55 protein-coding genes, 2 pseudogenes and 2 other annotated features (2 of these 59 only partly in view) are annotated in these 57,671 nt (G+C 32.8%); of the genes and pseudogenes, 38 read left to right on the forward strand and 19 right to left on the reverse strand.

Annotated elements, in window-relative coordinates; translation table 11 throughout:
• The 20 genes from KQI88_RS07070 to KQI88_RS07165 form a co-directional block, all read left to right on the forward strand.
• Positions 1 to 1,159, forward strand: partial view of a dihydroorotase gene (locus KQI88_RS07070; protein WP_216415687.1) — the 3' portion only. The gene continues 257 nt to the left of window position 1, outside the view; 1,159 of the gene's 1,416 nt are visible here — the last part of the coding sequence; its start codon lies beyond the left edge, outside the window; it ends in the stop codon at positions 1,157 to 1,159.
• 12 nt (positions 1,160 to 1,171) lie between these two features.
• Entirely contained in the window at positions 1,172 to 1,774 is a 603-nt protein-coding gene (locus KQI88_RS07075) for a cysteine hydrolase family protein (RefSeq protein ID WP_216415689.1), read from the forward strand.
• Between the two features lie 84 nt (positions 1,775 to 1,858).
• A complete protein-coding gene (locus KQI88_RS07080) occupies positions 1,859 to 2,413 on the forward strand; it encodes a UbiX family flavin prenyltransferase (protein ID WP_216415691.1) in 555 nt (184 codons plus the stop codon).
• Positions 2,414 to 2,436: 23 nt separating this feature from the next.
• Positions 2,437 to 3,789 carry a UbiD family decarboxylase gene (locus KQI88_RS07085; protein ID WP_216415693.1) on the forward strand — a complete coding sequence of 451 codons (1,353 nt, stop codon included), beginning with the start codon at positions 2,437 to 2,439 and terminating at the stop codon, positions 3,787 to 3,789.
• 71 nt (positions 3,790 to 3,860) lie between these two features.
• The gene (locus tag KQI88_RS07090) at positions 3,861 to 4,127 is read left to right on the forward strand and encodes a BMC domain-containing protein (protein ID WP_246579170.1); all 267 of its coding nucleotides are present in this window, start codon (positions 3,861 to 3,863) and stop codon (positions 4,125 to 4,127) included.
• A 21-nt stretch (positions 4,128 to 4,148) separates the two neighbouring features.
• Entirely contained in the window at positions 4,149 to 4,469 is a 321-nt protein-coding gene (locus tag KQI88_RS07095; RefSeq protein WP_216415695.1) for a hypothetical protein, read from the forward strand.
• Between the two features lie 23 nt (positions 4,470 to 4,492).
• Positions 4,493 to 4,918, forward strand: coding sequence for a BMC domain-containing protein (locus KQI88_RS18660; protein ID WP_216415697.1), 426 nt, complete (start codon positions 4,493 to 4,495; stop codon positions 4,916 to 4,918).
• Between the two features lie 3 nt (positions 4,919 to 4,921).
• On the forward strand, positions 4,922 to 5,197 hold the full coding sequence (locus KQI88_RS07105) for a BMC domain-containing protein (RefSeq protein WP_212381741.1): 276 nt from the start codon (positions 4,922 to 4,924) through the stop codon (positions 5,195 to 5,197).
• Between the two features lie 32 nt (positions 5,198 to 5,229).
• Positions 5,230 to 5,661 carry a hypothetical protein gene (locus tag KQI88_RS07110; RefSeq protein WP_216415698.1) on the forward strand — a complete coding sequence of 144 codons (432 nt, stop codon included), beginning with the start codon at positions 5,230 to 5,232 and terminating at the stop codon, positions 5,659 to 5,661.
• Positions 5,662 to 5,694: 33 nt separating this feature from the next.
• Positions 5,695 to 5,997 carry a EutN/CcmL family microcompartment protein gene (locus tag KQI88_RS07115; protein ID WP_216415700.1) on the forward strand — a complete coding sequence of 101 codons (303 nt, stop codon included), beginning with the start codon at positions 5,695 to 5,697 and terminating at the stop codon, positions 5,995 to 5,997.
• Positions 5,998 to 6,071: 74 nt separating this feature from the next.
• Positions 6,072 to 7,883 carry an adenine deaminase gene (gene ade, locus KQI88_RS07120; protein ID WP_246579171.1) on the forward strand — a complete coding sequence of 604 codons (1,812 nt, stop codon included), beginning with the start codon at positions 6,072 to 6,074 and terminating at the stop codon, positions 7,881 to 7,883.
• Between the two features lie 117 nt (positions 7,884 to 8,000).
• Complete coding sequence (locus KQI88_RS07125) at positions 8,001 to 9,353, forward strand: NCS2 family permease (RefSeq protein WP_216415702.1); 1,353 nt, start codon at positions 8,001 to 8,003, stop codon at positions 9,351 to 9,353.
• Between the two features lie 170 nt (positions 9,354 to 9,523).
• Positions 9,524 to 10,861 (forward strand): 5'-deoxyadenosine deaminase, encoded by a 1,338-nt coding sequence (locus KQI88_RS07130; protein ID WP_216415704.1) that lies wholly within the window; start codon positions 9,524 to 9,526, stop codon positions 10,859 to 10,861.
• Positions 10,862 to 10,964: 103 nt separating this feature from the next.
• Positions 10,965 to 11,852, forward strand: coding sequence for an FAD binding domain-containing protein (locus tag KQI88_RS07135; RefSeq protein ID WP_216415706.1), 888 nt, complete (start codon positions 10,965 to 10,967; stop codon positions 11,850 to 11,852).
• 11 nt (positions 11,853 to 11,863) lie between these two features.
• A complete protein-coding gene (locus tag KQI88_RS07140; protein WP_216415708.1) occupies positions 11,864 to 12,340 on the forward strand; it encodes a (2Fe-2S)-binding protein in 477 nt (158 codons plus the stop codon).
• Positions 12,337 to 13,593, forward strand: a complete 1,257-nt coding sequence (locus KQI88_RS18315; protein WP_216415711.1) for a xanthine dehydrogenase family protein molybdopterin-binding subunit — start codon at positions 12,337 to 12,339, stop codon at positions 13,591 to 13,593. Before KQI88_RS07140 ends, KQI88_RS18315 begins: the two co-directional genes overlap by 4 nt.
• Positions 13,594 to 13,595: 2 nt before the next feature.
• Entirely contained in the window at positions 13,596 to 14,582 is a 987-nt protein-coding gene (locus KQI88_RS18320; RefSeq protein WP_216415713.1) for a xanthine dehydrogenase family protein molybdopterin-binding subunit, read from the forward strand.
• Positions 14,583 to 14,634: 52 nt separating this feature from the next.
• Positions 14,635 to 16,368 carry an adenine deaminase gene (gene ade, locus KQI88_RS07155; RefSeq protein ID WP_330656118.1) on the forward strand — a complete coding sequence of 578 codons (1,734 nt, stop codon included), beginning with the start codon at positions 14,635 to 14,637 and terminating at the stop codon, positions 16,366 to 16,368.
• A 30-nt stretch (positions 16,369 to 16,398) separates the two neighbouring features.
• Entirely contained in the window at positions 16,399 to 17,169 is a 771-nt protein-coding gene (gene yqeC, locus KQI88_RS07160) for a selenium cofactor biosynthesis protein YqeC (protein ID WP_216415716.1), read from the forward strand.
• Positions 17,166 to 17,735 (forward strand): nucleotidyltransferase family protein, encoded by a 570-nt coding sequence (locus KQI88_RS07165; protein WP_216415718.1) that lies wholly within the window; start codon positions 17,166 to 17,168, stop codon positions 17,733 to 17,735. Before yqeC ends, KQI88_RS07165 begins: the two co-directional genes overlap by 4 nt.
• A gap of 119 nt (positions 17,736 to 17,854) precedes the next feature.
• Here KQI88_RS07165 and KQI88_RS07170 read toward each other — a convergent pair whose 3' ends face one another.
• The 9 genes and pseudogenes from KQI88_RS07170 to KQI88_RS07205 all read right to left on the reverse strand — a co-directional run bounded on the left by KQI88_RS07170 (position 17,855) and on the right by KQI88_RS07205 (position 26,392).
• Positions 17,855 to 18,757 (reverse strand): polysaccharide deacetylase family protein, encoded by a 903-nt coding sequence (locus KQI88_RS07170; RefSeq protein ID WP_216415721.1) that lies wholly within the window; start codon positions 18,755 to 18,757, stop codon positions 17,855 to 17,857.
• A 124-nt stretch (positions 18,758 to 18,881) separates the two neighbouring features.
• Entirely contained in the window at positions 18,882 to 19,772 is an 891-nt protein-coding gene (locus KQI88_RS07175; protein WP_216415722.1) for a DUF4349 domain-containing protein, read from the reverse strand.
• 490 nt (positions 19,773 to 20,262) lie between these two features.
• Positions 20,263 to 20,859, reverse strand: a complete 597-nt coding sequence (locus KQI88_RS18750; RefSeq protein WP_456298289.1) for a CZB domain-containing protein — start codon at positions 20,857 to 20,859, stop codon at positions 20,263 to 20,265.
• Positions 20,860 to 20,868: 9 nt separating this feature from the next.
• A pseudogene (locus tag KQI88_RS18755) lies at positions 20,869 to 21,564 on the reverse strand (methyl-accepting chemotaxis protein); the annotation flags it as partial.
• A 518-nt stretch (positions 21,565 to 22,082) separates the two neighbouring features.
• Positions 22,083 to 22,853: an ABC transporter ATP-binding protein gene (locus tag KQI88_RS07185; protein ID WP_216415724.1), complete on the reverse strand. Its 771-nt coding sequence runs from the start codon at positions 22,851 to 22,853 to the stop codon at positions 22,083 to 22,085.
• A 10-nt stretch (positions 22,854 to 22,863) separates the two neighbouring features.
• Positions 22,864 to 23,697, reverse strand: a complete 834-nt coding sequence (locus KQI88_RS07190) for an ABC transporter permease (RefSeq protein WP_216415725.1) — start codon at positions 23,695 to 23,697, stop codon at positions 22,864 to 22,866.
• An 81-nt stretch (positions 23,698 to 23,778) separates the two neighbouring features.
• Positions 23,779 to 24,936, reverse strand: a complete 1,158-nt coding sequence (locus KQI88_RS07195) for an ABC transporter substrate-binding protein (RefSeq protein WP_216415726.1) — start codon at positions 24,934 to 24,936, stop codon at positions 23,779 to 23,781.
• Positions 24,937 to 25,112: 176 nt separating this feature from the next.
• Positions 25,113 to 25,781: a PAQR family membrane homeostasis protein TrhA gene (gene trhA / locus KQI88_RS07200; RefSeq protein ID WP_216415727.1), complete on the reverse strand. Its 669-nt coding sequence runs from the start codon at positions 25,779 to 25,781 to the stop codon at positions 25,113 to 25,115.
• A 98-nt stretch (positions 25,782 to 25,879) separates the two neighbouring features.
• A complete protein-coding gene (locus KQI88_RS07205) occupies positions 25,880 to 26,392 on the reverse strand; it encodes a tryptophan transporter (protein ID WP_216415729.1) in 513 nt (170 codons plus the stop codon).
• 109 nt (positions 26,393 to 26,501) lie between these two features.
• Positions 26,502 to 26,761, reverse strand: a binding site (T-box leader).
• A 251-nt stretch (positions 26,762 to 27,012) separates the two neighbouring features.
• On the opposite strand from KQI88_RS07205, the gene accB reads away from it, so the two are divergent.
• The 10 genes from accB (at position 27,013) to KQI88_RS07255 (ending at position 36,844) form a co-directional block, all read left to right on the forward strand.
• On the forward strand, positions 27,013 to 27,507 hold the full coding sequence (accB, locus tag KQI88_RS07210) for an acetyl-CoA carboxylase biotin carboxyl carrier protein (RefSeq protein WP_216415731.1): 495 nt from the start codon (positions 27,013 to 27,015) through the stop codon (positions 27,505 to 27,507).
• A 6-nt stretch (positions 27,508 to 27,513) separates the two neighbouring features.
• Complete coding sequence (locus tag KQI88_RS07215; protein ID WP_216415733.1) at positions 27,514 to 28,863, forward strand: acetyl-CoA carboxylase biotin carboxylase subunit; 1,350 nt, start codon at positions 27,514 to 27,516, stop codon at positions 28,861 to 28,863.
• 17 nt (positions 28,864 to 28,880) lie between these two features.
• Positions 28,881 to 29,738 carry an acetyl-CoA carboxylase, carboxyltransferase subunit beta gene (gene accD / locus KQI88_RS07220; RefSeq protein ID WP_216415736.1) on the forward strand — a complete coding sequence of 286 codons (858 nt, stop codon included), beginning with the start codon at positions 28,881 to 28,883 and terminating at the stop codon, positions 29,736 to 29,738.
• Positions 29,731 to 30,681, forward strand: coding sequence for an acetyl-CoA carboxylase carboxyltransferase subunit alpha (locus KQI88_RS07225; RefSeq protein WP_330656121.1), 951 nt, complete (start codon positions 29,731 to 29,733; stop codon positions 30,679 to 30,681). The genes accD and KQI88_RS07225 overlap by 8 nt, the downstream gene beginning before the upstream one ends.
• Positions 30,682 to 30,937: 256 nt before the next feature.
• The gene (locus KQI88_RS07230) at positions 30,938 to 31,894 is read left to right on the forward strand and encodes an ABC transporter permease (RefSeq protein ID WP_216415740.1); all 957 of its coding nucleotides are present in this window, start codon (positions 30,938 to 30,940) and stop codon (positions 31,892 to 31,894) included.
• 8 nt (positions 31,895 to 31,902) lie between these two features.
• Positions 31,903 to 33,192, forward strand: coding sequence for an ABC transporter permease family protein (locus KQI88_RS07235; RefSeq protein WP_216415741.1), 1,290 nt, complete (start codon positions 31,903 to 31,905; stop codon positions 33,190 to 33,192).
• Between the two features lies 1 nt (position 33,193).
• On the forward strand, positions 33,194 to 33,868 hold the full coding sequence (locus tag KQI88_RS07240; RefSeq protein ID WP_216415743.1) for an ABC transporter ATP-binding protein: 675 nt from the start codon (positions 33,194 to 33,196) through the stop codon (positions 33,866 to 33,868).
• Positions 33,869 to 34,082: 214 nt separating this feature from the next.
• Positions 34,083 to 34,342, reverse strand: a binding site (T-box leader).
• Positions 34,343 to 34,556: 214 nt separating this feature from the next.
• Positions 34,557 to 35,318, forward strand: coding sequence for a MerR family transcriptional regulator (locus KQI88_RS07245; protein WP_216415746.1), 762 nt, complete (start codon positions 34,557 to 34,559; stop codon positions 35,316 to 35,318).
• Between the two features lie 64 nt (positions 35,319 to 35,382).
• Positions 35,383 to 36,114, forward strand: coding sequence for an ABC transporter ATP-binding protein (locus tag KQI88_RS07250; protein WP_216415748.1), 732 nt, complete (start codon positions 35,383 to 35,385; stop codon positions 36,112 to 36,114).
• Entirely contained in the window at positions 36,101 to 36,844 is a 744-nt protein-coding gene (locus KQI88_RS07255) for an ABC transporter permease (RefSeq protein WP_216415750.1), read from the forward strand. Before KQI88_RS07250 ends, KQI88_RS07255 begins: the two co-directional genes overlap by 14 nt.
• Before the next feature lie 195 nt (positions 36,845 to 37,039).
• Here the strand turns inward: KQI88_RS07255 and KQI88_RS07260 are convergent, their stop codons facing one another.
• Positions 37,040 to 37,735 carry a response regulator transcription factor gene (locus KQI88_RS07260; RefSeq protein WP_216415752.1) on the reverse strand — a complete coding sequence of 232 codons (696 nt, stop codon included), beginning with the start codon at positions 37,733 to 37,735 and terminating at the stop codon, positions 37,040 to 37,042.
• 173 nt (positions 37,736 to 37,908) lie between these two features.
• On the opposite strand from KQI88_RS07260, the gene KQI88_RS07265 reads away from it, so the two are divergent.
• Entirely contained in the window at positions 37,909 to 39,750 is a 1,842-nt protein-coding gene (locus KQI88_RS07265; protein WP_216415754.1) for a sensor histidine kinase, read from the forward strand.
• An 87-nt stretch (positions 39,751 to 39,837) separates the two neighbouring features.
• A complete protein-coding gene (locus tag KQI88_RS07270) occupies positions 39,838 to 41,592 on the forward strand; it encodes a flavocytochrome c (protein WP_216415756.1) in 1,755 nt (584 codons plus the stop codon).
• Between the two features lie 181 nt (positions 41,593 to 41,773).
• Here KQI88_RS07270 and KQI88_RS07275 read toward each other — a convergent pair whose 3' ends face one another.
• The 3 genes from KQI88_RS07275 to KQI88_RS07285 all read right to left on the reverse strand — a co-directional run bounded on the left by KQI88_RS07275 (position 41,774) and on the right by KQI88_RS07285 (position 45,058).
• Positions 41,774 to 42,283 carry a flavin reductase gene (locus KQI88_RS07275; RefSeq protein WP_216415758.1) on the reverse strand — a complete coding sequence of 170 codons (510 nt, stop codon included), beginning with the start codon at positions 42,281 to 42,283 and terminating at the stop codon, positions 41,774 to 41,776.
• Positions 42,284 to 42,578: 295 nt separating this feature from the next.
• On the reverse strand, positions 42,579 to 43,346 hold the full coding sequence (locus tag KQI88_RS07280; RefSeq protein ID WP_216415760.1) for a response regulator transcription factor: 768 nt from the start codon (positions 43,344 to 43,346) through the stop codon (positions 42,579 to 42,581).
• Positions 43,334 to 45,058: a sensor histidine kinase gene (locus tag KQI88_RS07285; RefSeq protein WP_216415762.1), complete on the reverse strand. Its 1,725-nt coding sequence runs from the start codon at positions 45,056 to 45,058 to the stop codon at positions 43,334 to 43,336. Before KQI88_RS07285 ends, KQI88_RS07280 begins: the two co-directional genes overlap by 13 nt.
• A 183-nt stretch (positions 45,059 to 45,241) precedes the next feature.
• On the opposite strand from KQI88_RS07285, the gene KQI88_RS07290 reads away from it, so the two are divergent.
• The gene (locus tag KQI88_RS07290; protein WP_216415764.1) at positions 45,242 to 47,026 is read left to right on the forward strand and encodes a flavocytochrome c; all 1,785 of its coding nucleotides are present in this window, start codon (positions 45,242 to 45,244) and stop codon (positions 47,024 to 47,026) included.
• A 134-nt stretch (positions 47,027 to 47,160) separates the two neighbouring features.
• On the opposite strand, the pseudogene KQI88_RS07295 reads toward KQI88_RS07290, so the two are convergent.
• The 4 genes and pseudogenes from KQI88_RS07295 to KQI88_RS18665 all read right to left on the reverse strand — a co-directional run.
• A pseudogene (locus KQI88_RS07295) lies at positions 47,161 to 47,736 on the reverse strand (transposase); the annotation flags it as partial.
• 209 nt (positions 47,737 to 47,945) lie between these two features.
• Positions 47,946 to 48,746: a hypothetical protein gene (locus KQI88_RS07300; protein ID WP_216415767.1), complete on the reverse strand. Its 801-nt coding sequence runs from the start codon at positions 48,744 to 48,746 to the stop codon at positions 47,946 to 47,948.
• On the reverse strand, positions 48,725 to 49,336 hold the full coding sequence (locus KQI88_RS07305) for a sigma-70 family RNA polymerase sigma factor (protein ID WP_216415769.1): 612 nt from the start codon (positions 49,334 to 49,336) through the stop codon (positions 48,725 to 48,727). The genes KQI88_RS07300 and KQI88_RS07305 overlap by 22 nt, the downstream gene beginning before the upstream one ends.
• An 88-nt stretch (positions 49,337 to 49,424) precedes the next feature.
• Positions 49,425 to 49,820, reverse strand: a complete 396-nt coding sequence (locus tag KQI88_RS18665; RefSeq protein WP_216415940.1) for a transposase — start codon at positions 49,818 to 49,820, stop codon at positions 49,425 to 49,427.
• A 289-nt stretch (positions 49,821 to 50,109) separates the two neighbouring features.
• Between KQI88_RS18665 and KQI88_RS07315 the strand changes: the two genes are divergently transcribed.
• Positions 50,110 to 51,864, forward strand: a complete 1,755-nt coding sequence (locus KQI88_RS07315; RefSeq protein ID WP_216415771.1) for a flavocytochrome c — start codon at positions 50,110 to 50,112, stop codon at positions 51,862 to 51,864.
• A 110-nt stretch (positions 51,865 to 51,974) separates the two neighbouring features.
• Here the strand turns inward: KQI88_RS07315 and namA are convergent, their stop codons facing one another.
• The gene (gene namA / locus KQI88_RS07320) at positions 51,975 to 52,994 is read right to left on the reverse strand and encodes an NADPH dehydrogenase NamA (protein WP_216415773.1); all 1,020 of its coding nucleotides are present in this window, start codon (positions 52,992 to 52,994) and stop codon (positions 51,975 to 51,977) included.
• A 355-nt stretch (positions 52,995 to 53,349) separates the two neighbouring features.
• On the opposite strand from namA, the gene KQI88_RS07325 reads away from it, so the two are divergent.
• Positions 53,350 to 54,225 (forward strand): DMT family transporter, encoded by an 876-nt coding sequence (locus KQI88_RS07325; RefSeq protein WP_246579172.1) that lies wholly within the window; start codon positions 53,350 to 53,352, stop codon positions 54,223 to 54,225.
• 93 nt (positions 54,226 to 54,318) lie between these two features.
• Here the strand turns inward: KQI88_RS07325 and KQI88_RS07330 are convergent, their stop codons facing one another.
• Complete coding sequence (locus KQI88_RS07330) at positions 54,319 to 54,483, reverse strand: hypothetical protein (protein WP_216415777.1); 165 nt, start codon at positions 54,481 to 54,483, stop codon at positions 54,319 to 54,321.
• Positions 54,484 to 54,871: 388 nt separating this feature from the next.
• Here KQI88_RS07330 and lysA point away from each other — a divergent pair, with 388 nt between their 5' ends.
• The 3 genes in view from lysA to KQI88_RS07345 are tightly spaced (at most 52 nt apart) and all read left to right on the forward strand, a layout consistent with a single transcriptional unit that may run on beyond the window.
• Positions 54,872 to 56,209 (forward strand): diaminopimelate decarboxylase, encoded by a 1,338-nt coding sequence (gene lysA / locus KQI88_RS07335; RefSeq protein ID WP_216415780.1) that lies wholly within the window; start codon positions 54,872 to 54,874, stop codon positions 56,207 to 56,209.
• 52 nt (positions 56,210 to 56,261) lie between these two features.
• Positions 56,262 to 57,191 carry a S66 peptidase family protein gene (locus KQI88_RS07340; RefSeq protein ID WP_216415782.1) on the forward strand — a complete coding sequence of 310 codons (930 nt, stop codon included), beginning with the start codon at positions 56,262 to 56,264 and terminating at the stop codon, positions 57,189 to 57,191.
• Positions 57,191 to 57,671: the 5' portion of a M20 metallopeptidase family protein gene (locus KQI88_RS07345; protein ID WP_216415784.1), read on the forward strand. Its footprint extends 722 nt past the window's final position; the window shows 481 of its 1,203 coding nt (coding positions 1-481); its start codon is at positions 57,191 to 57,193; its stop codon lies off the right edge, out of view. The genes KQI88_RS07340 and KQI88_RS07345 overlap by 1 nt, the downstream gene beginning before the upstream one ends.

Raw genomic sequence — 57,671 nt, forward strand, 5'->3', positions numbered from 1 at the left:
TATTACTACCATTATGGATATGCCATGTTGTTCTAAGCCTTCAGTTAGAAGTATTCCAGAGTTAGAGTCTAAGTTAAATGCAATAAAAGACAAGGCAGTAATTGACTTTGCATTTTGGGGTGGAGTAACTGGAGAAGACGTAAGAAATGATAATTTAGAGCATGTTCAGGCTCAAGCAGATTATGGAGTATGTGCTTTTAAAGTATATATGACACCATCTGTACCGACCTATGAAAGAGTAACAGATCCAGAAATGCTGGAAGCCTTTAGAGCAGTTGCAAAGACAGGACTTCCAGTAGGAATACATGCAGAAAACTATGCAATGTGCGACTATTACGTTAAAAAGTTCCAAAAAGAAGGAAGAATGGATGGACCTGCTTGGGCAGAGGCTAGATTGGAATTAGCTGAAAAGGCTGCAATTCAACTAGGTATAAGCTTTGCGGAGGAAACAGGAGCAAGGCTTCATATTGTTCATATGAGTACAGGAATTGGGGCGAAACTGGTAGGAGAGGCAAAGAAGAGAGGTCTAGATGTTACTTCTGAAACTTGCCCTCATTATTTAACACTAAATTATCAAGATGCAATGACAGAGCACAAGCAATACGCAAAAATTGCTCCACCACTTAGAACTAAAAAAGACAATAAGGAGTTATGGGAAGGCTTGCAAAATGGAAGTGTGGATTTTATAGGTACAGACCATGCTCCCTACGAAATAGAAACAGAAAAAGAAGCTGAAGGTGTTAATATTTGGACTGCTTTTCCTGGTATTCCAGGGGTAGAAACTATGGTCCCTATACTTGTTAGCGAAGGATATAACAAAGGTAGATTAACCCTTAGTAGATTAGTAGAAGTACTAAGTACCAATGCTGCAAAGCAATACGGACTTTATCCTAAGAAGGGGGCTATGCATATAGGTTCAGATGCAGACCTTACAATTATAGATCTTGATAGAGAGTGGACTATAGACCAGAAGAAAACATATTCAATGGCAAAATATAACCCACTTCACGGATTACAACTAAAGGGTAAGCCAGTAAAAACTATTGTACGTGGTACTCTTGTTTATGATGATAAAGAGGGTATTGTAGGTAAAGAAGGTTTTGGTCAATTTGTAAAGAGACAAAGCATTCAAAAATTAGATAAATTAATTAAATATTAAGGAGGAGAAATTATGCCAAGACACGCTATTTTAGTAATAGATATGTTAAATGATTTCGTAGGAGAAAAGGCATCCTTAAGATGTCCAGGTGGAGAGACTATAACTCCAGATCTTCAAAGACTTTTTAAATGGGTACGTGGAAGGGAAAATGATGATGTTCATCTTGTTCATATTCAAGAGGCACATCGTAAAAATGATGCAGATTTCAGAGTAAGACCAGTTCACGCCGTAGATGGAACTTGGGGTTCAGATTTTATTCCAGAGCTTTATCCAGAAGGGGATGAATATATAGTTAAAAAAAGAAGACATAGTGGTTTTGCTCATACAGACTTAGATCTATATTTAAGAGAAGAAAATATAGATACTGTTGTAGTAACAGGGGTATGGACTAATGTTTGTGTAAGAAGTACAGCTACAGATGCTCTTGCTAATGCCTATAAAGTAATTACATTGAGCGATGGATGCGCTTCCAAAACTGAAGAAATGCATGAATACGGATTAAATGACTTAAGTATTTTTACTAAAGTAATGACAATAGACGAATATATTGAAGCTTGGGATAATGATAAAGATCCATGGATAGGCGGAGGAGATAAAGAAAACAAGGTTAAGTAGTGTATAGGTGCAAGTCTGTCTACCCTTTTGGGGTAGACAGATGCAAACATACACTATACAGATAGGAGAAAGTGGTGAGGCTAGTTGAAAATTATTGTGGGTCTTTCTGGAGGTAGTTGCACCATATATGGCATAGGAGTATTGAAGGTACTTAAAGAGCTAGGAATAGAAACCCATTTGGTAGTTTCTACAATGGGAGAATATGTAGCAAAGCATGAATGTGGTATTTTACTAAATGAATTAAAGGATATGGCCACATATTTTCATGATAATAAAGACCTTGCAGCACCTATTGCATCTGGCTCATTTAAGACTGATGGGATGATAATAGTTCCTTGCTCTATGCGTACTTTAGGGGCAGTGGCCAACGGTATATCCGACAACTTGCTAACTAGAGCAGCGGATGTTGTTATTAAAGAAAGAAGAAAGCTTATTGTTGTTCCAAGAGAAACACCTTTAAGTGTAATTCATTTAGAAAACATGTTAAAGCTTGCAAAGATAGGCGTTACAATAATGCCTGCATCTCCTGGGTTTTATCATAGGCCAGAAACTATTGGAGATATTGTAAGCATAATGGTAGGTAGAACATTAGATCAATTAGATATAGAACATAACCTCTTTAAACGATGGGGAGCTTAGACAGGAGGGAGGGAAAAAAGAAAATGGAAAGACAAATGTTACGGGCCTCCATACAGGAACTGGGGGACAGGGGACAATTACTCCACTGTAATAAAGAAGTTGACCCAAGGTTTGAACTAGGGGCAGTTTTAAAACATTTTAACAATGAGCAGCCTATTCTATTTAATAAGGTAAAGGGTGGCAAAATTCCAGTTATAGGAGCTATGTTCGGAAATAGGAATCTATATTACCAAATGATAAGAGCCACTGGAGAAGATCGTATTTTTAAAATGATGAATGCCATAGCCAACCCTAAGCCTACAAAGCTTCTGACAAAAGGGCCAGTAATGGAAAATATTATTACTAGAAATATTGATTTGCCAAAGATGTTTCCGATTCCAACCTTTCATGGAGGAGATTCTTCTAGCTATATTACAGCAGGAATTGTTGTGTTAAAGGACCCGGAAACAGGACAGAGGCATACATCTGTTAGAAGGCTTCAAGTTAATGGTGAAAATGAAGTGAATATTTTAGTAGCATCTTCTTTAGCTAAAAGCCAGTATGCATTTATGGAAAATCAAAATAAGCCTTTGGAGGTTGCTATTATATTAGGTTACGACTATTATCTGCTTTTGGCATCCCAAATTAGTGCCGCTACCTATGGCGTAGATAAATATGAGGTAGATTCTGCTCTAAGGGGAGAAGCATTAGAACTAGTAAAATGTAGAAGCGTAGATTTGGAAGTACCAGCCTATGCAGAAATTGTTTTAGAGGGTATTATGCCTCCTAATAAGAGGGTAGAAGAAGGACCATTTGGAGAACTAATGGGATATTACGGAGAGAGGGCACTCCATCCTGTAGTTCAGGTAAAAACAGTAATGCATAGAAACAATCCAATTTTTCAAACTTCTTTTCCATGTAGGGAAGAGCATTTAGCAAATGGGTTGATAAGGGAGATAGAGTTATACGGCATATTAAAGAATTTAGTCGATATAAAGGATGTAAATGTAACTGTATCAGGGGGATGTCGCTTTCATGCCTTCATATCTATTAATAAAAAATTTGAAGGAGACGGAAAGAGTGCAATAATAGGGGCATTAGCAAGCAGTAAGGATGTTAAACACGTTGTAGTAGTAGATGAAGACGTTGATATTTATAATCACGATGATATTGAATGGGCAATTGCGACTAGGGTACAGGGGTCTAGAGATATGGTTATAGTTCCAGGTGCATTAGGGTCTGGGCTTGAACCATCCCATGTTGCAAGGGGAGTAACAGATAAGGTAGGAATAGATGCTACTAAGCCTTTAGGGGAGGCTGGCAAAGGTTTTAAAAGGGCAATAATCCCTGGATATGAAAAGATAGATATTGAAAAATATTTTCCAGGATTAGGCTAATATTGAGTTTGGACCGAGTATTAGCACTGTTAGCTATAGGATGAAAATTTAGGCAAAGGTGGTAGTTAATTATGAAGCAAGCCTTAGGAATGATTGAGACGAGGAGTTTGGTGGCCGCCATTCAGGCAGCAGATACAATGGTAAAGTCGGCAGATGTTAAAATAGTGGATTTGAATTATGTAGGATCTGGAATAATTTCCGTAATAGTTTCTGGAGAAGTAGCTGCGGTTCAGGCTGCTGTAGCTAATGGTAGGGAAACAGCAGAGGAATTGGCCGAGATCATATCCACAAATGTAATACCAAGACCCCATGAGGAAGTTGGCAAAATACTAGATTAGAACAATAGGGGTGGTGAAAAAATGGCAAATCTATTAACTAGAAAGGTTATGGATAATATAGCAAGGCAATATAGAAAGGAGAATGTTACTAATAGCTCTAGTTCTATGGAGCAGGAGAGCAATGGGAATATAGATTCTAGGGAAGAAGCCTTGCTCCTAGGTTTAATAAATAGCAGTTCAACTAATCCAAATAGCAATAATATTAGATATCAAAAACCACAAGAAATAAAAAAAATAAAGCTAGAGAATTTAATAGAATATAGTAAGCAACCAGCAGAAGAAAATCAAAAATGTTCTTTTGCTATTAGCCTAGAAGAGTTAGCAAATAAACAAAGTAAGTAATATGAAAATAAGGAGGTGGACCTGTGAGGGCAGCCTTAGGGTTAATAGAGGCAGTAGGCTTAACAGCTGCTATTACAGCCTTAGACGCAGCTAGTAAGGCGGCGGATATAAAGCTAGTTGGCTATGAAAAAGTTATTGGTGCCGGTAAGGCGGTTAGCGTAACTATACAAATAGCTGGAGAAGTAGCAGCAGTACAGGCAAGTGTAGATGCAGGTGTGGCAGCAGCAAACCGTATAGGTAGAGTTTTATCTTATCATGTTATACCACGCCCACATGAAGAGGTAGATTTATTAATTAAAGGCTTTGAAAAGAATTTAAAGTCCAATTTTAGTAAGAAAAATCTAGACAAAAATAATTCTAATAAAGATAATTCTAAAAAATCTTCTGAGAAAGCAGAAGAAACAAAATCAAAAAATAAAGAAGAAAAGACTAAAAAAGAGGAGGAATAATCTATGGGTCAGGCATTAGGAATGATAGAAACTAAAGGTTTAGTAGGTGCGGTTGAAGCGGCAGATGCTATGGTAAAGGCGGCAAATGTTACTTTAGTAGGCTACGAGAAAATAGGATTTGGATTAGTAACAGTTATGGTAAGAGGAGATGTTGGTGCAGTAAAAGCTGCAACGGATGCAGGTGCTGAGGCAGCTAGAGCAGTTGGAGAGCTACATTCAGTACACGTAATACCAAGACCACATTCAGAGGTTGAAAGGGTTTTATTAAAGGGAGAATAGTATGAAAAACTCCTTAAGGGAGGAGGCAAAGCATGAACTCCTATAATCAGACTAGAAAAATTATGGAAGAACTAGGCATGAAGGTAAACACTGGTTCTTCTACTCAAAATAGAAAAGTCTTTGTTGTAGTGTTAGAAGGAACAGATTCTGAGTTTAATGATCTAAAAAGGTTGGGGGCAGTAGAGGTAGAAAATACGGATATTTTATCAAAATTTCCTAGCCTTCTAACTGATATAAAGAGAGAAAGCGACTTAGGCAAAAACATAAAGCTAGAGAGTAATTCTATATATACTAATTCGGTATGCAAGAGTCAATATATTAGCAGTAGTCCTGTAATTACAGAAAGAGACGTAGATAAATTGCCAGAGGAAACCAAGGAAATAGTATTGAAGGAAAGAGGAATAATCACTCCTTTAGCCAGAGATTTAGCAAAAAAGCGAGGGATTGAAGTAGTTAAGGGTTAAGGCCTAGGTCTGAGGCCCAAAGGAGATGGTAATATGCACATAGGCAGAGTAGTTGGAACGGTAGTAGCCACAAGAAAAGATGAAAGGTTAATAGGATGCAAATTAATGATTACACAGCCTCTTAATGTGGAGGAAAAACCTATAGGAGAAGCTTTAATTACAGTAGACACTGTAGGTGCTGGTATTGGAGAGCTTGTAATCTATACTGTAGGTACAGCGGCTAGATATGCGGCGGATAAATTACAGTCCCCTATTGATGCATCTATTGTAGGGATTATTGATAATATTGATATTTATAAGGAGCTTATATCCTCCGACTATGAAAATATGAAATAAAAATTAAAATGTAAGACTGGCTATTTAACAGTTTAAAGCTATTTTTGAATGATACATGAAAGGAGGAATTATTATTGAATGCATTAACAATAAAGCAAGCTATGGAATATAGACAGTTGGTTGATGTATTAATGTCGGATCAGCATTTTGCTGATATTGTTTTAACTGGTGGCCATGTAATTAATGTTTTAACCCGAGAAATATATAGTGCAGATATTGCAATTAAGGGAAAATATATTTTACTAGTGGGAGACAGTAATAGTCTAATAGGCTCTAAAACAATAGTAGTAGATGTGGCTGATAGATTTTTAGCTCCAGGTTTTATTGACTCCCATATGCATTTTGAAAGCAGTATGTTAACTATTACAGAGTTTTCAAGGCTTTCTATACCTTCAGGCACTACTACATTAGTAGCGGATCCTCACGAAATAGGAAATGCTTTAGGTCCCATTGGTATGAAGGCAATGGCTATTGAAGCTTCTACCGTGCCTAATCATGTACATTTAGTCGTTCCAGCTCTTACCCCAGATTGTCCAGGACTAGAAACTGCTGGCTATGATGTTAATTCAAAGGACATGGAAGAAATTTTAAACTATCCGAATGTAATAGGTATTGGAGAACTCCAAGGATTTAGTAATGCTAAGCATGTATACAATCATACTCCAGAAATTATTACAGATTTAATAGCTTCTACTATATATGCTAAAAGCATGGGCAAGGTAATTGATGGAAATGCTCCAGAACTATTTGGTTCAGAACTGGCAGCTCATATAATAGCTACTGGTGGAAAGTGCTCCTGTCATGAAACCACTACTAAAGAAGAGTGTGTAGAAAAGCTTCGCCAAGGAGTTTATGTGTTTATGAGAGAAGGCTCCACACAGAGAAATATGGCAGAATGTATTAGGGCAGTTACAGAAGAAGGATTTGATTCTAGAAGATGTATATTAGCTACAGATGATATGGTAGCTGAGGATTTAGAAAAACTAGGACATATGAACGAAATAGTAAAGCGTACAATAGCTGAAGGTGTAGATCCTGTTGAAGCAATACAAATGGTTACTATTAATCCTGCAACATATTTTGGACTAGAGGATGTAGGTGTACTATCTCCAGGAAAGTTAGCAGATATAGCTATCATTAGTGACCTAAGAGAAATGAAGGTCGAAGCTGTTTTCTTAGAAGGAAAACTAGTGGCATCTAAGGGTAAGTTATTAATAGATATGCCTAAATATACATATCCGGAGGAAGTAAAATGCTCTGTAAAGCGATTACCTATAGATGAAGAAGACTTAAAAATATATGCAGATGGAAGAGAAGTAGAGGTTAGATGTATTGAACTAATTCCTGACCAGAATCTATCAGGAAGTTTAGAGGCTAAGGTAAGAGTTCAAAGTGGTATGGCACTACCAGACATAGATAATGATGTACTTCAAATTGTTTGTGTAGAACGCTATGGTAGAAATGAAAATATAGGCAAGGCCTTTGTTAAGGGTTTTGGATTAAAGCATGGAGCCTTTGCAGAAAGCGTTGCCCACGACACCCACAATATTATAGCTGTAGGAACAAACTTAAAGGATATGACAGAGGCAATTAATCATGTGATTAAGATGAACGGCGGTATTGCTGTATCAAAAGGCGGAAAAATAATAGAAGAGTTAAGACTGCCAGTTGGTGGACTTATAACAGATGAGTTAACTGGTCCTGAGGTTAGTAGAAGAATTTCTAATCTTGAAATGGTAGTTAAAGAACAATTAGGCTGTAAGGTCCATGCACCTTTTATGCACCTATCTTTTTTAGCTCTATCTACTAGTCCAAAATGGAAAATTACTGATATGGGTTTAATAGATGTTAATAACTTTAAAGTTCTACCTCCATTAATAAAATAGATGAATTAAGGTAGAAAAATAAAGGCAAAGGAGGTAATATAGTTGGCTTGACAGGTAGAAAAGTGGAAGGTCTTCCACAGATATAAGGGGCTATATGCCTAAAAAGGGGGCTTAAAAATGAGTGTGAAAATGAGTGAGGACACTGGTTTTTTAGAAAGGACCTTTAAGTTAAATGAACACAAAACCAATGTAAAAACAGAAATTATTGCAGGTATTACAACATTTATGACGATGGCATATATTTTAATTGTAAATCCATTGATTTTATCTGATGCAGGAATGGATTTTGGAGCGGTGTTTACTGCAACAGCATTAGCTTCTGTAGTAGCTACATTAATAATGGCTTTCTATGCCAATCTTCCATTCGCTCTAGCGCCTGGTATGGGGTTAAATGCGTACTTTGCCTATACTGTGGTATTAGGAATGGGATATTCCTGGGAATTTGCTCTAACAGCTGTATTGCTTGAAGGCTTAATATTTATACTTCTTTCATTTTTTAATGTAAGAGAAGCCATAATCGATAGTATACCTATTAATTTAAAACATGCAGTTTCTGTAGGTATTGGATTATTTATTGCTTTTATCGGCCTTGCAAATGCAGGAATCGTTGATTCTGCTAAGTTTATAACTCTAGAAGGTAAGTTGGATGGACTAATCGTAGGTCTTGGTGACTTAACACAGGCAGCTCCACTATTGGCTATTATCGGTATTGTTATTACTGGATTATTGTTGGCAAAAGGAGTTAAAGGTGCATTACTTCTTGGTATTTTAATTACTACGGTAATTGGAATTCCTATGGGAGTAACATCATTACCAGAACAAATGAAATTTATAAGCTTACCACCTTCATTATCACCGATTTTCTTTAAGTTTGATTTTTCGCAAATATTCTCTCTAAATATGTTAATAGTTCTATTTTCATTTTTATTTGTAGATATATTCGATACTATTGGAACATTAGTAGGGGTATCTTCTAAGGCAGATATGTTAGATAAAGACGGCAAAGTTCCAAATGCAAAGCAAGCTTTATTTGCAGACGCTGTAGGTACAACAGTAGGTGCCTGTTTAGGAACAAGTACAGTAACGACCTATGTTGAAAGTGCTGCAGGAGTTGCAGAAGGTGGAAGAACAGGATTAACTGCTCTATCAGCAGCAGGAATGTTTGCTCTATCACTATTACTTTCACCATTATTTATTATGATTCCAAGTGCAGCTACAGCTCCGGCCTTAGTAATAGTAGGATTATTTATGATGTCTCCTATTAAAAAGATAGATTTAGATGATTTTACAGAAGCAATTCCAGCATTCTTAACTATTGTAATGATGCCTTTAGCATACAGCATAGCAGAAGGTATAGTATTTGGTATGGTTTCCTATGTGGTGCTTAAGGTTTTAACTGGTAAAGGAAACAAAGTTTCTCCTGTTATGTATGTGTTAGCTCTATTATTTGTACTTAAGTTTATAATCTAATAAAACTAGTTATTCGCCCTCTAAATGGGGGCGGATAACTACAATAAACTAAGAAAAGTGTATAACATTATTTTCTTTTATGCAATTTTCTTAGTTTATTAATATGCATATATAGATTTTATTGAAATTCAACATTTACTATATACATTTAACAAAAAAGGGGTGTAAATATGAGTAAATTGTTAATTAAAAATGGTACTATTGTAACCATGAACAAGGGAAGAGAAATACTAAAGGGAGATATTTTAATTGAGGGGGATGAAATTAAAGAAGTAGGTGGTAGTCTAACAATAGAAGCAGACCATACCATAGATGCCACAGGAAGGGTAGTAATACCAGGGCTTATACAAAGTCATATACACCTTACACAAACTTTATATCGTGGTCAGGCTGACGATATGGAACTAATGGATTGGCTTAAGAAAAGGGTATGGCCTCTAGAGGGTTCCCACACATCAGAGTCTAACCACATATCTGCAAAGCTTGGGATAGCAGAGTTAATTAAAGGTGGAAACACATCAATAATAGATATGGAATCCGTACATCATACAGAAGCAGCAATAGAAGCCATATATGAAAGTGGAATAAGGGCTATTACAGGGAAATGCATGATGGACTATGGTGCAGGAGTACCAAAGGTATTGATGGAAAGTACAGAGGATTCTATAAAAGTAAGTATTAGAATACTTAAGAAGTGGCATGGCAAAGGAAACGGTAGAATACAATATGCCTTTGCACCACGATTTGTAGTTTCCTGTACCGAGGAACTTTTAATAAAGGTTAGGGATTTGGCAAAGGAATACAATGTTGGTGTACATACACATGCTTCAGAAAACAGAGGGGAAATAGAGATTGTTCAAAAAGATCGTGGAATGAGGAACATTACTTATTTACACAAATTAGGTTTAACAGGTCCAAATCTTATTTTAGCCCACTGCATATGGTTAGATGATGAAGAAATGAAAATATTAGCTGAAACTGGAACTCATATAGTCCATTGTCCGAACTCTAATATGAAGTTAGCATCGGGAATTGCTAAAATCCCAGAGCTTATGGAAATGGGAGTAAATGTTGGAATTGGAATAGATGGTGCACCTTGTAACAATAATTTAGACATGTTTAAAGAAATGAGTTCTGCTGCTCTTATCCAAAAAGCTAGACTATTAAGCCCTACAGTAATGCCTGCAAACAAGGTATTTGAAATGGCTACGCTAAATGGTGCTAAAGCATTGGGTATGGAAGATAAAGTTGGTAGTTTAGAAGTTGGTAAAAAGGCAGACCTTGCTATAGTTAATCTAGATAATTTACATTCAACACCAAGTGTGGAGGTAGATGTTATTTCTCAGCTTGTATACTCTGCTAAGGCGTCGGACGTAGAAACCACTATTATTGACGGTAAGGTTGTTATGGAAAATAGAGAACTAGTAACTTTAAATGAAAAGTATATAAAAGCAGAAGCAAATAGACTTATTAAACAGCAGATTGATTTAGCTGGGGTTAAAAAGTAAATAAGGAGGGAAACCTCCTTTTTTGCTAATTATATATCTGAGTTAGTATGAAAAATTAAAATACAGGTTCATCTGGAGTATCTGGATAAAGGGGGAGAAGAAATTGATAGAAAAGGTTGTAAAATGCAAAGAGTTAGATGATGTATTAGACATACTTATGGAATATAAAAATGATGCAAGGCTTATTGCAGGGGGAACGGATATTATTATACAACTTAGACAAGGCAGGCTATCACCTAAAATATTAATTGATATTTCAAGTATAGAAGAGCTTAAATATATAGAAGAAAAAGATGGATTTATAGAAATTGGTGGAGCTACCACCTTTCAAGAAATTCAAAGAAGTTCCTACTTTAGTGGGAATATGAAAGGACTTTCAAAGGCAGCAAGTATGGTAGGTTCTCCACAAATAAGAAGTACAGCCACTGTAGGGGGTAATATTTGTAACGGTTCCCCTGCTGCGGATATTGTTCCCCCATTATTAGCACTAGATTCAGTAGCGATAATTAAAAGTAGAAAAGGGACTAGAGAAGTTCAGTTAGAAAACTTTTTCATAGGTAAAGGAAAGGTAGATATAGGCCACGATGAGATTCTTACATCTGTAAGGTTTAAAGCTTTAGAAAATAGGAGTGGACTTAGCTTTAGCAAGTTAGGACTTAGAAAGGCTCTAGCTATCTCTAGAATATGTACCTCAATTATGCTCCAGTTAGATGAAGATCAAAACTGTAGCAGTATTAAAATAGCAAATGGATCTTTGGGAGAATACGGGATTAGAGAAAAAGACGTCGAGGAATTTTATATTAATAATAAAATAAATGAAAAGACAATAGAAGAAGGTTTAGAACTAATTAGAAGGTCTATATATAAGCGTTTACATGGAAGATCAAGTCTTCCATATAAAATTGAAGCAGTAGATGGAACCTTTACAGATGCTATTAAAAATGCTATGGAAGAAGCCATGAAAGAAAATTTGGCCCTATGTGCCAACTAGGGGGAATTTAGGTGAAGGAGATCACATTAAATGTTAATGGAATAGATCATATAATAAAAATAGATGAGGAAGATAGACTTATTGATGTATTGAGAGAAGGACTAAAATTTACAGGAACTAAGGAAGGCTGTGGAGAGGGAGAGTGCGGAGCCTGTACAGTAATTATGGATGGCGTAACTGTTAATTCATGTATGGTTATGGCATTTCAAGCAGAGGGTAAAAAAATAATTACTATTGAAGGACTTGGAACAGATGAGGAGATAGATCCTATACAACAGGCCTTTTTAGAAGAGGGAGCTGTACAATGCGGATTTTGTATTCCAGGAATGGTACTTTCTGCTAAGGTTGTACTAGACAATAATCCTTCCCCTAGCAGAGAAGAAATAAGAGAATCCATTTCAGGTAATCTTTGTCGATGTACAGGATATAACAAGATTGTAGATGCTATAGAAAGGGCAGGAAAGCTTTTGAGGGGTGAAAATCTATGAAAGAACTTGAAGTAATAGGAAAAAGTATAATTAGAGTAGATGGACTTTCAAAGGTAAGGGGAAGTGCTATTTATCCTGAAGATATAACCATGGATGATATGCTCTATGGAAAAACTCTACGCTCAATCAAGCCTCATGCCTATATAAAAGTAGATACAAGCACAGCAGAAAAAGTAGACGGAGTAATAAAGATACTTACTGCAAAAGATGTTCCTTTTAATAGTCACGGGGTACTATACAAGGACCATGAAGTGTTTTGTAGTAAAAAAGTAAGACGAATAGGGGATCCTATTGCATTTGTTGTCGCAAAGAATAAGAGAATTGCAGAAACGGCAGTTAGAAAAATAGAAGTTGAATATGAGGAGATAGAGGGAGTATTTGATCCGATAGAGGCAATGAAGAAGGATGCTCCAAAGGTTCATGATGGGGGTAATGTTGTACACCACTGTAAAATTAGAAAGGGAAATGTAGAGGAAGCTTTTAAGAATTGTGCGGTAATTATAGAAGAGGAATATAAAACATCTATGGTGGATCATGCTTTTTTACAGCCAGAGGCAGGTATAGCATATGTAGATGAAGATGGAAAGATTGTAGTTTGTGCTGCTACCCAATATCCTCATTTTGACCAAGAAGAAATAGCAGAGGCTCTATGTTTACAAAAAGAGGATGTAAAAGTTATCAATCCAGCAGTAGGAGGTGCCTTTGGAGGCAGGGAGGATATTACTTTACAAATCCATATTGCTCTTGCGGCGAAATTACTTAGAAAGCCGATAAAGACAGTATATTCAAGAGAGGAATCATTTACAGCTCATTGTAAGCGTCATCCTATGATAATGAATTATAAAACAGGAGCGGATAAGGAAGGAATGTTAATTGCAATGCAGGCGGAAATAATTGCAGATACTGGTGCCTATGCATCTTGGGTAAATAATGTTGTTAGGAAGGCAGTAACCCACGCCACTGGCCCTTATGAAATACCAAATGTAAAAATAGATGGATATGGGGTATACACAAATAACCCATTTGCAGGAGCCATGAGGGGGTTTGGGGCAGCTCAAGTACCAATTGCCCACGAACTACAAATGGATAGATTAGCAGAAAAATTAAGCATAGATCCTATTAGAATTAGGATTAAAAATGGTTTTCGTGTAGGCTCAACAACATCTACAGGTCAAGTTTTAAACGAAAGTGTACCCCTAATAAATTGCATAGAAGCAGTGGCAAAGTCACTAAATCTTTTGGGGGAGGAGTAAAAATGAAAAAACGAGGTATTGGAATAGGTACTATAATGTATGGCACAGGATATGGAAATGGTTTTCCAGATGTTTCAAAGGCAGTAGCAGAGCTTTGCATAGATGGCAGAGTGGCTATTTACGTAGGTGCAACAGAGGTTGGACAAGGAGCAAAGACTATAATGAGTCAAATTCCTGCGGAGATATTAGGTCTTTCCGTAGAAAATATTATATTTACTTGTGAGGACTCTAGCATAACTCCAGATGCAGGAACGGCAGCGGCAAGTAGACAAACATATAATACTGGAAATGCAATTAAAATAGCAGCAGAAAGTTTAAAAGAAGCTATACTTATAAATAGCAAAGAAAAGTTAGGGTTAAATACTACAATAGGTATGGAATTGAAAGATGGAAGAGTATTTGTAAGTAGTTTCCCAACTAAAAGTATATCATTAAAAGAACTGGCTCAATCTCTTGATGGTAATCCACTTAAAAGAGAAGGCAAATTTATTGCTCAGACAACACAAATAGATGTGGAAACAGGTCAGGGGGCGCCCTATTGGCCTTACACCTTTAGTGCATATGGAGTAGAGGTTGAGGTAGATACAAAAACAGGTATTGTAGAAATAATTAAAGCTGTTTGTGCCCAAGATGTAGGGAGAGCTATTAACCCAAAGCTAATAGAAGGGCAAATGGATGGAGGATTTGCAATGGGGCTGGGTTATGGAATATTTGAAGATCTAAACCTTAGAAAAGGTGAAATAAAACATGACCGTTTTAGCAATTATTTAATCCCTACTTCTATGGATATTCCAGAGTTAGAAAAAATTATAATAGAAGATCCTGAATCTACAGGACCCTTTGGTGCCAAGGGAATAGGTGAGCCTGTAATGTTAGGTGTTGCACCCGCTATATTAAATGCAATATACGATGCTGTAGGTGTAAGAATAAATGAAATACCAGTAACTCCAGAGATATTACTAAGAGCTCTAAAGAAAAGTATGATATAATTATAAAAATTAATATTTAGGGTTATTAGATATTAGCAAAAGGAGCGATTACATGATGTATGAATTAAAAAGAAGAATTGACATAGCCGCTGGAAGATTGCGCCCTTCTTTAGTATTAAAAAACGGAAAAATAGTTAATGTTTTTTCAGGTGAAATAATAGAAGGAGATATTGCAATAGAGGGAGAAAAGATAGTTGGTATTGGTAATTATGAAGGAGTAGAAGAAATAGACTTAGGGGGAAAATATGTATCTCCAGGGTTTATTGATGGTCACGTCCATATAGAGTCATCTATGGCAACGCCGGAACAGTTTGCAAGGGCAATAATACCTAGGGGAACTACTACTATAGTAGCTGATCCCCACGAAATAGCTAATGTATGCGGTATGGAAGGAATAGATTATATTTTAGAATCAAGCAAAAATATTCCACTTAGTGTTTATGTTATGCTACCATCTTGTGTTCCTGCAACTCCATTTGAAAATGCAGGAGCAATTTTAAAAGCTGAGGATTTACGAAGATTAATCAATGATGAAAGAGTATTAGGTCTAGGAGAGCTAATGGATTACCCTGGTGTTATCAAAGGGGAAGAGGATATTATAGATAAACTAATTATGGCAGAGGGTAAAACTGTAGATGGGCATGGACCTGTAATAGAAGGTAAAGATTTAAATGCCTATGTTGTAGCGGGGATAAAGACAGAGCACGAGTGTTCTACACCAGAGGAAATGATAGATCGACTAAGACTTGGTATGTATATATTAATTAGAGAAGGCTCAGCTGCTAGAAATCTAAAAACATTAATAAAAGCCGTAAATAAAGAAAATATGAGAAGATGCCTTTTTTGTGCAGACGATAAGCATCCAGAAGATTTACTCTTAAAGGGTCACCTGGACTATAATATTCGCTTAGCAGTAGAGGAAGGGATTAATCCAATTAGTGCTATTCAAATGGCAACAATTAATGCTGCTGAGTGCTATGGTTTAAAACATCTAGGAGCTATTGCACCTGGGTATGATGCAGATATTGTAATTTTAGATGATCTAAAGAACTTTAAAGTAGCGAAGGTATTTAAGAGGGGTAAATTAGTTGCACAAGACAATAAAGCCTTATTCAGTGTGACTATGGGAGACTACTCTAAAGTTACAGACACAGTTAATATAAAACCAGTAACGGAAGAAGATTTGAGAATCAAACTAGAGTCAGATACTGCAAATGTTATGAGACTATTACCTCATAGTCTTGTTACTAAAAGAATTATAGAAAAAGTATCAACAGAAGAAGGTTTCTTTAAATACAATAAAGATAGAGATATTTTAAAGTTAGTAGTAGTGGAAAGACATAAGGCCACTGGAAATATAGGTCTTGGATTAGTGGAAAACTTCCATCTAAAGAAAGGTGCAATAGCTTCTACAATAGCACATGACTCCCATAATTTAATTGTAATAGGAGATAACGACCAGGATATTTTATTAGCAATTGAAGAAGTTTCAAAGGTAGGAGGAGGCATAACTATTGCGTCAAATGGTAAAATCCTAAAAACCTTAAAACTACCTATTGCAGGATTAATGTCTACAGAACCTGTTGAGAATATAAAAGCAGATTTAGAAGAAATGCTTAATATAGCATATGAAAATTTAGGTGTAAACCGTGAAATTGAACCTTTTATGACTTTAGCATTTTTAGCTTTGCCTGTTATACCAGATTTAAAATTAACAGATATGGGACTCTTTGATGTTAAAAACTTTAAATTTATAGAACTAGATGCAACTAAAGACTCAATTTAAGTGTACTTCACTAATGTAAAGGAGTAGAATATGAAACTAATAGAAGCCCTAGGGCTAAAAGAACCTATCTTAATCACATTAATTGGGGGTGGTGGTAAAACCACTACCCTCTTCCGTTTGGGAGAGGAACTGTCACATTCCGATGAATCAGTTATGTTAACTACAACAACTGCCATGTTTATGCCATCATCTTCTACATACGACCTTAGCATTATTACTAAAAGTGCTGATGAAGCTAAAAAAAGGATTAAAGAAAATCTAAATATAAAGAGAATATTGTTAGGTAAAGAAATTACTACTGAAAATAAATTAAAGGGGTTTACCCCTGAAGAGATGGACGAAATATATAAAGAAAATAAAGGGCGTTGGTTTCTAGTAGAGGGAGATGGATCTAATGGCAGAAGCTTAAAAGTACCTGATATCCATGAGCCACAGGTGCCCTCAACAAGTGGTATAACTATAATTTTAATAGGGACAGATATTTTAGGAAAAGAGATTAACAAAGAAAATGTGCATAGGCATCATTTAATTAGTGAGCTTATACAAAAATGTGGAAGTAATGTGGATAAAAAACTAATTATAGACTTGGCTGTACATCCATTGGGGATAACTAAGGGTATTCCAAATGATAGTAAGAAAGTTATTTTATTTAACAAGGTTAGAAGCAATACGGACAGTTTTTTATGTTTATGTAAGTTATCCAGTGAAATATTACAAAAAAGCGATAATATAAAACACATACTATTAGGAGAAGTCCAAGATAAAGATCCCATTTTAGAAGTATTAGGGGGAAAAATATGATAGGCATTATTTTAGCGGCAGGTTATTCTAGAAGAATGGGGACTAATAAATTATTGTTACCCTTTAGAAATAAAAGAATTATTGAAGTGATAATAGAGGAGGCAATATCTTCAAAGTTTGAAAAGGTCTATATAGTCTGTCGTAACAACGAAATAAAAGATATAGCTAGTAAATACCCTATAAATATTGTAATTAATGAAAGAGCTCATGAAGGACAAAGTACTTCTGTAGTTGAAGCAATAAAAGAAGCGGGAGATAATGCTGATAGTTATATGTTTTTAATGGGAGATCAGCCATTAATTCATAGGGATTTTATAAATGAGATGATAGATTTTTATTATAGCAACAGCTCTTCTATACTTGTTCCATTATACAATGGTAAGAGAGGTACTCCTGTAGTTTTTTCATCTAATTGGAGAACAGAGATTCTTAAGTTAAAAGGAGATGAGGGAGGAAGACAAATTATTAAGAAAAATATTGAAGAGGTGTTAGAATATAGAGTAGATATAGAAGATTTAGGTAGAGATATAGATAATAGAGAGGATTATGAAAGTATTTTATTATAATACTATTTTTATCAAGATTAAGATTCAAAAATAAGTGGGTTTATATAAAAAATTATAACACTCGATATTAGCAAGTGTTATAATTTTTTATTAGCATAACTTTTAATTAATATATTATTCTACTTTAACTTTTCTAAAAAATTTTGGATTGTAGTATATGGGAAGATAGAATGTCTCTTGAGTTCAAATAGATGATCTCCAGGTTTTACAGAACCTTCATTAATTGTAAAAGCCATTTTATATCCTAAGTTCTGTAGAATTTCAATAGTTTCACTATTATAATGACCATAAGGATATGCAAAGTATGGATTATGTATAATTTCTAAGTTTTTCCTTAGATCCTCTGTTATTTCTTCCTTTGGCTTAGATATCAAATAACTTTTCCCATTATTATCTAAATGATGGAGATTATGACTGTGGCCTACAAACTCAAAAACATCTTTGCTTAACTCCATTTCCTCCCAACTAAGATATTGCAATTGAGTGGGGTCAAAGGGAACTGTTGTATCAGAAATTTTATCTGTTATCATAAAGATTGAAGCAACAAATCCATATTGTTTTAAAATTTGATAGGCATATTTATAGTTACTTTTGTACCCATCGTCAAAAGTGATAACAACACTCTTCTTAGGAAATTGTTCTTTTTTTAGTAAAAAGTTTTCTAGTTGTTTCAATGTTAAGGTCGTATATCCTTCCTTGTATAATAACTCCATATGTTCCTGGAAACTTTCAACTGATAGTATAGAGGAATTATTTTTAAAAATATTTTCATCATTTTTAAGTAGATGGTGATACATTAAAACTGGTATATGCTGAGCAACTTCAGTATCATCAGTATTATTACTATTTACGGGTTTAGGCGACTGAGGATCTTTTTCAACCTCAGTAATGGCAGATGGATTGGCGCTAGACTCAACTGATGGCTCTTCTATATTAGATGTATATATACTTCTAACAGCTAAATTTACAGATATTATTAAAGAAATAATTAATACTATTAACAAAATTGCCTTTTTTATCATGAGCTATAAATCTCCTTATAATGAAGTTTTTTATTTATTAGTAAAATTAGTTTTAACCTTTAGAAAGCTATTACAATTGGAGTATATAAGTAAAAATGGTAGTTTTATAAATAGACCTTTATATTTATTTACCCTTCTTTCTAACAAACTTATAAACTAAAATTCCTATTACACCAATAATTAAAAAATAAGGTAGAACGTATATAAATGTAATAAGGAATTTCTCTAATACTACTTTGAAGAAATATAAAGAATCACGAAAAGCATTAGCAATCTTGGTTGCGAAGGTTGTTTCTGTAGTAACACCACTTGTAAGCTTTTCAACCTCAGATATATTTATAGATACTGTACTATAAGAAACCTTGTCGTCCATATCTAATATGCTCTTAGTTAAGTTTTCCTTTTGGTAAATAATTTCACTTAATTGATTTTCTATAGCAATAATATCTTCTATTTTCTCAGCTTTTTCAAGAAGGGTAAGTATTCTCTCTTCTTTAATTTTTAATACATTTAATCTGCTTTCAGTATCATAATATTGCTTTGTAATGTCTTGTTTTGAAGTACTTTGAGAAACTATATTGCCTATAGAACTTATTTCATTAATAAAACTATCCATACTTTCCTTAGGTACTCTTATAGTGTACTGAGCATATTTATAAATCCTGTTATTTATATAATTATTATGCGATATACTTGAATCTTCTATATACCCCTTGTTCTTATTAATAATCTCATTCAGATTATCAGTAGTAGAACCAAACTCTATAGTTTCCAGAGAAATATGTACATTTGTAATTACCTTTGAAGGCTCAACTCTGCCATTATCGGAAACAAAATCTAACTTTTCATCTTCAATAGCAGCCATTTCAGGATAAGAACCAATAGCCATATCAGCGACACTATTTTCCATGGATGTTTTGCTTATACTGAGATTATTTACATTAAATAGAAATGCTACGAAAACAAGCGCTAAAAGACTGATAATAGGTACTACTACTGCTTTTTTAATTCTCACTATTCTCATCTCCTTTATATCATCTATATTATTTTTACTTTTTAGACGATTATTTCCAATGGTTTGTTCCATACTAAAAGGAATTATATTAATGATTCTTAATTTTCATATCATTTAGTTCTTTAGCTATAGTATTAAATATATAGGTTTTAGTAAGATGAGAGTGAAGTTAGTATGGATAGAATGTTGAATAAAATATTAAAGTATTTTAGTGATGAGAATAAAATAATTTGGATGCTTTGTCAAAATTAAAAAGATACTGCAATACTTTAGATTTCTGATAATGGAGTTGATGTAGTTTAAGATAAACTGAATAAAAGTTTTGAGTTACTATATACTTAAGATTTAGGTATGATTAGGGCAGTAAGTATTTAGTACTTGTTATTCTAGTTTTTTAGAACTATAGATTTAGCAATATGATGAAAGATAAAGTAAGACAAGGAATATATGGTATAAAATAGATAATCTACATTCCTTGTCCTTTTAAAGACTAAAAAACACGTATATTTTTAGTAATAAGCTGATCTATTTTTTCATCAACTTTTTTTAAAGTATTCAGCATTTGACCAGAAAGCTCCTCAGCCTTTTTATAAAGTTGTATAGCATTTTTTTCATTTCCTTGTTTAACAGCAGCTATTACTTTGTCTCCTATGCCATGAAATTCATGATGAATTCCATCTATTAGATTCCAATCATCTAAAATTTCAGGATGTTCTACTTTAATAGCATGATAGAAATGGCCAAATGCACATTTTTTTGAATTAGTTTGTAGTGGATATGCACGCATTTCAGTTACAATTTGATTAAGTCCTTTTATCCACTCAGTATGGGATTTCATAGCTTTTTCAATAACATTTTGTAGCTCTTCATTTGTAACTGCATTACTTCCACCCTTTAGTCCCTCAAACATGTAACTTACTATTGCAGAAAGATTGTCGTCTACCTGAGATATTTGTCCAGCAAACTCCACACTCTTCACCGCGTCATTATGTATGCTTTGAGTCATATAGCTAAGTCTTTCTGCATCACTACTAGAAGCTTCCATAGCATGATTAATTTCATCAGCTGCAATCCTAATACCTTCCATATATTTATGTATAACATCAACATCTGTAATTACATTTTTGAGCATTTCAACATTCCTGCCAACAGTATTAGATACCAATTCTATTTTTTTGCTTATTTGATCAGTAGACTTCAATGTGCTATTTAAGCTCTCCATTCCATCATGGGCCGCAATATGTATATGGTTGACGAATTGTCGCATTCCTTCTAAATTTTGTTTTGTATCGTCAGCTAATTTTCTAGTCTCTTCAGCTACAACAGCAAATCCACGTCCATGCTCGCCAGCTCTGGCGGCCTCTATTGCAGCATTTAATGCTAAAAGATTTGTTTGTTCTGCAATAGCTTGTACGCTATCAACTATTTTACCAACTTCTGCGGCAAGGTCAACTAGTAGTTGAATTTTTTCACTCATTATTCCGGTGTCTTGCATAACATTTTCTTTGAGTATTTGAACTTCGTCGAGAAGATTAATACTTTCATCATTTTTTTTTGCTAAAGCTCCAGACTCTCCTGCTAGATCATGTAAAGTTTTGGAGGTTATATCAATAGATTGGTTTACTTCGTTCATATTTGCCGTAGTTTCTTCCACTATGGCTAGGTTGGATTCACTTAAAGATGTCATTTCTTTTGCAAAATCCATCAATTGATATGAGATATGGGACATACCTACATCAAAGCTGCTTATTGAACTTACTATATCAAGCATTTGTTTTGCTGATTGCGACATTTTAGCCTCGTTGGCAAGTAACTTTTCAAAATTGCTTAATACCTTGATATGAAGGGGATATTTAATATCCGGGCTTTTAGCAAGTTTACCTTTTAACGAGTCCTCTACATATTTAACAATACATTCTGCTTCTTCACAGGGTGCTTTACGAAAAAATCTAAAAGCCACAAAATATCACTCCTTATATTTATTAATACAAATACTCCCGTTATTTTATTATATATTCTTAATTAATAATGGGAGTATTCGTTTTGTATATACTATTTATGATCTATTATAAGAATTCTTTACTTATCAATAGATTATATCCTTAGGATTGATTCAAAAAAAGGATAAATTAAATATTGAATATATTAGAATTTCAAATAAAAGATACTTTAAACCAAGTAATGGATATACCAGATTTATTATAACACATATAACAAAATTCGTGTATAATTTTAACAATTCGACAGATATTAAAGCTGTCCAAATTGAAGTTTAAGCATAAATTATGTTACACTACTTTTCTTAGCCATTTAATAACTATGTGTAATACTTACCACATTCATGTTTTTCATTATATCTTTAAAGTAATTTTCAAAGTTTGTATTAAATCTATTTCTTGGATACGGGAGGTTTATACTATATTCTTTAGCTATTTCGCCAGGTCTAGGGCTCATTAAAATTACTTTAGTACCAAGGAAAATAGCCTCCTCAACGCTGTGGGTAACAAATATAATTGTCCTTTTTTCTTCTAGCCAAAACTTTATAAGGTCTTCTTGCATTTGAAACCTAGTATAAGCATCTAATGCACCAAAGGGCTCGTCCATAAATAGTATAAGGGGGGATGTAGCTATAGATTTTGCGATGGCAGCTCTTTGCTTCATTCCACCAGAAAGCTCGTAGGGAAAGCTATGTAAAAAGTCTATAAGTCCAAAACGTTCTAATATTTCTTTAGAAGTTTCATACCTTTCCTTTTTTGCAATTCCTCGAAGTTCTAGACCAAAGGCTACGTTATCTATAATATTTCGCCATGGCATTAGAGAATACTCTTGAAAAACCATTCCTGCCTGTGCAAGTGGACCTGTTACAGGTTTATCAAGTACATTTATAGTGCCTTTAGTGGGGAATATAAGTCCTTCCATAAGACGAAGTAGGGTTGATTTTCCAGAACCACTAGGTCCAATTAGACAAATAAATTCTTGCTCGTATATATCAAGGCTTATATCTTTTAGTGCATGTACACGTTGTCCAGTTTCTAAAACAAATGTTTTGTGTAAATTTTTTATTTCAATTATTTTTTTCACTTTGTGCCTCCTATCTTTCCATCCTTTGCCACTTAAAAAACTTTTCTTCTATCTTTTGAAATGAGAAATCAAGTAATCCTCCTACAATACTTATTGCTATCATTCCAGATATTACAATATCTGTTCTTGCAACGGTGTAGGCATGAGTAATAAGGTAGCCTACGCCTGCAAGACTTCCTGGAAGCATCTCTGCTGATACAAGACACATCCATGCAACACCGAGACCTACTCTAAGGCCTGTTACAATAGAGGGAAGGGAAGCAGGTAGTATAACTTTTAGAAAAATATCTTTTCTTTTAGCGCCCATTGTTAATGCTGAGTCAATTAAAGTAGTTTTTACACTTTTAGTTCCGTATACAGTATTTGTAAGTATCGGAAAAAATGCACCGATAAATATTATAAATAACATAGAAAGTTTTATATTATTGAATATTATATAGGCTCTACCAGCTTGTATGCCTAAAATAGATGCAAGACTTGAAATACCAAACCAAGCTAAAACTAGGGGAACCCAAGCAAGAGGAGCGATTGGTCTAAATAGATTTAGAAAAGGTATTAAAAATTCATCCAGTTTTTTTGAATATCCTACAATCATACCAATAGGTATTGCTATAAATGCTGCTATAATGTAGCCTATTGCTACTCTAAGTACACTTATGAGTGTGTTAGATATTAGAGATCCAATACTTAAAAGATTATTAGTAGGATTAAGAAGTAGCTTAGCTACAATATCAACCTTGGGAAGGATTAAAGAATTATCTATTTTAATAGAAGAAATTTGCCACATCATAATAAATAGAACAGGTAAGATCATTGATATAGTGTATTTTTTAAGTTTTATCAAAATATAATCACCTCAATTATTTTTAAAAACTTAGCAGGGCATATGCCCTGCTAAGTTTTTAACATAAAATTATAGATAACTTTACTGTTTTAGGATTTTATTTATAAAACTTAGATCGAATAATTCTGCATTCGAGTCTTCAAAGTTTTTATCCTTTAATTTACCACTCAAATTATTTGTATTTTTTAATGTATCATAGGTTATACCCATATTAGACATCCAAGTTTTACTTGGATTAGTAGTATACTTAATGGTAGACATCTTAGCAGCTTCTAATGATACACCTGTAAATTCTGCAGTTATAGCTGCTGCTTGGTCTGGATTATCATTAGCATAATTGGCAGCTACTGTAAGTAAATCTACAAATTTTTCTACCTCTTTTGGATAAGTTTCTAATACTTTTTCGCTAGAGCCAAGTACACAACAAGGAAAATCATGCCATTTTCCTTCTGGTGGAAGATGTTTCATATCTAGTGCTATTTTACCTACATTTTCTGTAGATGCTAGTTCTGGATATGGAGATGGTCCTACCCAAGCTTCAACTTGTTTGCTAGTCATTGCAGGTATTAGGTTGCTAGTGCCTTTAAGGTCGACAAGCATTATATCTGCTTTTAAATCTTCGTGGTTTTTAGTGTAAGATATTCCAGCTTCTGTTAAAGCTGCTTCAAATAAAATGAGGGGAGCACTTGTTGGAGAGTGAAAACCTACTTTTACCGGTTCCTTACTTGTTTTAGCAAACTCTGAAAAGTCATCCCAGTTTCCAATAGTAGAATCTTTATCTACAACAAGTCCAATTCCTTCCGTATGTACTGGACAAAGCATTTTAACGGTATTGCCTTGATCTCTTGAAGTTATAAAGGCCGTATTTGATGCCAAAGAAAGGTCTAAATGACCTTGAGCCATCATTGTCATAGTTTCAGAACCACTTTTATTTACTACAAGTTCTATATTACTTATAGGCGTATTGTCCTGCATTAATATGTACTTTTGTTTTGTTACAACTTCTTTTAAATATATACCTTTATCTTTTAGTTCTTCACCTTTACTTGCAGCTATCATCAAAGGTGTTTGGTGATTTGTATATATGTATCCGACTTTTAAATTAGCAAGATCTTTCGTGTCTATGGTTTCTTTTTTACCGTTATCTGCATTTAATGTAGCCGTATTACCACTACAGGCCGTAATTGTTAGAATACATATAAGTACTGAAGATAACATGATAAATAATTTTTTATTCATTTGTACCACTCTCCAATTCTATTTAATCAATATTTATTGTTAATTATATGTCAATCATACTTAGGTGTCTAATTGAAAACATTGATAGAGTAGTATTTAGCTATAGATAATTACGATCATGCAAAAAAAGAGGGCGTTTCAGCCCTCAAGTTAATTTTACCTATTACTACACTGTTCTATGTCAAATATAAGAATATACCAAAAAAGTGAATCACACTAGCACTTAAAACAAATACATGCCAAACTGCGTGGCTATATGGGACTTTTTTCATACTATAAAATATAGTACCTAAAGTATAAAATAATCCTCCAACTAAAATCCATATAAAAAACCTTAAAGATGCCATCTGAATTATTGGTTTTACAGTAAATACTGCTATCCAACCCATGCCTAAGTATAAAGCTAGGGATAACTTCTTAAATTTATCCATTTTATTATAGGTAGTTATTTTGAATATTATACCAAATAAAGCTATTGACCATGTTACTACTAAAACCCCAATCCTTAAATATCCTTCCATAGTGAGCAAGGCAATTGGTGTATAAGTTCCAGCAATAAATAAATAGATAGAAGAATGGTCAAATACTCTAAGTATCTTTTTAACATTTTGATTAGTTATGCTGTGATAAAGTGTTGAAGATAGGTACATTAATATTATACAAGAACCATAAATGCTAAAAGAAACAATAGATAAAACATCTCCCTTTTTTATTGAAAGAAACAGTAAAATAGTTAAGGCTGCAATTCCAAACAATACACCAATACCATGTGTTATGCCATTGGCTATCTCTTCCTTTACAGTATACCTTTTATTTAATATTGACTTTTCAAGATTATCTTTCATGTGATCACCCATCCTTCATATTGTTATATATTTAAATTCTATATTTATTATATAAGATTATTTCCTATACTTAACATTATATAACAATAATCTATCCTTTAGAGATTTATTTTCGATACTTTCATTGCATGTCTAACTATTTGATAAATAAATACTGTAACAACTGCGTTTACTAGTATTGTAGGAAGAACTACAGTTGTCAATAATATTCTAAAGGATACGGGTAATCCTGTAATTAAAAGAGCAGAGAGTAAAAATACTGTTCCACTAATGAATGTGCCTAAACTACTAATAAAGCCAACTAATAAAGAGTTAAGATTAAACCTACGAAGGTACTTAATAACAAAAAATAGTACAATGCAAGTAATTAACTTGTCGATTATGTTAGGGAGTTGTCCCCCAGGAAATGTAGTGGTCATTGCAGACAGTAAGCCACCTAATAGTGCTGTTAATATAGTATTCTTAAAAGTATCGTTTATTAATAAAGAAATAAAAATAAAAGATAGTAGAAAATCAAACTTCATTCCTCCGAATATTCCAGGGGTTATTTGGTGCAAAATAAACCCGATGGCCAATAGTAATGCTGTAAAAATATTGTTTCGTAATTTCATAGCAATTCGCTCCCTTTATTTGTATTATTTTTTTGCTTTGCCAGTCTCCTTCTGTTCACAACATACTATCACCACCTTTCGTAAAATAAAAAAAGTCCTTCATCCTTATAGAAAGGACGAAAGACATATTTCGCGGTACCACCTTTATTAGATTATTAATTAAATAATCTCACTCTACAGATACGGAGCATATAGCTCGATACCCTGTTTCTGTAACGGGAAACCCCCGGCATTAGATACTTTGAATCAAGTTCATTTCCCCAAACTTCTTGTAGGTCCATTCATTAACAATCTGGTATCGGACTTCCACCAACTCCGACTCGCTAAAACCGTCCATGTTTAACTACTACTCCTACGCACTGAATTTACCTTGTATTTAAGATAATATTTTAATACATTAAATAGTTAATGTCAATCCATAAAAATTTACCTATACGAAAATACTGAGGTTTTATAGCTTTAACATATATTATAAATTAACATTCAATTCAGAGTAAACTCAGAGATTATAGTTTATGAGATAAATTAATAATTGCTATAGTATTTATTATTATGTTATAATACGAATTATTAGTATCTGGTACTAATACAATGTGGTAATATTAGGAGGAGTAGATAAAATGGATATAAAAGATATTAAAGAGTTGATTATTACAATAGATAAAACAAGTATAGAAGAAGTAAAAATAGAGAAAAGTGATATCAAAATAATGATATCAAAACGATCAGATAGTGAAGGCAGGAACGAAACGAAAACAATTATAGACAATTTAGAAACCAAGAATATAGAAACAAAAGTAATTAATAATGAGAAGGACAAGTCCAAAAGTGAATGTTGTAGTGAAGACTCTATGGAAGTATTAGCTGATGATGAAAATACTTTTATAGTAAAGTCACCTATAGTAGGTACATTTTATGAAGCAGCAAGTCCAGATTCTGCTCCTTTCGTAAAAATAGGAGATAAGGTAGAAAAGGATCAAACGTTATGTATAATCGAAGCTATGAAAATAATGAATGAAATAGAGTGTGAGGCAGAAGGTCAGGTTGTTGAAATATTTGTAGCTGATGAAGATATAGTTGAGTACGGTCAGCCTTTAATGAAAATTAGGAGGTAGGGCTTAATGTTTAATAAAATACTTATTGCTAACAGAGGTGAAATAGCAATTAGAATCATTAGAGCTTGTAAAGAAATGGGAATAAAAACAGTAGCAGTATATTCTAAAATAGATGAGGAATCAGTTCACGTGCATATGGCAGATGAAGCTATTTGTATAGGACCTGCACAGTCAAGAAAAAGCTATTTAAATATAGATAATATAATAACTGCGGCTTTGCTTACAGAGTCTGAAGCTATACACCCTGGCTATGGGTTTCTTTCAGAAGATTCCAGATTAGTAGATGCATGTATATCAAATGGTATAAAGTTTATTGGACCTTATAAAGAGCATATAGAGAAGATGGGAAACAAATTAGAGGCTAGAAAGACAATGATAGAAGCAGGAGTTCATGTTGTACCAGGGTCAGAAAATTCTACAAACAAAGCAGAAGAAGCACTTAAAATAGCTAAAGAAATTGGTTTTCCAGTTATGGTTAAGGCTGCTAGTGGTGGTGGTGGAAGAGGAATGAGAATAGTCCATACAAAAGAAGAGTTTGTTGATAAGTTTAATATGGCTAAATCTGAAGCTAGTATAGCATTTAATGATGACTCTATGTATGTAGAAAAGTTCATAGAAAATCCTAGACATATAGAATTTCAAATATTAGCTGATTCTTATGGTGATATTATTCATCTAGGAGAAAGAGACTGTTCTATTCAAAGAAGGAACCAAAAAGTTTTAGAAGAAGCGCCATGTATAGTTATTAATCATGAGTTAAGAAATAAAATGGGGGAGATGGCTCTTCGTGCAGCTAAAGCTGTAGGATATGTAAGTGCTGGAACTATAGAATTTTTATTAGATAAATATAATAATTTTTACTTTATAGAGATGAACACAAGAATACAGGTAGAACATCCAATTACAGAAATGATAACTGGTATAGATTTAATAAAAGAGCAGATAAAAATAGGATACGGAGAAAAGCTATATATTACACAAGATCAAATTAAAATAAATGGTCATGCTATTGAATGTAGAATAAATGCTGAAGATGCTACTGAAAACTTTAGACCTTCTCCAGGGCAAATAGAAGGATATTTTGCTCCTGGAGGCTATGGTGTTAGGGTAGATAGCCATATTTATAATGGATATACTATTCCCCCTACTTATGATTCTATGATTGGAAAGCTTATAGTATGGGGAAAAGATAGAAATGAAGCTATTAGTAGAATGAAGAGAGCTTTAGATGAAATAGTAGTTACTGGAGTAAAAACAAATATTGATTTTCAAAAGCAGATATTAGACAATGAAAGCTTTTTAATAAATAATATAGACACTTCATTTATAGAAAGAGAAATATTTAATAACAAGTAATAGTTAGGAGGGAAAAAATGCTTAAAGACCTCTTTGGTAAAAAGAAATATGCAACCTTAACTTTATATAAAGATGAGAATAACGAAATAAAAACTTCAACTATAAGTAGTGCTACCAATAATTCTAATGAGGTACAAAGTATTTCTAAACAAACTGTGAACATTTCTAATCAAAGTAAACAGCCTAGAATGAGTGCTAGAGAAAGAATAAAAATGGTAATAGATGAAGGCACATTTATAGAATATGATGCAGATTTAATAGCAGCTAACCCGTTAAATTTTCCAAATTATACTGAAAAGGTTACACAAGCAATGGAAAATTCAAATGAAAATGAAGCTGTAATTACTGGTGAAGGGAAAATAAAGGGAGAAGATTGTATTATATGTGTTATGAATCCTAATTTTATGATGGGAAGTATGGGTTCAGTAGTAGGAGAAAAAATTACTAGAGCTATAGAGAAAGCAATTGAAAAAAGAGTTTCTATCATTATTTTTTCAGCATCTGGAGGAGCAAGAATGCAGGAAGGGATTTTATCCTTAATGCAAATGGCTAAAACATCAGCAGCTCTAGGTAGATTATCTGAAGAAGGACTATTATATATATCTGTTCTAACAGACCCAACAACAGGTGGGGTTACTGCTAGCTTTGCTATGTTAGGAGATATAATTATTGCAGAACCAGGAGCACTAATTGGATTTGCAGGACCTAGAGTTATAGAACAAACTATTAGACAGAAGCTTCCTGAAGGGGTCCAAAGGGCAGAGCTTTTACAAGAAAAAGGGTTTATTGATAAGATTGTAAACAGAAAAGATATGAAGACTTTCTTAGCTGAAGTACTAAAAATTCATGCACCAGGTGGTGAAGCAAGTGCATAATATTTTAGAATTTGAAAAGCCAATTATTGAACTTGAAAATAAGATTACTGAATTTAATAATTTTGCTAAGGAAAATAATGTAGATTTAGATAATGAGATAGATATATTGTATAAAAAATTAGAAACAATGAAAAAGGAAGTTTATGAAAAACTAAATCCTTCCGAAAAAGTTAAAATTGCACGACTTCAAGAAAGGCCTACTTCATTGGATTATATTAATAAGTTAATATCAGACTTTATAGAGTTTCATGGAGATAGGCTTTATGGAGATGATAGCTCAATAGTAGGAGGAATAGGTAAGTTTGAGGGTATACCTGTTACAGTAATAGGCCATCAAAAAGGAAAGGATACAAAGGAGAATATTAAAAGAAACTTTGGTATGCCTCATCCAGAAGGATATAGAAAAGCTCTAAGATTAATGAAACAGGCAGAAAAGTTTAAAAGACCTATTATAACTTTTATAGATACACCTGGAGCTTACTGTGGACTAGGTGCAGAAGAAAGAGGGCAGGGAGAGGCAATAGCTGTAAATCTTATTGAAATGAGTAAACTAAGAACTCCTATTATAGCAATAGTTATAGGAGAAGGAGGAAGTGGTGGAGCTCTAGCCATTGGTGTTGCAGATAGAGTAGCTATGCTAGAAAACTCTATATACTCAGTAATATCACCAGAAGGGCTTTCTAGTATATTGTGGAAGGACTCTAGCCTTGCTCAAAAGGCGGCAGATATTATGAAACTAACAGCTCAGGATGTATTGTCACTAAATATAATAGATGGAATTATAAAAGAATCTTTAGGTGGAGCACATAAAGATGTAGATTTTACAGCATACAATATAAAGGAATATTTATTAAATGAGTTAAAACTTATTATGAAGCTAGATACATTGGAATTACTAGATAAAAGATATGAAAAGGTTAGAAGGATAGGAGTTTGGGGGTAAAAATAATGTAATGAGTATATATTGACCCAAATATATATTTTTATATTTTTAGATGGAATAAGCCCAACTAGCATTGAAATTAATGTTGGTTGGGTTTTTTCATATTTAAGCGTATTTATCGCAGGATATGACAAAGTTCTACAATTGATTTATGGCACAATAAGTCTTGACTGTGGTCAAATTAATAATAAAGGTTACTTTATCCTTAACTTACGATAAAGTAACCTTTATTTACTCTGAAAAGAGGAAAATCTAAATGATAACGACTAAAAAGAATGATATGGCGTTCATTATTATTTTTACATTGATTTATTTATTAAGTTATCTTTTTCTAACATATGTAGAAGAGCAAAACAAATTTTATATATTAGCTAATAATCTTTATACAAAAAATCATATATCATTTACGAGTAAAGAGGATTATAGTGAGCTAGACAAATTACTACCGATAGATTCTTACAGACTTTTTTTAGAATATAACGATACATACAGGTTGATGTTAAAAAATGAGGGAAATTGGAAACCACCAATGGTATCTGGTAATTTTTTTACTGAAACAGAAAAAGTAAATAAAGCTGTTGTTGGAAAGGAAATGACAGAATTTATTAATGAATATAATGGAAAACAATATATATCATTGCTAGGAGAAGATTTCGAAGTAAGTGGAATTATAGGAGAATCATTCCCTACTCCGGCAGATTATATCGTATTATTGTACAGACCTAATTATACTCCTTTAGAATCTGGGATGAAAATAGTACTAGATAGTGACAAAAAGTCTATATTAAATAATGCTACAAAACAAATTAGAAATTCAGAAACATTAATTTTATTAGAAAGCTCTCAAAAAGGACTACATAGAACAGCGAATGTACCATTTGTATACACTTTAATAATTTTTGAATTCTATATACTTTGTATAATAAGTATCGTGGTTTTCTTAAGATATTGGTATGAAAAAATAAATAAAACCATTGTCACCTTATATCTCTTAGGTATATCAAAATGTAAAATTAAGAGGCAAATATTCGCTAAAGTAGCATGTAATATAATTATTTCAGCATTTATATCCATGATTGTATTTTTTATTTACAATTTTAATTATGCAATCTTAATAAATCAACTCATAACAATTTTTGTAGTTAGTTTTGTAGCAATGGTTACCTTATGGATGAATATGTGGCGAGATAATGCGATTTTAAGGAGGCGTTAATTTAAGAGATGATAAGTGAATTAAGATTTTATTTAAAAAAATATAAATTACTAGCCTTCTTTTTTTATGTCCAGACAACATTATTTTTTTTAATGATTGGAACTTTTATAATTTTTATGGATCAATTAAACTACGAAAGCAAAAGTTTACAGAACATTTATGAAGGAAAGGCGATTTACCAACTGCTTGATAATTATTACGAAGGAAGTAAGTACGCAGAGTTTACTAGCCAGCCAGACTATTTAATTAGGCTGAAAAAATATTATACTGAACTTAATACGGCAGAGGATTTTCAATATCTTGCAATGTTTAATCACCATATTTTATTAAAAGATGAAGATATACATCCTAGATTTATTTATAACTATGAGCAAGGTAAACAGGCATACCAGAGAGAATTAGAAAATGAGGAGTTTATAACTATAAAATCATTTCAGCTTAATAAGCAAGTAATAGATTTTTTTGATTTAAATGTAACTGAAGGAATCCTATTGGATGAAGAACATTTTAAATATTCATCTGAGGTAATGCCAGTTTTATTAGGATCTTCTTACAGAGAGTTCTACGAAGTAGGGGACGAAATTAATATCATATATTATTTTAAGTCGATACCTGTTAAAGTTATAGGCTTTTTAGAGGAGAATAGTAAGGTTTATTTTGAAAATCAACCTGAATTTTATTTGGACAATTATATTCTACTACCTTATATAGAATATAATGATCCGTTAACAGGAGTCGACGAGAAGTTTCAACAAATCAACTACTTCGCTAGGATTAATGGATATGTTGTTACAGATGATAATCCAATAGCAACTCAAAGCTTATTCCCCAAAATAGATGCAATAGCGAATAAGGCTTCCATAAGTTACTCTTACATAGGAATGAATCCGCATTTTCACCAGTATAGAGGTTTAATGACAGTATTAATTGAGAATAAGGTATTGGTACAATCTATATTTATTTTTTCATCAGTTTTGTATTTTATTATTATAAATATAATTTTACTGTTGCAACAAAAAAGAAGATTATCATTTTTTGCGATACACTTTATTAATGGTGCAACAAAATTTAAATTAGTAAAAATGTTATGGGCTGAAATTGGTACTAGCCTATTTGCTGGATACATAACAAGTTGTATAATTTTTAGTCAAATACTAATAATAGGCAATTTAAGAGTTTATTTATACTTATTATTGACTTGCATTACTATGATAATTATATCTACGCTATTTCCTGCTTATAAGTTATTAACAAAGCCATTTGATTTTCATAATGAAGATAAAGGAGAAAATTTATAACATGATACTAGAGTTAAGAGGGATAAAAAAATCTTTTAGAAATGGAATGAAGTATCAAAGTATTTTGGAGGATTTGGATATTAAAATATATGAAGGCGACTCAATTGCTATTAAGGGGAAAAGCGGTTGTGGGAAATCAACATTACTACATATTCTAGCAGGACTAATAACATCTGATGCAGGTGAAATTTTGTTTAAGGGAATGAATCTATCTCAATTATCTGAAGAGGATCAAGCAAATTATCGTAGAAAAAATGTTGGTTATATAACACAAAATTTTCATTTATTAGATGATAGAAACGTTTATGATAATATTGCATTGCCCCTGCAGTATCTTGAATTTAATAAAATTCAAATAAAGGAAAAGGTTGAAAAAGTATCGCATGATTTAGAAATAGAGCATATCATAAAGAGGGATATAACTACTTTATCAGGAGGCGAGCGTCAAAGGGTAGCCATTGCACGTGCAATAATAAAAGAACCAGCGATACTTCTTGCGGATGAACCGACTGGGTCGCTAGATGATAAGACTGAAGAAAGTATCATGGAAATTTTCAAAAATCTAAATGAAAAAGGAATGACATTAGCCATTGTAACACATGATAATTCGGTTTCGAGCTATTGTAAGCAGGTGTATGAATTGAAAAATAAAAAACTATATTCTGTTATTTATTAAAGTAGTAGGAACATATACTATATGACAAATAATAAATATTAACGAAGGCAAGGAGTATTACGTAAAAAGCATGTATATTCCTTGTCTTTTCTTATGTTTTTTAATATTTTTATTAAAAAACATTACATTATATTCCAGGGGTTATTTGATGCAAAATAACCCCGATGGCTAATAGTAATGCTGTAATAAAATAAAAAAAGCCCTTCATCCTTATAAAAAGGACGAAAGACATATTTCGCGGTACTACCTTTATTAGATTATTAATTAAATAATCTCACTCTACAGATACGGAGCATATAGCTCGATACCCTGTTTCTGTAACGGGAAACCCCCGGCATTAGATACTTTGAATCAAGTTCATTTCCCCAAACTTCTTGTAGGTCCATTCATTAACAATCTGGTATCGGACTTCCACCAACTCCGACTCGCTAAAACCATCCCTGTTTAACTACTACTCCTACGCATTGAATTTAAGTTTTATTGTTTTAATAATATAACATTTTAATATAGTTAACAGCTAATGTCAACATAATAAATTAATAATTGCACTGGTATTCATATTGTAATATTTGGTACTGTGGTGGATACTTGCTCTTGTTCTTCCTATTGGTTATAATTAAACCCTCCACTATAACACCAGACTTTTAATTGATGATATGATGTTTAGCAAAATGGAGGTGATTTATTCTTGAATGTTTATAAAACATCAGAAGTTGCGCATATAATCGGCATACACCCAAATACAGTTCGACTTTATGAAAAACTTGGGCTGATACCCAAAGCCAAGCGGCAGGCAAATAGCTATCGGGTATTTACCGATTTTCATATTGAACAATTCAAACTCGCAAGAACTGCTTTGCAAGTGGAAGTACTGCAAAATGGTTTGCGGAAAAAAGCCATTGATATTATTAAAACATCGGCGATCGGAGACTTTGATAAAGCCATTTGTCTTACCAAGGATTATTTGCTTCATATTCAAAAAGAGCGAAGTAATGCGGAGGAAGCTATAGTAATTGCAAAGCAATTACTGACTGGTAATAAGGAAGAAGATCTAAAAGTATGTTTTAAACGAAAAGAAACTGCTGATTACCTGCAAATTTCAATGGATACATTGAGAAATTGGGAAATGAATGGGCTATTGACTGTCAAGAGAAAAGAAAATGGCTATCGGGTATATACTGGTGCTGATATTAGATGTTTGAAAATTATTCGTTCCTTACGCTGCGCAAATTACTCTCTTTCGGCTATTCTTCGGATGTTAGGTGCTTTATCTCATAATCCGCAAGCAGATATACGAAAAGCCATAGACACTCCGAAAGAAGATGATAATATTATTTCTGTATGTGATAAGTTGCTAACGTCTCTGCTATACGCCGAGCAAAATGCTCAAGAGATGCAATTGCATATTGAAAAGATGAAAAAACAATTTAATTCAAACCCTCCACTATAACACCAGACTTTTATCTGGTGTTATTCTTTTTATACAAGTTAAAAGAATAGGAGGATTTCAAAGCATGGAAACAACAATTAAAGTAGAAAAATTATGCAAGTCATACACTGGTATTCAAGCAATTGAAGATGTAGATATTGCAGTTGCTCGTGGTGAAGTGTTCGGCTTGTTAGGTGCTAATGGTGCAGGGAAAACTACTACCATTGAGTGTATTTTAGGCACCAAAAAGCAAGACAGTGGAACTGTATCGATTCTAGGGATGAATCCACAAGCAGACCGCAAAAAGTTATTTGAGAAGGTCGGTGTGCAATTTCAAGAAGCAAATTACCAAGACAAGATAACGGTGGACGAGCTGTGTCAAGTTATACAGTCTCTTTACAAAGCTCCATCAAATTATGAGAACTTACTAAAGCAATTTGGACTTATGGAAAAACACAAAAGTCCAGTGAGTGAACTTTCCGGTGGTCAAAAACAACGACTGTTTATCATCCTTGCTTTAATCCCTAATCCCGAAGTCGTGTTTTTGGATGAACTGACAACAGGGCTTGATGCAAAAGCAAGACGAGATGTATGGAAATGCCTTTCTGAACTGAAAAGCAAAGGGATGACAATCCTTTTGACTTCTCATTTTATGGATGAAGTCGAAGCCTTGTGTGATAGGATTTGCATTCTCAAAAAAGGGCAAATGATATTCAATGGAACCGTACAGGAAGCAATTGCATCCAGCTCCTGTGAAAAATTTGAGGATGCTTATCTTTGGTTCACAGAGGAGGAAAATAGAAATGAAAGCATTTAGAACAATGTTAAAAAACGAATTGAAACTATCTATACGTGGAATGGATATGTTCATTTTTGCAATTTGTATGCCTATTGTAGTGATGTTCATTCTCGGTATCATCTACGGAAGCAAACCAGCCTTTGACGGTGCAAAATACACTTTTTTAGAGCAATCCTTTGGAGCAGTAGCAACTATCGCTGTATGTGCTGGTGGTGTAATGGGGCTTCCATTGGTTATATCTGACTACAGAAACAAAAAAATTTTGAAACGATTTAAGGTAACACCTATAAGCCCCGCCATGATTTTGGCGGTACAAGTTGCGATATATGCCCTCTATTCTATTGTTTCACTTATTCTTGTTTATGCTACAGCAACAATTTTCTTTGGCTATCAGTTAGATGGTTCGTGGCTCCAATTTTTATGTGCCTATTTCTTGGTGATGCTATCTATGTTCAGCATTGGCATGATGGTGGGAGGAGTCGCACCGAATGTAAAAACAGCGGGTATCATAACAAGTATATTATATTTTCCAATGCTCATTTTCTCGGGCGCTACGTTGCCTTACGAAATTATGCCAACAACACTTCAAAAAGTGGCTGATTTTCTACCATTGACACAGGGAATAAAACTTCTTAAAGCCGCTTCGCTTGGCTTGCCAATTGATAGCGTTATGGCCTCGGTTATCGTGATGATTGCACTTGCAGTAGTTTGCATAAGCGCTTCCATTCGACTTTTTAGATGGGAGTAGTTTATCTTATCCTTTTATTGCGAAATTATATGAACTGCCTAGCGGTAAATAAAAAAACTATCATCTGGCAGATGATTTTTTGCAGGAAAATAGGAAAACATAGTGAAATAGCGGTTTTGAACTATCAAAGCCGCCGTTTTTCCTTATGGAAGAATTGCTAATGATAGACCGTATTTTTTAATTAGTAGGAATATATTATGGAACAAATTTATAACCTATTCCCCAAACTGTTATAATATGTTTTGGATATTTAGGATCCTCCTCAATTTTTCTTCTCAGCTGATGTATATATACCATAATTGCATTATCATCTATAATAGTATCGCTCCAAATATTTTCATAAAGCTGTTCTTTAGTAAAAACCTGTTGAGGGCTTTCCATAAAGAATTTAATTAATAGATTTTCCTTATAGGATAAATCTATTAATTTTTCATTTTTATAGAATTTATAGGTTTTTAAATCAAATTTAAATGGGCCTTCAACAATGAAGCTTGATGAGATTCTTTTATCTTCAATATATTGTTGATAGCTTCTTATTTGTGCTTTTACATGGGCACATAAAATAGCAGGACTAAAGGGTTTTGTTATATAATTAACTGCACCAAGACCTAATCCTAAAATTTTATCATAATCTTCGCTTCTTCCGCTTACAAATATAATCGGTGTTTTAACTCCTAAACTTTTAATTTTTCCGATTAACTCAAATCCATCTTGGTCTCCTAACATAACATCTAAAATAATTAAATCAAATACATTGTTTTTTAAATGAATAAGTGCTTCTTCAGCACATGATGCTTCTTCGATTGAGTAATTTTCAAGTAGTAAGCTTTTCCTAATTAGTTTTCGTATATATTCTTCATCGTCTACAATAAGAACCTTTTCATTTGCCATAAAAATCCTCCTCAGGATTGCTTTACAAGATAATAATGGATACATTTAACAGATTAGAAATCAGAATAGAAGATATTAAAAAAATCAATTAGCTATATTAATCTGCTATAATATAAATATAACAAAATTCGTCTATAACTTCAATAATTCGACATTTCAATAGGAGGATTACTATGAGAATTGATGGTTCCTTCAGGAAAATACTATCAATAATACTTGTATTTATTATGTTATTAACTATGATAATTATAGTAGGATATAATAATTTTACTCATCATAAGAATACAGTTATTAAGCAACAACAGGAACATTTACTCACAATAGCAAAGTCTATTTCTAGAAGTCTTGATGTATTCATTAATTATAAAACCAATAGTTTATCTGTATTAGCTAAAGAACCAATTATTATAAAAGCATTGAAGATGGATGAAGGAGGAGAAGTCTATTATCGCCATGAAGAAGTTTTAGAAACTTTTTTTGAAAAATATAAAGATGAAATGGAAAGGGTATTATTATTTAATAATAAAGGAAAGTTGATTTACCAATATCCAGTTACGAATTCAACTAAAGTGAAAGTTATAGCAGATTCTAACATAAGTAGAGTTTTGAATAGTAAGAAGATATTTATAAGTAAAGAGTATTTATCTAGCTCTAATCAATACTCAATTGATATATTGAAGCCAGTTATAAACAATAATGAAGTTATAGGGGTTTTGGTTAATACTATTAACTTAAATAAAATGTATAACAGTTTGATTCACCCGATAAAGCCTGGAAAAAGAGGTTATGCAATGGTAAAAAATATGGGTGGTTTTATTATAATGCACCCAGTAACAGATCAAATAGGTATAGAAGCTATAAAAGTGAGAAAGAAAATGTTCCCACAAGATGATTGGACAGAACTTGAGGAATTAACCCGTAGGCAGGTGGAAGAAGGGGAAGGTTATTTTGCTTATCATTCTAAATGGTGGCAAGATGCAGAGGAAGAACTTACGAAAAAAATAAATGCGTATACGAGATTTAGAAAAGGCGAGATTTCTTGGATTATATCTGTCCAAATGGACTATAAAGAAATAGAGGCACCTATTAAAGGAACACTAATCAATATATCCTTAATATCCTTAATTATTGTAGTTATTTTAATTAGTGGGCTTTATATAATTTTCAAAATGGATAAAAAAAGAAAAGCACTGGAAATTGAAGCTAAATATTTAAAAGAATTAAATAAAGCATGGGAAGAATTAATTAAAAGTGAAGCAAGATTAAGACATTCTCAAAAACGTGAAATCATTGGTACATTAACTAGTGGAGTAGCTCACGAATTTAATAATCTACTGTCTCCTATGCTAGGCTATTCGGAAATTCTACTACAAAGTATTGATGATAATAACACTATGTATGAAGATATATTGGAAATAAACAAAAGTGCTTTAAGGGCCAAGGAGCTAATAGGACAAATTTTAGCATTTAGTAGAGAGGAGACTGTAGTTCCTAAGTTTAAATATTTAGAAGCAAATTATGTTGTAAAGGAAAGTATAAAGCTTATTAAATCAATTTTACCAAATAGCATTAAAATTGTAGAGAATATTAATAGCAATCAACTGATTTTTGGAAACTCAACACAATTACAACAAGTTTTGCTTAATTTATACACAAATTCATATCATTCTATGAGAAGTGAAGATGGAGTATTAGAGGTTAATACTGAAGATATATATATTAGCCATGAAGAGTGGGAAAAACTTAATTTACCGAATGGAAATTATGTAAAAATTCAGGTTAAAGATAATGGTGCTGGCATGAATGAGGAAACATTAGAACAAATATTTGATTACTATTTTACTACAAAGGAAACAGGGAAGGGTACAGGATTAGGGCTACCAGTCGTACGCAATATTGTAGAAAATCATAAGGGTAGAATTTTTGTAAAAAGTCAAGTAGATGTAGGAACAAGTGTTGATATATATTTACCTTCTGTTGAAGAAAATTATAGGGAAGATCTTAATGAATTTTAAGAATTACTAAGAATTGCTTAAGATTTGTATATTATACTTTATCTTAAAGTTAGTTAAATATCAAACTTAAAATAAGGGAGGATAAATATGAACAAAATTAAAAAATCACTAGCTGTAATACTAACTTTAATATTAGTATTTTCGCTAGCTGCTTGTCAGTCAAAAGACACTAATGATAAAACAGGTAAAGAACCTATAAACAGTGTAGTTGTAGGTGAGGGAAGGGGTAAAGGTGGCCCAGTTAAACTAGAGGTTACTTTTGAAAACTCTGAAATTAAAGGTATTAAGGTTGTAGAAAATAAAGAGTCAGATTATACTAAACCAGTTATTGCAGATCTAACTAAACAAATTATTGATACAAACTCTACAGATGTCGATATTGTTTCAGGTGCTACATTAACTAGCCACGCTATAATAAATGCTGTAAAGGACGCTATAAAAAAAGCAGGAGTTACTTTAACTGCTAAAGATGTAACCAAAGAAGCTGAAAAAGCAGAGGATATTTCAACTGATATAGTTATTATTGGAGCAGGTGGTGCAGGGCTTTCAGCAGCTATAGAGGCAACTAATCAAGGTGCCAAAGTAGTAGTTGTAGAAAAAAATGCTTTTATGGGTGGAAACACAAACTATGCAACTGGTGGAATGAATGCAGCTGGTACAAAGTATCAAGAAACTAAAGGTATACAGGATAGCCCAGAGTTGTATTTTAAAGATACAATGAAGGGTGGACACGATAAAAATGATCCAGCACTGTTAAAGGTTTTAACTGAAAAATCAGCAGAAACCATATATTGGCTTGAAGAATTAGGAGCAAAATTATCTGAAATTGGAAGATCGGGTGGACAAAGTGTAGACAGGATTCATAAAGGTCCAGAAGGTATGCCTATAGGAACTCACCTTATGGATGTATTTGCTGACCAGATAGAAAAACTTAACATTGATGTTAGATTAAATACAAAGGCAGTAGAAATTCTTGCAGAAGGCAATAAGGCAACAGGTATAAAAGTAGAAAATAAAGATGGAAATGCTTACAATATAAATGCTAAGGCAGTAATACTTGCATCTGGCGGATTTGGTGCTAACCCAGAGTTAGTAACAAAATATAAACCAGAATTAGAAGGCTTTGGAACAACTAACCAACCAGGAGCAACAGGAGATGCTCTTGCTATGGTAGAAAAGTTGGATGTAGCTTTAACAGACATAAAAGAAATTCAAACTCACCCTACAGTAGTTCCTAAAATAAATGAAATGATAACTGAAGGTGTAAGAGGAGACGGTGCTATCTTAGTAAATAGAGATAGTAAAAGATTTATAAATGAACTTGAAACTAGGGACGTAGTATCTAAAGCTATATTATCTCAAGAAGGTAATACTGCGTTTTTACTCTTTGACCAACAAGTAGTAGAAGAGGCGAGTGCTATTCAAAAGTATAAGGATGCTGGATTATTAACAGAGGCTGCTTCCTTAAAAGAGCTAGGTGAAAAACTTAAAATAGATGCTGAAGCCCTTGAAAAAACTGTAAACACATATAATGAGTATTATAGAAATAAGGAAGATAAGGAATTTGGAAGAAGGCTAATGAATGTAGAGCTTACAAAAACACCATTTTATGCAGTAGAAATAGCTCCAGCTATTCACCATACTATGGGAGGAGTTAGAATAAACACTAACACTGAGGTAATTAACAACTCAGGAAATGTGGTAGAAGGTCTATATGCTGCTGGAGAAGTTACAGGAGGAGTACATGGTGGCAATAGAATTGGTGGTAATGCGGTATCAGATATAACTGTATTTGGAAGAATAGCAGGAAAAAATGCTGCAGAAGCTGTAAAAGGTAAATAACACGCAATAAATAATAAATATTAAGAAGGACAAGGAGTATTAGATGAAAATTATCTATATTCCTTGTCTTTTCTTATATTTTTAGATTTAGCCAAGACTTTTTTAGTATAAACTAGAGAAGATTTGTGAGGAAAACTCTTTATTTAATTATTTTTTTAAAAATTATTTACTTAAGATGTTCTTACTCTTTTATAAAAATTTTTGTAACCTCTGCTATGTATAATGTATGATGATCAGAATCGGGATAACATTTTTCGTTAATTTTTTGATCGATAAAGGACTCAGGCTTATACTCCTGTGCGAAAAGCTTTTTGCATAAAACAACTTTAGTTGCTTCTTCAAAATATGGAATACTATCTTCATGAATAACTGTAAGGTTTGATTTTTGGATTTTATCTTCATCTCTACCAGAGGTTGTGCCAAGGTAACTTAGCATTTTTCTACTGCTATCATCAAAAAAGCTTAATGAAAAGGTTGCTGAGTTATCTACAAACTCCTTTGTATATCGCTGAGGACGTATAACGATATAAGCAACATTTTTTCCCCACATTACACCAAAACCGCCCCAGGAAGCAGTCATGGTATTTACCTTTCCAGCCTTTTCAGCTGTAATTAGCATCCAATCCTTACCTATAAGTTTAAAAGGACTTTCGTTAAACTCTTCAGGTTTTACTTCGATGAATTTAGACATAATATAATCTCCTTTCAAATCAATTTAATTTTTTATCTTTCTATAAAAATATATACTTACTTTTCTTATGTAAAATTATTATCAATAATAAGCTGATATGCATTAATGTGAATAGTTTTCGATAAAAGTAAGATAATCTTCATATAGAGCCTAAGTCATTTGACAGGATATTCAAGATTTTATCAGGTGGCTTTTAGTAGTAGTTGATTACATAGGTATATAAGAGAGGATAAACAGGTATTTAAAGATTATACATATTTTAGTATATTACATAATTTTTGATATATGGATTAACCTATAGATTAACATTTGTTTTCTCATTTCTATACTGATTAGGTGAGAGTCCTACATAATTTTTAAATGCCCTACTAAAATAATGCTGACTATTATATCCCACCATATATGATATTTCATTAATGGTGTATACCTTACCCTTATCCATTAATAGGTTAATAGCCATACTAATTCTCAACTTATTAAGATAATCAGTAAAGGTTAGTCCTGTTTTTTGCTTAATAACTCTAGTGAGATAAGATTCACTAATATGATACTTTTCAGCCACTAAATTTAAAGATAAATAATTTTTTGAGAAGTTTTCTTTTATATAATTAATTGCTAAATTTCCCACATCTTCAGATCCAGCTCTGTTAGTTACCCCATCTTTTAATATACTTGTTTCCCATATTCTATTAGAATAAGACTCTACAGCCTTTGTTATGATGTTTTTAAAAGAACGATAATCAATAGGCTTTAACAAATAACTAAACACTCCCAGCTCTAAGGCTTTTTGAGCATACTCGAATTGATCATATCCTGATATAATAATAATCTTAGAGTCCTTATCTAACTCTCGAGCTCTTTCTATTACCTTAAGTCCGTTTATAAATGGCATATTAATATCCATTAAAATAATCTCTGGACGGTATTCTTCAATTACTTCAATGGCTTCCTTACCATCTTCTACAGTTGCCACAACGTGTAAATCAAGGTGGTAGGATTCTATTAAGCTTTTTAATCCATTGCGTATTGTTACTTCATCATCTGCGATAACTACCCTAAACATTCAAATCCCTCACCTATCATAGGTATTTTTAACAAAACTGTAGTGCCTACCTGTAGCTCGCTTTCTATAGTTATGCTATATTTTTCACCAAAAGCAAGCTTTAAACGTTCATTTACGTTGTATAATCCATAGTGATCTGATTCAATCGACTCATGAAGGTTTTTGGAAATTTCCACAAGATGCTTTTTATCTATGCCTAAACCATTATCTATCACTTCTATAAAAATACAATTTTCTTTTGCAAACACATTTATATCTATAATACCTGGCTGTTTTCTAAGTTTTAAGCCATGATATATAGAGTTTTCTACTAAAGGTTGAATAAGTAATTTGGGAACTAGATTTTCCTCTATTGAAAAATCCACATTAATATTATAGTTTATTTTATCCTTATACCTTATCTTTTGGATTTCAAGATAATTTCGTACATGTTCTATTTCATCGGAAATTGTTATAAATTCCTTGCCAGAACTTAATGAAATTCTAAAAAAGCGAGATAAAGAGTTAATCATATCTGCAATCTCAAATGCATTGTATTCTAAAGCCTTCCACTGCAATGTGTCTAATGTGTTATAGAGGAAATGAGGATTTATTTGGGACTGTAGTGCCCTAAGCTCAGCATTTCTTTTCTGAGATTGCACTTGAAACACCTGTTCAATTAGATTTTCTATTTCATTTAGCATTTGATTAAAAACTTGGCCTATAACAGAAACCTCATCATTGTTGTCTATTTCATAATAGGAGCGTAGATTACCCTTAGAAACCTCTATCATATTATGTTTTAATACTTGTAAAGGTTTTCCTATTGAGCTTGAAATAATAATAGCAAGAAAAATAGCTACTATAAGCAAAATTACTCCTATTAAAATTACAAAATTTGTAATACTGTTGGTCTGTGCATGAATCATGCTATTTTCAACTAGAGTACATAAAATCCAGTCTTCTGTATAAGGAATCGAAGAAAAAAACACTGTAGAGTCATTGTTAGATAGATTTTTTAGTGAAGCTGTACCTGATTTATTTTCTTGAAAATTATTGATTATTATATTTAATCCATCTGAAGAAATATACTTTTTCTTTAGTTCTCCTGCATCTATTGAATAAATATCCTTATTTTTATTCATTATCCAAGTGAAACCATTGTAGATGTCTATATTACCGGCTATTTTAGAAAATTTTTCTAAGTTGATTGATCCATTTATAAAACCTATCTTTTTGTTACTCTCATTTATTATAGGATAACATATTATAAAAATTAGTTTACTGTCGGATTTTGAAACTACAGGATTGCTTATAACATATTCAGATTTTGTAGCCATAGCTCTTCTAAAGTATTCACGGCTAGATACGTCAATAGTCATTTCATCATTTATCCATCCCTGGCCATCTATACCTCCTATTGCAAATGTTTCATATGGATTTCCATATTGATTTCTTAGAACCTTATTTAACTGTGTCACATAGGGTTTTAACTCATAGAAATCAAGATTTTTAGTAGATGGATTTTCATGTATAATTCTAATTTCGCTAATACGTTGATTTAGCCAAGAGCCTATTTCGTTTGCTTTAGAATCAATGAGCTGAGTAGTCTGATGTTCTAGTTCTTTCATTCTTAAGTTCTTGACCCTTGTTTGCAGTATAAACAAAAGAGGTGATAAGGTTAAAACGATGATTAAAATAAAAGATGTAGTTATTTTTGAACGCAATGACATTTTTTTCACCTTTTCAGAAGAATTTACCTCATTAATTCTATTATATATCATTTAGTTATTTTTTTAAATATTGTACCTTAAAGTGCAAAAACAAGAAATTTGGTGTAAATACAAATTTAGCATAGGGTGTTAAACTTATATCAAAAGCGTTAAAGCATTAACAATAAAATAGGAGGGATTAAATTGAAAAAGCTTTTAATTATTCTATTAGCTATTATTATGGCAATAAGTGTCGTAGGTTGTAATAATGAAGGTAAAGAAATAGTTGGTAATGAGGCTACAGTAATTAAAAATGGTACTTATAAAGGGGTAGGCAATGGAAAAGGCGGTGAAATATCTGTTGAAGTAACAATTGAAGATGATATGATTAAAGATATTAAGGTTTTAGGTCAAAACGAAACATCAGGATTTGACACAGCAATGGATACTTTAACAGAAAATATTATTGCAAAAAACAGTGTTGATGTTGATACTGTATCTGGATGTACTTTAACTTCTAAGGGTTTTCTTGAAGCGATTAATTCAGCTTTAGCGGCAGCAAATGCAACCCCAGATATGCTTAAGAAGGTAGAAGGGGCAGCTAAAAATGTAGCAAAAGAAGATGTTACAGAAACCCACGATATAGTTGTAATAGGTGCTGGTGGAGCAGGACTTGCAGCTGCCATAGAGGCTAAAGCCGCTGGAGCAGATGTTATTGTTTTAGAAAAAATGCCCCTAGCTGGCGGTAATACACTTATATCAGGTGCAGAATATGCTGCTTCTAACAACTGGTTACAGGAGAAAGAAGGAATTAAGGATAGTGTAGAGCAACATATTGAAGATACTCTAAAGGGTGGAGATAATATAAACAATCCGGAACTGGTGAGAGTTGTTGCAGAAAATGCCCTAGAGGGTGCTATATGGCTTAGAGATGAAGTTGGAGTTGTATGGGAAGATGAGTTAATGCAATTTGGTGGTCATACAGCTAAAAGAAGTTTAGTTCCCCTAGGAGCAAGTGGTAAGGAAATAATAACTAAACAATTAAAAAAAGCTAAAGAAATGAATATACCTATTCTTCTAAATACTAAAGCAACTGTTTTAATTACGGATACAAATGGCAAAGTTATAGGGGTAGAGGCAGAAGGTGAAGATAAAAATTATACTTTTAACACTAATAAGGCAGTAATAGTAGCCTCAGGAGGATTTGGATCTAACGTAGAGATGAGAGTAAAGTATAACCCAGATATTGATAACGCTATACTTTCCACCAACACAACTGGTAGTACCGGAGATGGTATCGTTATGGCGGAAAATATTGGTGCGGATTTAGTTGGCATGGAACATATTCAGACATATCCTATATGTGACCCATTAACAGGAACTCTACTTTATTTTGATGATGCAAGATTATATGGACATACAGTGATTGTAAATAAAGAAGGAAAAAGATTTGTTGAGGAGCTTGGAAGACGTGATGTTATGTCAATGGGAATAAAAGCCCAAACAGGTAGTGTTTGTTATGAATTACTTGATCAAAATGGATTTGATGCTAGTAAGCTACAAGAGAATCATGGTCCTGAACTAGATTACCTTTTCAAAAACAATCTACTTGTTAAAGCAGATACTTTAGAAGAAGCAGCAGCATTCTTTGAAATAGATGCAAAAGAATTAAAAGCAACAGTTAATAAATATAATAGCTATGTTAAAGATGGTAAAGATCCTGAGTTTAATAAACGTATGTTACCATCTACAGTGGATACTGCACCTTTCTATATTTTAAAAGCAGCTCCAGCTGTTCATCACACAATGGGTGGTATTAAAATAAATACAAATGCTCAAGTAATAAATAAAGATGGTAAAGTTATAGAAGGTCTATATGCAGCAGGAGAGGTTACAGGAGGAATTCATGGTACAAATAGATTAGGTAGCAATGCTCTTGCCGATATTATAGTATTTGGTAGAGTTGCAGGACAAAATGCAGCTAAATAATATAGCTATAAATAGAATACTCAAAGAATAAAGGAATGTTTTATAAAACATTCCTTTATTCTTTTTTATATTAAGATAGGTTGTTGAATAATTAAATTTTTCTGAGTATAAGTTTCACTAACATAAATCAATTCTTATTTATTCCAAGGAAACTTATTGCACTTAATCCCTTGTTCTTTATCTAGCAATTTTTCAATTAAATATAATAGTATAGTCCACATTACATGAGACTTATATTTGTTAAAACCATATAATCTTGGATTTTATAACTCATAACGCATTTTTAAAATACTAAATAATCGTTCAATAGAAAGTCTTTTTTTATAGATTTTTTCTCCAATAGGAGATTGTAGATAAAGTAAATTATTTATCCTATACTCATTTTTAATCGAACTATATGACTTAGCTTTACGAAGGTTTATATCAGTTATCAAGTTAATGGATATTTCATCATATATCTTAAATAATTTTATACTATCATAAGCTGCATCTCTAAGTAAGATGAAGATGTCATAACTATATAATCTTTTAACTAGTTGTTCACAATTACTATCATATACATTAGCTGTTTTAAATTCTAAAGCTAAAGGCACTAAATCAGTAGAAGTAACTAAATGTAGCTTATATCCTTTATACCAGCCTAAACGAGTTGACTTTCCCGTTTTAGCTTGTGAATCAAATCTAGAACTACGTAAAGCAGTTGAGTCTATTTCTAGGTAATTGTTTTGTGTGCGCTTAACATGATACTAGAAATTGGACGACTTTTTTAGTAGTAATTTTAGTTATTCAACAACCTAAATTATTTTTAAAAAGCGCTAATATTAAATTACAATATATTGCAATTTTTTATTTTAATGTATCTCTTTTTAAGAAAATAAAAACCACTTAACAAAAGTTAAGTGGTTAAAGTAGTATATAATTATTTATTCAAAACTCCAATTGCTAATTGTCCATCTTCTGAGTAATCAACTGTGAAGTAAATATCACTATCTTCTTTTGAAAATTCAAGATATTCTTTATTTGTGTCAATATTAATCTCATGTTTTTCCGCTTCTTGTAGTTTTTCATTTGGAATTTTATCATAAAAATCTTTAAACTCATAAGAATACGAATCAATATCTGAATAAAAGCTTCCAATCATTGCTTTTGCTTGAAGAATAATATCTTCTTTACTCATTTCATTATAGTTTTCATCCCAGTTATATCTGCCAAAATGATGAAATTCACCTGTTACATTATCAATATCAAATACAAATTTAAGACCATCTTTTTCTAATTGAATTGAACTCCAATTCATTGTTTCATAATCTACTCTTCCTTCACCTGCATTAATACGTGTAATATCAAATTCTTTTAATTCGGGGAAAGCTGTATAAACTTTGTTTAAAGCTGTTTGTTGAACAGAAGTAAGGTTAGAACTATCTGGAAGATATTCTGACAATTTCATATCAACATTTTCCTCTTGAATAGTTACTGTTTTAAACGCTTCAATAACATGTGGTGCTGCAAGTGCTCCTACAGGAAGTATTACTGCTACTGCTATTGCTAAAGTTGCGGTACTTAACATAAATCTATTTTTCTTTTTCATAAATCTTTGCTCTCCTTTTCTAATAACATTATTTATATACAAATTTCGTGTTTTAAAATATGCTTGCTCAGGACACTCTATGCTATCAGCATAGTTTGACAATTGTTCTTTTAATTTTCTTTCAATATCCATTCTTTATCTTTGCGACCTCCATCCACATTATTTATTAAATCTATCCGCCTTTTTAACTGCTTCAAAGCTGAGTGATGTCTTGACTTTACAGTTCCCAAAGGTATTTCTAATATATCTGCAATCTCTTGCAATGAATAATCATAACAGTATCTTAAAACTATTACTACTTTTAGTTTATCTGATAAATTACCAATTAATTCCATTGCTTCGCTTTCTAATTCGGAGTGAATAATGTTTGGCTCATAACTCATATCCTCTCTGCTTAGCATTGAACATTGTTTTTCAAAAATCCGAAAAACACGCCATTTTTTTCTTTTAAAGTTACTAATTTGACGAATAGTTATTCCATGAAGCCATGCTCGAAAAGGTTTATCTAAATTATAATTATTAATTGAACTCCACAACTGAACATAAACTTCATTCATAATATCCTCTCTATCCATGTGATTATAAACAGTCATTGAAATTAACCTATAAGCATCACTACTGGTTTCATTATAAATAAAGTCAAAAGATTCGATTGAGCCATCTCTCATCTCTTTTATATGCTTATAAAGCTCGTAGTCTTTCTCTTTTGACTGGTCTGACAATATTTTTTCCTCCTCTCTAAGCATTTAAATTGAAAATTTGTTTTGTAAGCTGCTTACATAATGTATTGGTTCAATTTATATAAAAGGTTCACTTTTTATAGATTTTTTCTCCAATAAGAGATTGTAGATAAAGTAAATTATTTATCCTATACTCATTTTTAATCGAACTATATGACTTAGCTTTACGAAGGTTTATATCAGTTATCAAGTTAATGGATATTTCATCATATATCTTAAATAATTTTATACTATCATAAGCTGCATCTCTAAGTAAGATGAAGATGTCATAACTATATAATCTTTTAACTAGTTGTTCACAATTACTATCATATACATTAGCTGTTTTAAATTCTAAAGCTAAAGGCACTAAATCAGTAGAAGTAACTAAATGTAGCTTATATCCTTTATACCAGCCTAAACGAGTTGACTTTCCCGTTTTAGCTTGTGAATCAAATCTAGAACTACGTAAAGCAGTTGAGTCTATTTCTAGGTAATTGTTTTGTGTGCGCTTAACATGATACTAGAAATTGGACGACTTTTTTAGTGGTAATTTTAGTTATTCAACAACCTATAAGAATATAAACTGTAGATGCATTATCATCGATAAAAGGACAAATATTAACCTTATTAGTCAATTTCTTCGCATAATATTGGCATTGTGGAGAATATTAACAGTAGTGAGTTTGTGCTTGGAAACTTAATACATATATAACAATTATTAATTAAAATGATTTGGCTAGTAAAATATCAAACTGAAAGTGAGGATTAAAAAGATGAGAAAAATTAAAAAATCCCTAGCTGTAATACTAACTCTAATATTAGTGTTTTCTATAGCAGCTTGTCAGCCAAAAGAAGCCAAAGATGAAATAGCTCAGAAACCTGTGAATGGTACATTTGTAGGTGAAGGTAGAGGTAGGGGGGGGCCACTTAAACTAGAGGTTACTCTTGAAAACTCTGAAATTAAAAATATTAAAGTTTTAGAAAGTAAAGAATCAAACTATACTAAGTCAGTTATTGTCGACTTAACTAAGCAAATAGTAGATACAAACTCTACAAAAGTTGATATTGTTTCAGGTGCTACATTAACTAGCCATGCAATAATTAATGCTGTAAAAGATGCTGTAAAAAAGGCAGATGTTACTTTAACCGCAAAAGAAGTAACTAAAAAGCCTGTGAAGGCAGAAGATGCTTCAACTGATATAGTTATTATTGGAGCAGGTGGTGCAGGGCTTTCAGCAGCTATAGAGGCAACTAATCAAGGAGTGAAAGTAATAGTTGTAGAAAAAAATGGATTTATGGGTGGAAACACAAACTATGCAACTGCTGGAATGAACGCTGCATATACAAAATATCAAGAAGAGAAGGGTATAAAAGATAGCCCAGAGCTATTTTTTGAAGATACAATGAAGGGTGGGCACGAAAAAAACAATCCAGAGCTGGTAAAGGTTTTAACTGGGGAATCAGCAGAAACCATATATTGGCTTGAAGATTTAGGAGCGAAACTATCTGAAATTGGAGCAACTGGTGGACAAAGTGCAGATAGAACTCATAAAGGTCCAGAAGGAATGGCTATAGGACCACATCTTATGGATGTATTTACTAAGCAAGTAGAAAACCTTGGCATTGAAGTCAGATTAAATACAAAGGCAGTAGATATTCTTTCGGAAGATAATAAGGCAACTGGTGTAAAAGTAGATAATAAGGATGGAAATACTTACAATATAAATGCTAAGGCTGTAATAATTGCAACTGGTGGATTTGGTGCTAATGCAGAGCTAGTAACAAAATACAAACCTGAACTAGAAGGATTTGGAACAACTAACCAACCGGGAGCAACAGGTGATGCCCTTGTTATTACAGAGAAATTAGATGTAGATTTAGTAGATATAAAAGAGATTCAAACTCACCCTACAGTAGTTCCTAAAATAAATGAGCTGATAACTGAAGGAGTAAGAGGAGATGGTGCTATTTTAGTAAACAGGGAGGGTAAAAGATTTATAGATGAGCTTGAAACTAGGGATACAGTATCTAAAGCTATATTATCTCAAGATGGTAAAACAGCATTTTTAGTATTTGACCAACAAGTAGTAGATAAAACTAGTGCTATTAAAAAGTATAAAGATGCTGGATTATTAACAGAGGCTAGTTCGATAAAAGAGTTAGCTGAAAAGCTTAAAATAGATGTTAATGGACTCGAAGAAACAGTAAACACTTATAATGAGTATGTTAAAAAGAAGGAAGACCCAGAGTTTGATAGAAGAACATTACCTCTAGAGATTACAAAAGCATCATTTTATGGAGTCGAAGTAGCGCCAGCTATACACCATACTATGGGAGGAATAAAAATAAACAATAATACTGAAGTTATTAATAAATCGGGAAATATTATTGAAGGCCTGTATGCCGCTGGAGAGGTTACAGGCGGAGTGCATGGTGGTAATCGAATTGGAGGAAATGCGATAACGGATATAACTGTATTTGGAAGAACTGCGGGAAAAAATGCTGCAACTGCTGTGAAAAATAAATAATAATAAAGAAAAAGACAATGAATAGGGGCTATAGATTACCCATATTCATTGTTTTTTTATATGCTAAATCTTAGTATGTAAAGTTGAAATTTAAAATATGCTTTATTTAATTACTTACTTCTTTCATATTGCACAGGCCATTTAATATCATCACGAACTTCTTTAGCTGCATGTAAAGGCCAGTAAGGATTTCGAAGAAGCTCTCTGCCTAAGAATACTAAATCTGATCTGTTATTTCTTAAAATTTCCTCTGCCATAAGTGGATTTGTAATTAAACCACCAGCAATTGTAGGTAAACCAGTTTCTTTTTTTATCACTTCGGCAAAAGGAACTTGATAGCCTGGATATGCCTTGATTTCAGCAGGAACTACTGCACCAGAACTTACATTAACAATATCAACTTCGTATTCTTTAAGTAAATTGATAATATTAGCTAAATCTTCAGGATGATTTCCATTAGTCACATAATCTTCTGCAGAAACTCTTAGAATAATAGGTAGTTTCTTAGGCCATACCTCTCGTACACTTTGAAGAATTTCTTTTAAGAATCTTGCTCTGTTTTCTAAGCTACCTCCGTATTTATCGGTTCGATGATTAGATAAAGGAGATAAAAACTCATTGATTAAATATCCGTGGGCTCCATGAATTTCAATTGTATCAAAACCTGCTTCTAAGGAACGTCTTGCACCCATTTTAAACGATTCAATTATATTCTGTATTTCATCTTGTGTAAGTTCAATCGGAGTTTTATAGTCTTCACTAAAGGGAATAGCACTGGGAGCTACAATATTTTCTGAAGCTACACTACACTTTCTTCCTGCATGGGCCAGCTGAATACCCACCTTGGCACCATATTTTTTACATTCTTCTACAATTCTTTTTAGCCCATTTATATGCTCATCTTTCCAAATTCCTAAATCATTGGCAGAAATTCGCCCTCTAGGTTCTACCGCAGTAGCTTCAAGAATAATAAGTCCTACTCCGCCAATGGCTCTACTAGCGTAATGTATTATATGCCAATTATCCACATTACCATCCTCATCTGCACTATATTGGCACATTGGAGCCATTACAATTCGATTTTTAATCTCTAGATTTTTCAATGTAAAAGAACTAAATAATATAGACATAAAATTCTCTCCTTTCTTATATTATATGATTATACCCTTTATTTAACATTATATAGTATTGAACTATCTTACATGATATTCATTTTAAAATAAGATAAATAATAAGGAGGTTTCCACTTGTGCCGATTACTTTAAGGTTCAAATTTTAGGTAAACTCCAATTACTCAACAACTTGCCATTAATAAAATGTAGCAAGTAAAATGAACTATTTTGTTAGTTATTTAGATATAAAGAAGAGTAGTTTGAATTGACTGAAAAATTCCATCATGATAATATTAACATGAAAAGATATGAATTTTTTTAAATACAAGACTAAAAAACAGATAATAATTTATAGGTGAAAGGGATGATTTGCTTGGACTTATGTGAAGAACAGTTACATAATTCGAAGAAAAAGGCTACTGTATACTTGGTAATATCCGCACTATTATGGAGCCTCGGTGGTGTTTTTATTAAGCTAATTGATTGGAATCCCATTGCAATAGCCAGTATGAGAAGTGCAATTTCTGCGGCATTTATATGGATAGTCATTAAGAAACCAAAAATCAATTGGTCGAAGGCACAGATATTTGGTGCACTTTCATATGCTACGACAGTAATTACCTTCGTTGTAGCTAATAAAATGACTACTGGGGCAAATGCCATATTGCTTCAATATACTGCACCAATTTATGTAGCTTTATTTGGTGTATTTTTTGTTAAAGAACGAACTACTAAGGTTGATTGGCTTACAATTACCGCTGTTTTTATTGGAATGATTCTTTTTTTTATAGGTGACTTAGATACTAGAAATATGTGGGGAAATTTTTGGGCAATTATTAGTGGTATTAGTTTTGCGGGTGTAGCTTTAGCCTTAAGAATGCAAAAGGATGCCTCACCATTAGAGTCTGTTTTATTAGGTAATATCTTAACTGCTATTATAGGTATTCCATTTATGTTTGAGTCTATGCCTACTACTCTTAGTTGGGTTGGCTTATTACTTATGGGGACAATTCAACTAGGACTTCCATATATTATATATGCAAAAGCCATTAAGTCTGTTTCCGCATTAGAGGCTACATTAATTCCAGTTATAGAACCCATTATGAATCCTATTTGGATATTTTTGATTGTGGGAGAAGTTCCAGGGAAATGGGCCCTTGTAGGAGGTATTATTGTGCTTGGTGCAGTTACAGCCAGATCTTTATTTACTATTAATTATATTAAAAAACATGCTGTAGAAGAATCCTAATAGAATACATTGATTATTAAAAAATAAGGTATGGATGTTTAATTAAACATCCATACCTTATTTAAAATATTGCTTAAAAAAGATGACAATTGCTTATTTTTTATTTTTTGATTGAGATTCTTTATTTTGATCAGAAATGAGCTTTCGATTATTTAGCATATCTTCATTATCAATTGCACCAACTTCACCAGCAATTTCATAGTTTAGTGCTTTAAAAAAGTTTTTATCGACTGTACTTTTAGTTTGTTTTTCTTTCATAATTATCACCTCATATCTATTTTTTGCGGAATCTACTCTAAAATACAAGGTAATTTGAGGAATCGTACTTTGTATATCTGATACAAAATGAGCAATTTTTTTAGATAATTTAAAAGGATGATTATATACTAATTGATAAAATTTTTTTGTAATTAAACCTTGTAAATCCTTAAAATGTTTTAATGAATATAAAATGACATGTCAAGATGATTTTATAATAGGATAAAGTCTTTATAAAACTCTAGTTTCATCTTGTAATATAGCTATGATATAATAATTGCCAAGATGTAAAATATGCTAAAGACTTATAAATATAGAAATAAGGATAGGTTTGATTATAATTTATTTTAAAGAAAAAAATAAAGATAAGAAAGGGGCACATGTTGAAATGAATTCAAAAAATATTAACGGAACAAATTTTATATTTGACAACTGTGATACAGTAGAGCTTGCACAAACCTTTGGGACACCTTTATATGTGATTTCAGAGGATAGAATTAAAAGTAAATGTGAAGATATTAGAAAAAACTTTTTAATGAAATATCCAAATACAAAGGCAGCATATGCCAGTAAGGCATTTTTAACCATGGCTATGTGTAAAATTATAGATCGTGAGGGACTCGGACTTGATGTTGTTTCAGGTGGAGAACTTTACACTGCTATAAAGGCAAATTTTCCTATGGAAAGAATAATGTTTCATGGAAGTAATAAATCCTATGAGGAATTGGCTCTAGCGGTGACCCATAACATTGGGAGGATTATTGTAGATAATGTATATGAGTTAGAAATGTTAGAGCGCATTGCAAAGGAACAAGGTAAAAAGGTGGCAATCCTTTTTAGAATCACTCCAGGGGTAGGAGGAAATACTCATGAGTATATTACTACAGGACAAAAGGATTCTAAGTTTGGTATTCCACTAGAGAAAGAAATTATTGAATATGCAGTTAGGAAATCAATGGACTCATCTAACATCCATCTAAAAGGATTTCACTTTCATGTAGGTTCTCAGTTATTTGAAATTAGTTCACATATACTAGCTATACAGGTTGTATTAGATCTTATGAAAAATTTAAAAGAAGAACTTGGTTTTATTACAGAGGAATTAAATACTGGAGGAGGCTTCGGAATTCAATATACAGATGAAGATGAGGCAACAAAATCCGTACCTTTTTTTATTGATCCTATTATGGAAACTATAAAAGAAGGATGTAACGAAGCAAACTTGGACATGCCTATGATTATTATAGAGCCTGGTAGATGGATTGTGGGAGAGGCTGGAATAACCCTGTATACACTTGGAGCGATTAAAGAAATACCAAATGTAAGAACCTATGCAAGTGTTGATGGGGGACTTCCAGATAATCCAAGACCTGCTTTATACAAGGCAAAATATGATGCAATTGTAGCGAATAAAGCTAATCAAAAAGCGGAAGAGGTTGTTACAATAGCGGGTAAATGCTGTGAAACAGGTGATATTTTAATTTGGGATTTAAAGGTACCAAAAGTTACATCTGGAGATATTTTAGCAGTTTTAAATACAGGAGCGTATAATTATTCAATGGCAAGCAATTATAATAAGCTACCAAGACCTGCTGTAGTATTAGTCAGCCAAGGAGATGCCCAGCTTATAGTAGAAAGAGAAAAATATGAACATTTATTAGATAGGGAGGTAATTCCTGAGCATTTGGATAATATTCAAAGCACAAAATTAACATTCGGAGCATAAGTATTTATTAGGGCTATTTATAGCCCTAATTTTTTTATAGGGAGAGATAAATATGCTTAAACCAAAGGCACTGAAATTAGGTGATATGATAGGGGTAATAGCACCTTCCAGTCCAACTACTGAAGCCAATGTGAAGCTAGCGAAGGAGCAATTAGAAGGGTTAGGTTTTAATGTGAAATTAGCACCTAGCTGTTATGCTACCCATGGATATTTAGCTGGTACAGATCAGTTAAGGGCAGACGATCTAAATAACATGTTCTCTAATAAAGAAATAAAAGGGATTGTGTGCCTAAGGGGAGGCTATGGGGCTCCTAGAATACTAAATAAGATAGACTTTGAACTAATTAAAGCAAATCCAAAGGTATTTGTAGGATATAGTGATATTACAGCTTTGCATATGGCTATAAATCAAATTAGCAATTTAGTAACTTTTCATGGTCCTATGGCATCTTCGGACATTGCAGAGGGGTTAGATGATTTTTCCAAGAAGGAATTTTTAAGAGCTATTATGGAACCACAGCCAATGGGGAACATACTTAATCCAAAAGATAAGAATATGCAGTGCCTTGTAGGCGGAAAAGCTAGGGGAGTAATTATTGGGGGAAATCTATCTCTAGTGACAGCTACAATAGGAACTACCTATGAGATTGATACAAAGGGAAAGATCTTATTTTTAGAAGAAATAGGAGAAGAGCCTTATAAAGTAGATAGGATGCTTACTCAACTAGCTTTAGCAGGAAAGCTTAAGGATGCAGCTGGTATTATTCTTGGAGATTGGAATGACTGTGAATCTACAAAGCACTACGAAAGTTTAAGTTTAATGGAAGTTTTTCAAGAGATTATAGTTCCTTACGGAAGACCAACTATTTTTGATCTAAAAGCAGGACACTGTACGCCGAAAGTAACACTTCCTTTTGGCGTAAATGCATGCTTAGACGCATATGAATGTAAGCTTACCATAGAAGAGAGTGGATTAATATAATGAAAAAAGTCCATTCAGTATTACTTGAAGCAGAAAAAATAAAGGATTGGATGGTTGAAATTAGACGAGATTTTCATATGAATCCCGAGTTAGGTATGGAAGAATTTCGAACAAGAGATAAAATTGTTGAATATCTACAGGAAATGGGAATTGAGTATATAACAGGAGTAGCAGGAACTGGTATCCTAGGTATAATACGAGGTAGAGAAGATGGAAAAACCATTGCACTTAGGGCTGATATGGATGCATTACCTATTCAAGATGAAAAAGCTGTGCCTTATCGTTCTACTGTTCCAGGGAAAATGCATGCTTGTGGACATGATGCTCATATGGCTGTTCTTTTAGGAGCCGCAAGGATTCTTAAGGGAAAGCAGGAACAGTTAAAAGGAAATGTGAAATTATTTTTTCAGCCAGCAGAAGAAACCGTTGGAGGTGCCAAACCTATGATTGAAGCTGGTGTAATGGAAGAGCCTAGGGTAG

The organism is Alkaliphilus flagellatus (genome assembly GCF_018919215.1).
Classification (GTDB): Bacteria; Bacillota; Clostridia; order Peptostreptococcales; family Natronincolaceae; genus Alkaliphilus_B; species Alkaliphilus_B flagellatus.

Coding starts and splice junctions, on each gene's coding strand:
- yqeC (WP_216415716.1), top strand. CDS start 16,399: ATGAAACTAATAGAAGCCCTAGGGCTAAAAGAACCTATCTTAATCACA.
- KQI88_RS07115 (WP_216415700.1), top strand. CDS start 5,695: ATGCACATAGGCAGAGTAGTTGGAACGGTAGTAGCCACAAGAAAAGAT.
- KQI88_RS07085 (WP_216415693.1), top strand. CDS start 2,437: ATGGAAAGACAAATGTTACGGGCCTCCATACAGGAACTGGGGGACAGG.
- KQI88_RS18320 (WP_216415713.1), top strand. CDS start 13,596: ATGAAAAAACGAGGTATTGGAATAGGTACTATAATGTATGGCACAGGA.
- KQI88_RS07170 (WP_216415721.1), bottom strand. CDS start 18,757: ATGATAAAAAAGGCAATTTTGTTAATAGTATTAATTATTTCTTTAATA.
- KQI88_RS07230 (WP_216415740.1), top strand. CDS start 30,938: ATGATAACGACTAAAAAGAATGATATGGCGTTCATTATTATTTTTACA.
- KQI88_RS07090 (WP_246579170.1), top strand. CDS start 3,861: ATGAAGCAAGCCTTAGGAATGATTGAGACGAGGAGTTTGGTGGCCGCC.
- KQI88_RS18315 (WP_216415711.1), top strand. CDS start 12,337: ATGAAAGAACTTGAAGTAATAGGAAAAAGTATAATTAGAGTAGATGGA.
- KQI88_RS07255 (WP_216415750.1), top strand. CDS start 36,101: ATGAAAGCATTTAGAACAATGTTAAAAAACGAATTGAAACTATCTATA.
- trhA (WP_216415727.1), bottom strand. CDS start 25,781: ATGAAAGATAATCTTGAAAAGTCAATATTAAATAAAAGGTATACTGTA.
- KQI88_RS07315 (WP_216415771.1), top strand. CDS start 50,110: ATGAGAAAAATTAAAAAATCCCTAGCTGTAATACTAACTCTAATATTA.
- ade (WP_330656118.1), top strand. CDS start 14,635: ATGATGTATGAATTAAAAAGAAGAATTGACATAGCCGCTGGAAGATTG.
- KQI88_RS07300 (WP_216415767.1), bottom strand. CDS start 48,746: ATGGATATTGAAAGAAAATTAAAAGAACAATTGTCAAACTATGCTGAT.
- KQI88_RS07110 (WP_216415698.1), top strand. CDS start 5,230: ATGAACTCCTATAATCAGACTAGAAAAATTATGGAAGAACTAGGCATG.
- lysA (WP_216415780.1), top strand. CDS start 54,872: ATGAATTCAAAAAATATTAACGGAACAAATTTTATATTTGACAACTGT.
- KQI88_RS07280 (WP_216415760.1), bottom strand. CDS start 43,346: ATGTTTAGGGTAGTTATCGCAGATGATGAAGTAACAATACGCAATGGA.
- KQI88_RS07260 (WP_216415752.1), bottom strand. CDS start 37,735: ATGGCAAATGAAAAGGTTCTTATTGTAGACGATGAAGAATATATACGA.
- KQI88_RS07330 (WP_216415777.1), bottom strand. CDS start 54,483: ATGAAAGAAAAACAAACTAAAAGTACAGTCGATAAAAACTTTTTTAAA.
- KQI88_RS07095 (WP_216415695.1), top strand. CDS start 4,149: ATGGCAAATCTATTAACTAGAAAGGTTATGGATAATATAGCAAGGCAA.
- accD (WP_216415736.1), top strand. CDS start 28,881: ATGCTTAAAGACCTCTTTGGTAAAAAGAAATATGCAACCTTAACTTTA.
- KQI88_RS07235 (WP_216415741.1), top strand. CDS start 31,903: ATGATAAGTGAATTAAGATTTTATTTAAAAAAATATAAATTACTAGCC.
- KQI88_RS07240 (WP_216415743.1), top strand. CDS start 33,194: ATGATACTAGAGTTAAGAGGGATAAAAAAATCTTTTAGAAATGGAATG.
- accB (WP_216415731.1), top strand. CDS start 27,013: ATGGATATAAAAGATATTAAAGAGTTGATTATTACAATAGATAAAACA.
- KQI88_RS07285 (WP_216415762.1), bottom strand. CDS start 45,058: ATGTCATTGCGTTCAAAAATAACTACATCTTTTATTTTAATCATCGTT.
- KQI88_RS07250 (WP_216415748.1), top strand. CDS start 35,383: ATGGAAACAACAATTAAAGTAGAAAAATTATGCAAGTCATACACTGGT.
- namA (WP_216415773.1), bottom strand. CDS start 52,994: ATGTCTATATTATTTAGTTCTTTTACATTGAAAAATCTAGAGATTAAA.
- KQI88_RS07270 (WP_216415756.1), top strand. CDS start 39,838: ATGAACAAAATTAAAAAATCACTAGCTGTAATACTAACTTTAATATTA.
- KQI88_RS07130 (WP_216415704.1), top strand. CDS start 9,524: ATGAGTAAATTGTTAATTAAAAATGGTACTATTGTAACCATGAACAAG.
- KQI88_RS07215 (WP_216415733.1), top strand. CDS start 27,514: ATGTTTAATAAAATACTTATTGCTAACAGAGGTGAAATAGCAATTAGA.
- KQI88_RS07195 (WP_216415726.1), bottom strand. CDS start 24,936: ATGAATAAAAAATTATTTATCATGTTATCTTCAGTACTTATATGTATT.
- KQI88_RS07340 (WP_216415782.1), top strand. CDS start 56,262: ATGCTTAAACCAAAGGCACTGAAATTAGGTGATATGATAGGGGTAATA.
- KQI88_RS07165 (WP_216415718.1), top strand. CDS start 17,166: ATGATAGGCATTATTTTAGCGGCAGGTTATTCTAGAAGAATGGGGACT.
- KQI88_RS07275 (WP_216415758.1), bottom strand. CDS start 42,283: ATGTCTAAATTCATCGAAGTAAAACCTGAAGAGTTTAACGAAAGTCCT.
- KQI88_RS07075 (WP_216415689.1), top strand. CDS start 1,172: ATGCCAAGACACGCTATTTTAGTAATAGATATGTTAAATGATTTCGTA.
- KQI88_RS07125 (WP_216415702.1), top strand. CDS start 8,001: ATGAGTGTGAAAATGAGTGAGGACACTGGTTTTTTAGAAAGGACCTTT.
- KQI88_RS18750 (WP_456298289.1), bottom strand. CDS start 20,859: ATGGAAGGTATTAGGATTGCAGCTGATGAAATTAATCATGCTATGGAA.
- KQI88_RS07265 (WP_216415754.1), top strand. CDS start 37,909: ATGAGAATTGATGGTTCCTTCAGGAAAATACTATCAATAATACTTGTA.
- KQI88_RS07105 (WP_212381741.1), top strand. CDS start 4,922: ATGGGTCAGGCATTAGGAATGATAGAAACTAAAGGTTTAGTAGGTGCG.
- KQI88_RS07205 (WP_216415729.1), bottom strand. CDS start 26,392: ATGAAATTACGAAACAATATTTTTACAGCATTACTATTGGCCATCGGG.